This is a genomic window from Flavobacterium galactosi (genome assembly GCF_048158585.1).
In the GTDB taxonomy this organism is placed as follows: domain Bacteria; phylum Bacteroidota; class Bacteroidia; order Flavobacteriales; family Flavobacteriaceae; genus Flavobacterium; species Flavobacterium galactosi.
Genome location: NZ_JBLNKV010000005.1, coordinates 115,343 through 173,013 on the forward strand (window position 1 = coordinate 115,343; position 57,671 = coordinate 173,013).

Here is a 57,671-nt window from a genome sequence, read left to right on the forward strand (position 1 = left end):
AAACTAACACTCCCGTTTCAGCTAGTCTGTCTAATGAATTGGGTATTGAATTCGTCAAGGATAAAAAAGATGCCGATCTTGTTGTTTTAACGGTAACACCTAATGCAGGTGGTCTTTTTAGCAGTACTGGTGCCGAAATAAAATTACAATTATCAGATAATAAAATTGATGTCGCGTATATCAATGAAGTTACTTCCAGTAAACCTACAGTAGTAGTTATAAATTATTCCAATCCATGGGTGATTAATGAAATCGACACTAAAAATTTAAAAACGGTATTGGCTACTTTTGGAACTTCTTCAGATGCCTTATTAGATGTTTTAACGGGAAAATATAATCCAACCGGAAAAATGCCTTTTACTACTCCAAAATCTCGTCAGGCCGTATTGGATAATCAATCAGATGTTCCTGGATATTTAAAACCAGCTGGTTATGCATTGTTTAAGTTTAATGAAGGGTTAGAATACTCATTGGAAAATGAAAAATAAAAGGGATATCATCATTAATTAGGTTATGTTTATAAAAAGATTAAAATAAATGTTTGGTTTGGTTATTTATGTTTTGTTACTATAAAAGCGGTTTTTTAAGCCGCTTTTATTTTTTATGTTCATTCCTAATATATAGGAAATTAATTACGAAATAGTTTAATACACAAAAAATATATTTATCCAATTCATTTTCGTTATATGACATGACAGAATAATCAGAAAACTAGCGATTTCAATGTCTTCTTTTTGTGAAAAATAAATGAGGAATTTGAACTGGGTCGCTTTCTATGAATTCGAGTGTGTTGTATTGTACAACTTTTTCATCGAGGAAGGATTTTAATTCGGAATGATTCATAATAGAAATGCAAATGAGACGGATTTAAAAAAAATAAACAGATTTAAAATTAATTACTGCTTATAACTAATACAGGTAGCCAAGATAGCAGTGGAAATCCTTTTACTTTTTTCTTTAAAAAGTAAAAGATTGCAACGTATAGCTGGAAATAGCTCCTAATTACTAATCAATCCATCTACCATCACTAATTTTCTATCGGCCATATTCGCTAATTCTTCATTATGGGTAACAATCACAAAGGTTTGTCCCAATTCATCACGTAATTTAAAAAATAATTGGTGCAGGTTTTCAGCAGATGCAGTATCGAGATTTCCTGAAGGCTCATCGGCAAAAATGATTGCGGGTTTGTTGATTAAAGCTCTTGCAACAGCCACACGTTGCTGTTCCCCACCGGAAAGTTCATTAGGTTTGTGATTCATACGGTGCGAAAGACCAAGGTAGGTTAGGAGTTTTTCGGCTTCTATTTCTGTTTCTACTTTGGATTTATTGGCAATAAAAGCGGGAATGCAAACATTTTCTAACGCCGTAAATTCAGGTAATAATTGATGAAATTGGAATATAAAACCTAAATTTAAATTTCTGAATTTTGACAAGTTTTTGTCGTTCATGGTCAGGATATCTTCATCATTAATGCGCAATTCTATTCCGTTTTCAACTGTAGGTTTGTCTAAAGTTCCAAGAATTTGTAAAAGGGTTGTTTTCCCGGCACCTGAAGCACCCACGATAGAGACAATCTCTCCTTTTTGAATATGTAAATCAACTCCTTTCAACACATGCAGTTGATCGTAATATTTATGTAGATTTTTGACCTGTATCATTTTGAACTGTTTTCACAAAGAAACAAAGATTTTAATGATTATTAAATGGTTCCCATTAAATTTTCCCCTCACAAATTATAAATTTTAGTTAATAAGGAATAACCACTTTCAATTAATAGATTAAATTTGGTTTTAGATTATCGGTTAAAGTAGACTAAAATCAAATTTTTTTGTAAACGAAATAAACTAATAAATAGAAATGGAACAAGGAATGGAAGTTGCCACTTTTGCCGGTGGTTGTTTTTGGTGTACCGAAGCAATTTTTTTAGAATTGAATGGAGTGAAAACGGTGGTTTCGGGATATATAGGCGGAGATACAATTAATCCAACCTATAAGGACATTTGCAATGGTGACACCGGTCATGCAGAGGCAATTCAAATTACTTTTGATCCCAATAAAATAAGTTTTGGGGAATTGTTGGAAATATTTTTTGCAACGCATGATCCCACTACTTTGAACCGTCAAGGAAACGATATTGGGACACAGTACCGAAGCGAAATTTTTTATAATAATGACGATCAGAAAGATTTAGCTGAAGCGTATATTGCTTTGATGACTAGAGAAAATACGTTTGGGGAACCAATTGTTACCGTAGTTTCACCAGCTACATTATTTTATGAAGCCGAGGATTATCATCAGAATTATTACAATCAAAATAAATTGCAAGGATATTGCAGTTATGTAATTACGCCAAAAGTCGAAAAATTGAAGAAAATTTTCAAAGATAAGCTCAAAAATTAATTGGCATTAGATTTGTATAAACAATTCTAAAACAGCATAATGGAAAAAGTACAAATTGGTAAAACAGATAATAAAAGAAGAAATCTTTTTCTGGGGATAGTATTCGATGCAATAGGAATGTTATCGTTTACGGTTCCGTTTATTGGAGAATTCTCTGATGTGGTTTGGGCTCCCATTGCCGGTTATTTAATGACAACAATGTATAAAGGAACTGTTGGTAAAGTAGGTGGAGTAATTACTTTTCTGGAAGAAATTTTACCGTTTTCGGATATTATTCCCACATTTACGTTGACGTGGATTTATAATTATTGGATAAAAAACAAAAACACTTCATAATTGAGGCGTTTTTTTATTCTTTAAAAAGAAATCCTAATCCCATCCGTTTTAGCATCTTTTTTTCAAAAGCCCAAAAGAATTTGAACTGTCCAAAAACAAATCCTATTAAGACTAAAAGCACTTGGTATATTGGGAAAATCAATAATAATCGGACAGGAGTGAACCAATAGCCTAAATCTGATTTTGTAATTCCCAACCAAAAACAAAATGGTTTTGATAACCAAGCTGAAGCGGAACCTGTAATTGCAAAAACAATAAATATAATTGTGAGTTGGAAATTGGTTTCAATTCCCCAACGTTTTTTTAAATTGCTCATCTTTATTTATAATGATTACAAATATAGCAACATTATCGTGAGGGAACATTACCAAAGAGTTTTTGTTTGTAGGTGTTTTGAAAATAAACCATGTAATTATAAATCAAATAATTCACTTCATAGCCATAATCAATATTAGAATCATAGTTAATAGTCATTTCGTATAGATTGGGAGAATATCGTTGGGGTTGCAAAACACGGCTGTTCCATTCATTAATCCATATCTGATTTTTATTTTCTAAATAAGATTGAGAATAATAATTTCTTGGCAATGCCATTGAATACAGCCAAGTACTAAAACCCGGATCGATTATTATGACTTCATACTGGAGTTCCTCATTGGCAATTCTAACAGTGTCACTTTGAGTTGGAATTATTTTATCATTTTTCGAAAAAGTAGGTTTAGAAGTTTTACAACTAAAAAGGGAGACTAAAATAATTGCTAATATGTAAACGCTATTTTTCATGATGGAATATGAATTATAAAGTTACAAAAATAAATCCTTCCTGTTGTTTTTGTTCTAAAAATTTAATGGTCTATTGATTGTGATTAAAAAGATATATAATGAATCTGCCAAACAAAAAACTAAATTTCATAAAAAAGGGATTCATTAAACACTGTTAATGAATCCCTTTTACTATGTTAATACAAAAATACTAGCCTAATATGCTAATAATTTGTGAAGCTAATTCAGTACCAATTCTATCTTGAGCTTCTCCCGTTGCAGCTCCAATATGAGGAGTCATTGAGATTTTATGGTTCATCAAAATAGTCATTTCAGGAGTTGGTTCGTTTTCAAAAACATCCAATCCAGCGAACAATACTTTTCCGCTGTCTAATGCTTTTACTAAAGCAACTTCGTCAATAACCCCACCACGAGCACAGTTTACGATACCTACACCGTCTTTCATAATAGCTAATTCTTTCTCTCCAATAATGTAACCATCTTGAGCAGGAACGTGTAATGTTATGAAATCAGCTTCTTTGAATAAAGATTCCAATGATTGAGAAATGATAGTTGTTGTGATAGATTGACCGTCAAAAAATTCAACTTTAACGTCAACTTGTGGGATAAACATATCAGCAGCAATCACTTTCATGCCTAAACCTAATGCCATTTTAGCAGTAGCTTGACCAATACGTCCAATTCCTATAACTCCAAGCGTTTTTCCTCTTAATTCAATTCCGTTTGCATATGCTTTTTTCAAACCATCAAAGTTTGTATCTCCTTCAAGAGGCATATTTCTGTTAGAATCGTGTAAAAAACGTACACCAGAGAATAAATGTGCAAAAACTAATTCTGCAACTGATTCTGATGAAGAAGCAGGAGTATTGATTACGTGAATTCCTTTGCTTTTAGCATAGTCCACATCAATATTATCCATTCCTACACCACCACGACCAATAATTTTTAATCCTGGACAAGCATCAATAATATCTTTACGAACTTTGGTAGCACTACGCACCAAAACAACGCTTACATTGTTTTCATTTACAAAGTTAGCCACTTGTTCTTGCGCTACTTTTGTAGTTATAACTTCAAATCCACCTTTTTCTAAAGCTAGAATTCCACTTTTAGAAATTCCGTCATTGGCTAATACTTTCATTTTTTATGTCATTGCGAGGAACGAAGTAAATCTCACCCTCATATTTAATTTATTATTTTATTTTTCTGGAGCTATTTCCCGCTTTCCATTGCAATCTTTTATGTTTTTAAAGAAAAAACATAAAAGGATTTCCATTTCAATCGGGGCTAGAATTCCCAGTAAATCAACATTATTTTAATTTTAACTAATTTGGATATTTCTATTAAACAAATAACCAAATTAACGATTAAACTTTTGCTTCCAATTCTTTCATTACATCCACCAATACTTGAACACTTTCAATTGGTAAAGCATTGTACATAGAAGCTCTGTAACCACCTACTGAACGGTGTCCAGGTAATCCAGATATTCCTGCTGCTTTCCACATAGCATCAAATGTTTCTGCATGAGCAGCATCATTCAATAAGAAAGTGGCATTCATGTTAGAACGATCTTCAACAGCAGCAGCTCCTTTGAATAATGGGTTTCTGTCAATTTCTCCATAAAGTAAAGCTGCTTTAGCATTATTTATTTTTTCAATTGCAGCAACACCACCAAGGTTTTTTAACCATTGTAAAGTCAATAACGATGCGTAAACAGGGAAAACAGGTGGAGTATTATACATACTTTCTGCTTTGATATGTTTAGTATAATCCAACATGCTTGGGATTATTCTGCCATTTTTACCTAAAATTTCCTCTTTCACAACAACCAAAGTAGTTCCTGCCGGACCCATGTTTTTTTGAGCTCCTGCATAAATCAAATCAAATTTTGAAAAATCCAATTCTCTTGAAAATATATCAGAACTCATATCACATACAATTGGCATATCAAGTGACGGGAATTCCTTCATTTGTGTACCAAAAATAGTGTTGTTACTTGTGCAATGGAAATAATCAGCATCTGAAGGGACTATGTATCCTTTTGGAATATGACTGTAATTTTGTTCTTTTGATGAAGCGACAACAACAGTATCTCCAAAAAGTTTTGCTTCTTTTATAGCTGCTGTTGCCCAAGTTCCTGAATCAAGATAAGCAGATTTCCCACCTTCTTTCATCAAGTTATAAGGAGCCATAATAAATTCTAAACTAGCTCCGCCAGCAAGAAATAAAGCTTGGTATCCTTTGCCTTCAAGGCCTAAAAGTTCAATAACAAGAGCTCTTGCTTCATCCATAACGGCAACGAAGTCTTTGCTTCTGTGCGAAATTTCTAAAATGGATAAACCAGAATTATTGAAATTTAAAATAGCTTGTGCTGATTTTTCAAAAACTTCTTGTGGTAAAATACAAGGTCCTGCGCTGTAGTTGTGTTTTTTCATGGTGTAGTTTAAGTCCAAAAAATTAAAGTGCAAATTTCGGCAATAGGAGTTTAAAAAGCGTTAAATAATTCGAAAAAATTAAACAATTTTTGACTATATTGTTAACAAAAATGAAATAGTATCGATATTATCTGCGTAATTCCACAATTTGGGTCTTTGTGTTTGTCCAAAGTCAATACTGCTTTCTGTCAGATTATTACTTACAATACACTGAATTTGCTCGTTTTCAGATTGTAATCTTATTTGTAGATCATTGATGTCGTCATAAAATTCATAAAATACACTAGAAATAGGGGAGGCATGGCTTTTATCTTCTTTTATGGTTAAAAAACCATTGTCCAATAATTTAAAATTACTCATCAGGAAAACGGCCTTGTTGTAATCATAATTATTAGCATATTTTTCATAATGAATAACATCTTGATACTCAAATATGGCTTCAAAAAAACCATCAAAAATGTACCCTTTTGGAACAAAAATTTTAGAAACATTGCGGCATCCTAAACCAAAATATCGGAATATATCTTCACCTAAAGCGCTTAATTGTTCTTTGGTTTCTTTTCCATTCAAAACAGCAATTGAATTCCTGCTTTTTCGAATAATGGAAGGTTTGTTTTTAAAATAATATTCAAAATAACGAGCGGTATTATTACTTCCTGTTGCTATAACGGCATCAAAATTTTCTAATTTCCCCTCAACAAAAGTTATTTTATTAGCCAGCTCAGGGTCAATAGCTACAATGTATTTAGCTAGAAAAGGCAGTAAATGTTGGTCATTTGACGATGTTTTTACTAATACATTATGTCCTGTTATTAAAACTGATAAGAAATCATGAAAACCAACCAGCGGAATATTTCCGGCAAGAATTAAGGCAATGTTTTTAGGTTCGTTTATTTGAAAATCATAAGCAGAAAGCCATTGATTTAAATTCTCTTCAGTTAGTGCTTCTGCCCAAGATAGAATAGAAAAATAAACTTGTTCAGGCGTATACCATCCATTATGGGATTGTGATAGTTTTATTAAATCGATAAAATCATCAAAAAATAGATCGTTATGTAAAACAGTAGGATTGATAGAAGAATTATCCTCAGAAAATTGACTTAAAAACTTTCCTAATTCGATAAAACTTCGTTTTTTTTCGTTTTGTAACATAAGTAACTTGTATATGAATAGTTTTGATTGTAATTTTGCACAAAAATAAGCTATAATAAGTTATAAGTCAAAAGAGAAAAAATCTTAAATAATTTTATCTCAAAAGACATAGCTTTTAACTCATAAAAAGATAAAGATGGCAATTATAATAACAGATGAATGTATCAATTGTGGTGCTTGTGAACCAGAATGCCCAAATACTGCAATATATGAAGGTGCCGATGACTGGAGATATAAAGATGGAACAAAGCTTAAAGGGAAAGTAATTTTGCCTGATGGTACTGAAGTAGATTCAGATGAAGCTCAAACTCCAATTTCTGATGAAATTTACTACATTGTACCGGGAAAATGTACGGAATGTAAAGGTTTTCATGATGAACCACAATGTGCTGCAGTGTGTCCTGTAGACTGCTGTATTCCAGATGATAATCATGTTGAAACAGAGGAAATCCTGTTAAATAGACAAGCATTTTTGCATAATGAATAGCTTTACTTTAGAGCAAAAAAATCCTGAGTATTCGCTCAGGATTTTTTTTGCTTTAAATAATTTTACTTTTTGATTATAATATAAGTTTCAACATTTACTTTATCTGTTTTTTCATCATAAGATTCTAATACCAGATTTCCATTGGCATCAAAATAGCCATATGAAGTTTTATCTTTAGACTTGTAAATATAATTGTTGTTTGATGTTCTTCTTAAAATTGCCGCTTTTTGACTGTTTGGCAAATACAAGGTGTACCCACTTTTATTAGTGGTAAACTGGTATTTTTTACCATTTAAATTGTAATATGCAGAACGGTCGATATCAATTACTTTTGTAACACCGTCTGCGGTCACTGCAGTTGTTGCGGTTACCTGAACGGGAGATTCTTTTACTTCTTTATTTAAAACATTAGAATCAGCATCTTTTAATTCTATATTTTGAACTTCTTTAATTTCTTGAGTTTTGATTAATTGTTTTTCTCCCTCAGAATCTTTAACCTTAGTAACTGTTGTTTTAACTTCCGACTTTACGTTTTGATTTTGTGCTTGAATAGTTAGTGACAGTAAAAAAGCTGTCATCCCTAAGATTATAGTTTTCATGATATTTATTTTAAAAATTTATATATAACAAATCTACAATTAGTTGATTGTAAAATTGTTATAGAATTTCTTTAAAAAATTACATTATTCACATGAAAGCTCTAAGTGATTTACTAGGAATCTATTTTTTGTTTTTTTCTCGCCACAATTACATAGGTATCATAGGCATATGTTTTTCTGTCAATTGTTTTAATGATTTCAAAATTATTTAAATATAAAAACAATTGTATTTCATTTAAGGTAAATACACGAACAGTTGAAAAATCGTCAGCAATTATTTCTTTTTCATCATCTTTAAAAGTATAATATTGTGCGGTCCATTCCAGCATAAAATTATCTGAAAGAGTCGTTTTCCAGTTGCTGTTTCTGTAATATTTCATTCCTTCGAATGTTGCTTCGTGAATTATAACTTGGTTTTCTTTGGCAAAAGGAATAAAGCGATTGGCATCTATAAAGTCAAAAATGACAATTCCATCTTTATTTAGGTTTTTATAAATAGAATCAAAAGTACTGTTTACATCATCATTTGTTATTAAATAACTAGTGGAACGTCCTGTAATCAGTATTGAATCGACTGGTTTTTCCAATTCAAATTGTCTCATGTCTCCATGAATGAAAGTACAGTTCTTATTCCTTTCTTTGGCTATTGCAATCATGCTTAGGCTATAATCTAAACCAATATAATCTTGATTATTTTCCTGAAATCGTTTAGCTAGATTGCCTGTGCCACTACCAATTTCCAATATGGTTGTGCAATTATTTTCTTTAATTAAATTGTTGTAGAATTGATATTCCTCATCATAATCAATGAAGGTTTGGTACATAGCATCAAAAATTTCAGCCATTTTTCCGTCATATAGATGTGTCATAATGTTTATTTATATAAGTACTAAATTTAAGGAAAATAAATGAAATAAAAAAAGGACTACCTTTCGATAGCCCTTTTGGAATTATTCAGTAAGCGAATTAGAATTTATAGTTTAATGATAAATTAAACATAGTGCCTAATTGGCTAAAGTGTGATCCATCATAAGTTGTGTTTGCATAACGACCATTGAAAGTAATCAAATTGAATTGATTTTTAACTTGTGCAGGATCATTTAAAATTGCAGTTCCGGCTGCATTTTCAGCTACAAATTTCCATTCGGGTAAAACATTTAACAAATTATTTACATTTAGGGCTAGTGTTAATTTGTCTGTAGCAGAGAAATTAATTCCTAAATCAGTAACGATTTTTGGAATAAACTCCGTTTTTAAACTAGAAGCTAAACCGTCTTGGTCAAATGTGGTTTTTCCAAAATACGTGTTATTAAGTGAAAAATCAAATTTTCCAATTTTATAATTTGCTCCCAAAATCCATTTTGTGTCAGGTCTGGAAGTAAACATTAAAGATTCAAGTGTTTGTCCAAAATTATTGCTTTTTACAGGAGAGATTCTTTCATTTTGAAAAGTAATATTTCCAGATAAATTGAATCCTAATTTTCCTGTTCCTAACATAATATTACTATAATTAGCAACTACATCTAAACCTGATGTTCTAGAGTCAAATGAGTTTTCAAACCAAGCAACAGTACCAAATTGGGTATCTACTTTGTCTCCTAAAACGATTCTGTCTTCCACTTTAATATTGTAATAATCTATCGTAAAATTAAAATTTCTTGATGGTTTAGCACCTATTCCTATAGTTATGTTAGTTGATTTTTCAGCATCTAATGGATCAATTCCTAATTGACGTGCTTGTGGAGAAACATTGTTTATAATACCACTTACTTGAATTCCTTGTCCAGGAACGAATGAGTATTGTGATTTTTGAGTATAAATTTGGTGTAATGTAGGTGCTCTGAATCCAGTAGAAACAGATCCTCTTAATGTAATTTTATCGTCCAAGAATTTATATCTTGAGCTTATTTTCCATACAGTTGCATCGCCAAAATCGCTATAATCTTCATAACGAAGAGTACCGTTTAATAAGAAATTTTCAGTTACATTATAAGCAAGGTCAAAATATGCACCTAAATTGTAACGATTCCATTTTCCTGAATTTTCAGGTCTGTTACCCGCAAATGAATCTGCTCCAATTCCATCCCAAGATGCTTTGTCTCCTTCAGTAACTTCAAAAGTTTCTGTTCTGATTTCCGAACCAAAACCAATACTTACTTTATCCGATAATACTTTAGAGATATCTAAGTTACCTACAATATGGTTGAAAGAAGTTCCTCCTGGTTTAAATGCTATTGGGCTATTTTCTAAGTAAACATTATTTCCATCAGCATCTTGAATGTCAGATCTATTGAAAGAGTTTTCTACCGTATAAGTTTGCGTATTTCCACCTACAGTGATACTTGCATCAGTATTCCAATCGTTTTTTGTTGATTTATATCCTAATGTACCATTGTAGTCATTTAAATCTCCAGTAAATGTTGGTACATAGCCTAAATAAGAGGCTGGTGTTCCATTGCCAAAGAAATCTTTTAAGAACGGGTAATCAGATAAAGTTCTCCAATAAGGAGTTCTGTAGTTTGCAAAAGAGTTTACTTTTTTATAAACATAAGCTGCATTGTAATACATCTGAGAAGTTTCGCTTAATTCGCTTCCACCATTAACTAAGAATTTAGCGGCAGCAGTTTCTGGCGAACCATTAATGTTTCCAGCGTCTGGTTTTTTTGCAAGAAAAGCTTGAACATCAGATAAAGATGCTCCAAAATCTCCTGCATCACCAGCAGCATCAACATTACCCGGTCTGTTTGATAAATTTACTTTAGAGAAATCTACCGTATAATTTACATATCCTTTTTCTCCTACAGTTGTACCATTATTCATGCTTACTCCTAACATTTCACCATCACCTTCAGAAGTAATTCCACTCCTTACGGTAACAGATCCACCGTTTGTATTCTTTTTTAAGATAATATTCATAACCCCTGCAATAGCATCAGAACCATATTGAGCCGATGCACCATCACGAAGTATTTCTACTCTTTCGATAGCATCAGTAGGAATTGCAGAAATATCAGCACCTGTTTCACCACGTCCTGGAGACGTTTGTACATAAAGTAATGAACTTAGATTTTTACGTTTACCGTTGATAAGGATTAAGGTTCTACTTGGGCCCATGTTTCTAATTTCATAAGGGTCAAGTAATGAAGTCGCATCATTTACAGGTGTTTGAACTGTGTTAAAAGATGGGATTTTGTACTGTAATGCTTTGTCAAAAGTAGCTTGTCCAGTTGAAGCTAAGTCTTTTGAAGACAATACATCAATAGGAAGTGCTGTTGTTGTATTACTTCTAGGTGCAGTTCTTGTTCCAGTAACGACAACTTCCTCAAGGTTTTGTCCACCTTCCTCAGCTAAAACAATATTAATTGTTGTTCCTGTAGCTGCTTTTTCTACTTTGTTGTATCCTACATAGCTAAAAACTAAAGTAGCCCCTTCTTTAACTTTGATTTTGTAAGCTCCATCAATGTCCGTTGAGACTCCATTGTTTGTCCCTTTTTCGATAATATTAACACCTGGTAATCCAGCACCGGTATTGTCTTTTACTACTCCAGAAATTTCTTTTTGTGCAAAAAGAAACGTAACGTTTAATAGAAATAATAATAATGTAAACTTTTTCATAAATTGTTGGTTTTGGTTTTGTTTGAAATCGTTCGCAATATAATTTTTTTTTAACAAAAAATTAATATTTAGTTTGATTTTTTACAAATATTTAAGAAAGTTTTAATAACAATTAATAAAATTATCATACCAATAAATTGTTCTAAAGAATAGTATTGAATTGATAAAAAAGTAAAAACTTGAATGCAGATGCATAAATGTATTGATTATGCCATCAAACATTTATTAAATCTTATATTTGCAAACTTTTAAAGTGAATTATAAAACTTTTAGCAGGAGACTGTTATCTGTAAACAAAAATAGCTTGAGGAATGGCGGTGCCATATTTTCATTAAAAACAAATATTATCTACATATGAAAGCAGGAATTGTAGGATTACCGAATGTTGGAAAATCAACATTATTCAATTGTTTATCAAATGCAAAAGCGCAAAGTGCTAACTTTCCTTTTTGTACCATTGAACCAAATATAGGTGTTGTAAATGTTCCGGATTCCAGAATGGAAAAACTGGAAGAATTGGTGAAACCAGAACGCGTGCAAATGGCAACCGTAGATATCGTTGATATTGCAGGATTAGTAAAAGGAGCGAGTAAAGGAGAAGGTTTAGGAAATCAGTTTCTAGGAAACATTAGAGAATGTAATGCGATTATTCACGTTTTGCGTTGTTTTGATAATGATAACATTGTTCACGTTGACGGAAATGTAAATCCTATTCGTGACAAAGAAACGATTGATATCGAGTTACAATTGAAAGATCTTGAAAATGTTGAAAAACGTTTAGAAAAGGTAAAACGTGCCGCTAAAACTGGAAATAAAGAAGCGATCGTCGAAGAAGGATTGCTAAACAGAATTAGAGAAACTTTGCTTCAAGCGAAATCAGCGAGAACTATAACTCCACAAAACAATGATGAAGAAGTTTTGATGGAAGGTTTTCAATTGATTACAGCAAAACCAGTATTATACGTTTGTAATGTTGATGAAAATTCAGCAGTTAACGGAAATAAATATGTAGATCAAGTTCGTGAACTGGTTAAAGATGAGGATGCCGAAGTTATCGTGCTTTCTGTAGGTGCTGAGGCTGATATTACAGAATTGGAAAGCTATGAAGAGCGTCAGGTTTTCTTAGAAGACATGGGGTTACAAGAGCCAGGTGCATCTGTATTGATTCGTGCGGCTTACAAATTATTGAAACAACAAACCTATTTCACTGCAGGAGTTAAAGAAGTTCGTGCTTGGACTATAAATATTGGAGCAACTGCGCCTCAGGCTGCTGGAGTTATCCACACTGATTTTGAAAAAGGATTCATCCGCGCCGAAGTTATTGCATATGAAGATTTCGTTCATTACGGCTCAGAGGCAAAATGTAAAGAAGCAGGAAAATTCAAAGTAGAAGGAAAAGAATATATTGTAAAAGATGGCGATGTTATGCATTTTAGATTTAATGTGTAAATAGATTTAATGTATAATTGGATTTATTACTAAACAAAAAAACTATAAAATTACTTTTATAGTTTTTTTTTTGTTTGTAAGGAAAATTTTCGTTAATTTATATGAAATCAAACGTAAACTTCTAATCCTATGAAGCTTGAACAAATTGTCATTAATGATAAAAAAGATGCCGAAGTCGTTTTCTCTACTACTGGTTTTAATGCAAAAGAAGCAAATCTTGTTCTAGCTTTTGGTGAAAGGGTTTTTTTAGAAAAAGTATTGCCATATGAAAAGATAAAAGATTTATATCCCAAAGCACATATTGTTATTTGTTCTACTTCTGGGCAAATTTCGAACTCCAGTTTAATTGAAAACAATATTGTAGCTACAGCAATAGATTTTGAAAAAACAACTATAAAAGTTTCTGAAATTGATATTCTGAATAATTCGGATATTAAGGAATTAGGGGATATAATTAAAAAGGATTTTTTTAATGAAGACCTAAAATCAATACTTATTCTTTCTGAAGGTAGTTTTGTTAATGGGACTGAACTTATAAACGAATTGATAAAACAAACAAAAGAGACAATCCCTATTTTTGGAGGATTGGCTGGAGATGAATATAAATTCGAAAAAACCATTGTAGGTTTAAACAGTGATGCCTCTCAAGGTAAAATTGTTGCTGTTGGTTTTTATGGAGACGCTATTCATTTTGGTTTTAGTTCTAAAGGAGGTTGGAGTGATTTTGGTCCGGAAAGAGAAGTTACGCTTTCAGAAAAGAATGTGCTGTACAAAATAGGCGATAGGTTTGCACTAGATTTATATAAAGAATATCTTGGGAAATATGCCGAAGAATTGCCTGCTTCGTCATTATATTTCCCGCTTTCTATGAAAGAAAATATAAATGCTGCACCCATTGTAAGAACGATTTTGTCGATAGACGAGGAAAAAAAATCAATGACTTTTGCGGGTAATATTCCTCAAGGGTCTTTAGTCAGATTGATGAAAGGAAATTTGGATAAGCTCATAGATGCTTCCTACAATGCCGCTTTACAAATATTTTCGGAACAATCCACTAAACCGGAATTAGCATTATTAGTAAGTTGTGTAGGGCGAAAAGTTGTTCTTGGCAATAGAATCGAAGAAGAACTTGAAGTTGTAAAAGAGGTTTTTGGTGAAAATACGCTAGTTTGTGGTTTTTACTCTTATGGTGAGATCTCTCCAACGTTTAAAAAAGTAGCCTGTGAGCTGCATAATCAAACGATGACAATCGCAACCATTTATGAAGAAGTATAATGGAAATAGAAAATCTACATAGACAACTTAACAGGCAAATAAAAAAACATTTTACAGAAGATTTCATTGCGGATAATGAGGTTATCCAAAATTTTATTGAAGTTGTAAATCTATCGTACTTGAATTTTGAAAAAGATGCCGATTTATTTGAGCAATCTTCACGGTTAAACGATTTAGAGTATTATGAAATAAATCAAAAACTAAAATCAGAACTAGATAAAAAAGAAAACATACAGAACAAGTTAATTCAAGCTATAAAGCAATTAAACGACAATGAAATAAAACTTGGAAGCGAGGAAAGCCCTATTGATTTAATGCAAATTTTGCGTGATGAAATAGAATCCAAGAAAGAGTTTCAGGATCAATTGTATTTAGCAAAATCTAATGCTGAAAAAGCCAATGAAGCCAAGTCAGATTTTCTCTCTATCATGAGCCATGAAATTCGAACTCCTTTAAATGCAATCATTGGTTTGATTTACATTATGGAAAAAGAAAATACGTTAAATAGTTTTCAGGAAAATCTGGGGGTTTTAAAGTATTCAGCACAAAATCTATACATGCTTATAAACGATATTCTGGATTTTAATAAAATAGAAGCGGGGAAAATTGATCTTGAAAAAATTCCATTTGATTTTAAGGAGTTAGTTTTACATATCGAAAAGTCTTTAGAGATAAAAGCATCAGAAAACCTAAACAGGATTGAAATAATTATTGACGATGATTTTATTCAAAATGTAATTAGTGATCCTTTGAGAATTGGTCAAATCATTACAAATTTAGTTTCAAATGCTATAAAATTCACTAAAAATGGATTGATTCAAATTAAAATAAGCCAAATCCAACAAAAAGAGAATATTTCTATTTTTAAAGTTCAAATTATCGATAACGGAATTGGTATTGACATCGAAAAGTTTAAAACAATCTTTCAAAAATTTGAACAAGCACAAGCAAAAACAACAAGGCAATTTGGTGGAACGGGATTGGGTTTAGCAATAACAAAGAAACTACTGCATTTATTGAATTCAGATATCGAATTGCAAAGTGAAGTAGGAGTTGGTTCTAATTTTAGTTTTGTTTTGGAATTACCGATATTCTCAACAAATTTAGCATTAAAAAATAACATTGTCTATCATGATTATAAAGAAGAAAATCTAGACGGATTAAAAGTTCTTTTGGTTGAGGATAATTTGATAAATATCAAAATTGCTGAAAAAATACTCAAGCAATGGAATGTCAACGTAGATACTGCAGAGAATGGACTTATTGCCATTGAAAAATTTAAATTAAACGTTTATGATATTATTTTAATGGATTTATCAATGCCGGTAATGGACGGTTATGAAGCAACAGCAATCATAAGAAGTACGAATACATTGATTCCAATTGTTGCTTTGACTGCCTCTTCTTCTTTTAATTATCTTGAAAAAGCGATACAGATTGGTGTAAATGAATATATTATAAAGCCATTTAATCCAAAAGAGTTAAATATGAAATTGAGAAAATATTATAGGTGATTTATTTTAAGATCACCATCTGTCTGACAAATCTTTTAAATTTTATTACTTTAGTAAAAATAAATTAGTATGAAAATCATAGCCTTTGGCGGAAGCCCCAGTAAAAACTCTATCAATAAAAAACTAGCAACTTATGCAGCCCATCTCTTCGAAAATGCCGAAGTGGAGGTGTTGGATTTGAATGATTTTCAAATGCCTTTGTTTAGTGTTGATATCGAAAAAACAATTGGTCAGCATGAATTGGCAAAAGCATTTTTGGCTAAAATTGCCACAGCTGATATTTTAGTCGTTTCGCTTGCAGAAAATAATGGAAATTATTCTGCGGCTTTCAAAAATGTGTTTGACTGGTGTACCAGAATAACTGCTAAAGTTTTTCAGGAAAAACCAATGTTACTAATGGCAACTTCGCCTGGAGCCAAAGGAGGAGCGTCCGTTTTGGGAATAGCAAAAAACGCATTTCCTTTTTATGGTGGTAATATAAAAGCAACTTTTTCACTACCCAGTTTTGATGCTAATTTTGATGTTGTAAACGAGGAAATTTCCAATCCCGAATTGGATAGCCAATTGAGAGATATTGTTAAGAATTTTTAATTTTTTTAATCTTTTAATCTTTCAATCTTTCAATTGAAAATGTCAATATCATTCTTAATAACTTTGAAGGCTTGCTGTTTTAAATTTTATCGAATTACACTACATTAGCACAAAATCCACAAAATTCACAATGTCCGATCAAAATCAATATACCGAAGATAATATTCGGTCGCTCGACTGGAAAGAACATATTCGCATGCGTCCCGGAATGTATATTGGGAAACTGGGCGATGGTTCCTCTCCAGATGACGGTATTTACATTCTGCTAAAAGAAGTACTCGATAACTGTATCGATGAGTTCGTCATGGGTGCTGGTAAGACAATTGAGGTAACGATCAAAGACAAAACGGTTACTGTAAGGGATTATGGCCGTGGAATTCCATTAGGAAAAGTGATTGATGTAGTTTCCAAAATGAATACAGGTGGAAAATACGATTCTTTGGCATTTAAGAAATCTGTTGGTTTGAATGGAGTGGGGACAAAAGCCGTCAATGCTTTGTCTAATTATTTCCGTGTAGAATCCGTTCGGGACGAAAAACAAAAAGCGGCTGAATTCTCTGCTGGAAATCTAGTTCTTGAAGAAGATATTATAGATACAACCAAACGAAAAGGAACTAAAGTTACTTTTATTCCAGACGAAGCAATTTTTAAAAATTACAAATTCAGATATGAATATGTAATCAAAATGCTTAAAAACTATTGTTATTTGAACAATGGTTTGACTATTTTATTCAATGGCGAGAAATATTTCTCTGAAAATGGTCTGAAAGATTTATTGGAAGAAACCATTCATGCCGATGATTTGGAATATCCAATTATTCACCTAAAAGGAGAGGATATTGAGATTGCTTTGACGCACAGTAAAACCCAATACAGTGAAGAATACCATTCCTTTGTGAATGGACAAAATACCACACAAGGAGGAACACATTTAGCAGCGTATCGGGAAGCAATTGTAAAAACCATCAGAGAGTTTTATAATAAAAGTTTCGAAGCTTCAGATGTGCGTAAATCTATTGTAAGTGCGGTAAGTATTAAGGTTATGGAGCCCGTTTTTGAGTCGCAAACCAAAACTAAATTGGGATCGACTGATATGGGTTCAGAGCCAGGAATGCCATCAGTGCGTACTTTTATAAATGATTTTGTAAAAACGAAGTTAGATAATTATTTGCACAAAAATACAGCAACTGCTGATGCCTTACTTCGCAAAATTCTTCAAGCCGAAAGAGAGCGAAAAGAATTATCAGGTATTCGAAAATTAGCAACTGATCGTGCTAAAAAAGCAAATCTGCACAACAAGAAATTAAGGGATTGTAGAGCTCATCTTACGGATACCAAGAATCCTAAAAGACTGGAGAGTACGCTTTTTATCACTGAGGGAGATTCCGCTTCCGGGTCGATTACCAAATCGCGTGATGTGAATACTCAAGCGGTTTTTAGTTTGCGTGGTAAGCCTTTGAATTCCTACGGCATGAGCAAGAAAATTGTCTATGAAAATGAAGAATTCAACTTGTTGCAAGCAGCACTTGATATTGAAGACGGATTAGAAAAATTACGGTATAACAATATTGTAATTGCAACGGATGCCGATGTCGATGGAATGCACATTCGGTTATTGTTAATTTCTTTTTTCTTGCAGTTTTTTCCTGAATTAATAAAAGAAGGGCATTTATATATTTTACAAACACCACTTTTTAGAATCCGAAACAAGAAGGAAACGATTTATTGTTATTCGGAAGAAGAGCGAAAAGAAGCAATGGAAAAATTAAAACCAAAACCAGAAATCACACGATTTAAGGGATTGGGAGAAATCTCTCCAGATGAGTTCAAAAATTTTATTGGAGAAACCATTCGTCTAGACCCAATTATGATGGATAAAAACACTTCGATTGAGCAATTATTGTCTTTCTATATGGGTAAAAACACACCAGACAGACAGGAATTTATCATCAAGAATTTGAAGATCGAATTGGATGTTTTGGAAAAGGAGTAGTATAAATTAAAAAAAAAATATTCCAATATTATTATAGGATAAATAAATGAAAGACGAAGAAGACGATAACATAATTCCAGCAAACGAAGAAAATAATTCGGAGGATCATTCTACTGATGAAAATCAAGAAGAAAATGATTCGGATGAAATTATTGATGTAGATAAAAAATCTTTTGAAGGACAGCATTTTTACGAAAATGAAGAAGATGAAAATGATACCATTACCAAAGTTACAGGAATGTATAAGGAATGGTTTTTGGATTATGCATCGTATGTAATTCTGGAGCGTGCAGTTCCTGCGATTGAAGATGGTTTTAAACCGGTGCAACGTCGTATTATGCACTCTTTAAAAGAATTAGACGATGGTCGTTACAATAAAGTGGCTAATGTAGTAGGGCACACGATGCAGTATCACCCACACGGGGATCAGAGTATTGGTGATGCAATGGTGCAAATTGGTCAGAAAGAATTGTTGATTGATTGTCAAGGAAACTGGGGAAATATCCTAACTGGAGATGGAGCTGCGGCTTCTCGTTATATCGAAGCGCGTTTGTCTAAATTTGCTTTGGAAGTTTTATATTCTCCAAAGATTACTGACTGGGGCGTTTCTTACGATGGTCGTCGTGCGGAGCCCAATAATCTGCCTGTAAAATTTCCATTATTATTGGCTTCTGGAGCAGAAGGAATTGCTGTGGGTCTTTCGACGAAAGTCTTACCCCATAATTTCAATGAACTAATTGATTCGTCAATAAAAATTTTAAAAGGAAAACCATTTACGTTATATCCTGATTTTTTGACACAAGGTATTGCTGATGTGTCTAATTATAATGATGGACTGCGTGGTGGACGTGTACGTGTGCGTGCCAAAATCGCACAGCTAGACAAGAACACCTTGGTGATTACCCAAATTCCGTTTTCGACCAATACGACCACTTTGATTGACAGTATTTTGAAAGCGAATGATAAAGGGAAAATCAAAATCAAGAAAATTGAGGATAATACCGCTGCTGAGGTAGAGATATTAATTCACCTTTTTCCTGGGGTTTCGCCAGATAAAACGATTGATGCCTTGTTTGCTTTCACGGCTTGTGAAACTTCGGTAGCTCCTTTGGGATGTGTGATTGAGGATAACAAACCGCTGTTTATTGGGGTTTCGGATATGTTGAAAATTTCAACGAATAGGACTGTTCAGCTCTTAAAAAGCGAACTTGAAATCCAGTTAGGTGAATTGGAAGAACAATGGCATTTTCTTTCTTTGGAACGTATTTTTATTGAGAATAAAATCTATCGTGACATTGAAGAAGAAACTACTAGAGAAGGCGTAATCAGATCGGTTGATGATGGTTTGAAACCATATACGAAACATTTAAAACGTGCGGTTACCGAAGAAGATATTCTCCGTTTATTGGATATCCGAATCATGCGTATTTCTAAATTTGACAGCAATAAAGCACAGGACAAAATCGAGTCATTGGAAGGCGATATTGAACAAGTAAAACACAACTTAGAACATCTTATTGATTTTGCTATTGCTTACTTTACTAAGCTAAAAGAAAAATATGGAAAAGGACGGGAACGCCAAACGGAACTTCGTATTTTTGATGATATCGAAGCTACTAAAGTAGTTTTAAGAAATACCAAATTATACGTCAATAAGGAAGAAGGATTTGTAGGTACGAGTTTGAAAAAAGACGAATACGTTACCGATTGCTCCGATATTGATGATGTAATTGTATTCCTTCGTGATGGGAAAATGATGATTACCAAAGTAGATGCAAAAACCTTTGTGGGTAAGGATATTATTCACATTGCTATTTTTGACAAAAGCGACAAGCGTACGATTTATAATATGATTTACCGTGACGGAAAATCAGGTCCTTCGTACATAAAAAGATTCAATGTTTCTGGGGTAACGAGGGACAAAGCGTATGATTTAACCAATGAAACTGCGGGTTCTCAAGTAGTGTATTTCTCTTGTAATCCAAATGGCGAAGCTGAGGTGATTACAATACTATTGCGTCAGGTAGGAAGTGTCAAAAAACTGAAATTCGATATTGATTTCGCCAGTTTAGCCATAAAAGGACGTGCTTCCAAAGGGAATTTGGTCACCAAATATCCTATCAAGAAAATCGAACTAAAAGAGAAAGGGATTTCGACATTATTGCCACGAAAAGTTTGGTTTGACGATACTGTCCAGCGATTAAACGTCGATGGAAGAGGAGAACTATTGGGGGAATTCAGACCAAGTGATAAGATTCTAATCATATCACAATCCGGAAAAATAAAAGTAATTACACCTGAATTATCGACTCATTTTGATGAAGATATGGTAGTGTTGGAAAAATGGGTTCCTAAAAAACCAATTTCAGCCATCTATTATGATGGTGAAAAAGAACGGTATTACATCAAGCGTTTCTTGGTGGAAACCGAAAACAAAGAGGAAAGTTTTATCACGGAACATCCCAATTCGCATCTTGAAATCGTATCTACGGATTATCGTCCTCTAGCCGAATTAGTTTTTGCGAAAGTAAAAGGAGTCCAAAAAGAAAATATGACGGTGGATATTGAATCCTTTATTGCGTTAAAGGGATTTAAAGCTTTAGGGAATCAATTGACAACGGATAAGTTGAAACAAGTAAATTTATTGGAATCGTTGCCTTACGAAGCTCCCGAGGAAATCATCCCGGAAGAAATAGAAGTAAAAGGAGAAACTGACGCAGATGATACAGCTATTCAACTTGATGATGATGGTCAAATAACTTTATCTTTAGAATAAAAAAAGCTCCTAAATGAGCTTTTTTTATGGGTTTTCATCATTTTTTTGGTATTTTATTTGAACAACTGTTTTAAGGTGAGTTTCTTTTTATCTCTTAATTTGTTTAGAATTTTCAAAAAAGCAATAGCGGTAATATAGGCATCACCCATTGCGGTATGTCTGTCTTTTTTGGAGATGTCAAATTTGTCGGCAAGCTCGTCTAAACTATAGGTATCCTTGCGTTCCAATAAATGAGAAACTAACAGTGTTTTTTTATACAACACTGCAGTATCTAAAGTCTTGTTTGCTAATTTCGGTAATCCGTTTCTCTCCAGTGCCCTGTTAATCATAGTAATGTCAAATATAGTATGATGGGCAATTATGATGGAGTCTCCCAGAAAAATCAAAAACTGCTGTAAGGCTTGTAATTCGTTGGGACGATCTAGCACAAATTCTTTTAGGATTCCATGAATTTTTGCAGTTGTCTGATCGTAATGTTCTTGCTGAATGAAAACTTCAAAACTATCCTGAATGGGAATGGTATTGTTTTGCAGCACAATGGCTCCAATACAAAGTATTCGGTCATTTGTATAATCAAATCCGGTGGTCTCTGTATCCAAAACAACAAAACGCGTAGCATTAATGTCGGTTGACTGTTCCTCATCAGATGATTTTTCGGATTTGTTCCAAAGTTTAAATAAACCAGCTTTACTTTTTTCAAATATATTCATCATTATAATATGTTTGAAGCATTAAATCGGATGGTAATGATTTCTTGAAGTTCCTTAATGGTTTTAAAAGTCCTCTTAAGCTTAATCTTTTCTAATTTGGTTAGCGTTTCCAACGCAATAAACTGCCCGGAATCATGATGCAAAAGCCCTTGTTTGGTTCTGAATTTCAATAGTGCTTTGTAGGAATAGGAACAGGCTAAATACAATTCGCTGTTATGGGGTTCCAGTTCTGCCAATTTTTCAAAACGTTCGGGCGTATTGCTAATAGATTTCACGGAATGTGACAGAATCAACACTCTTGCAGCGTCAGTCAATGGCATTAAAGCGCGTCTTTTTATGTCAAAAAAATCTTTGTGGGCACCATCCTGTTCTACCAGAAGTTGCCTGAAAAATCCAGTAGGAGAGGGGCTTTGCAACGCACCACTTACTAAATGAATATAAAATACAGGATTGGCCTTTATATTTTTAAAAATAAAATCGGAAAGATTATTAACCAATTCACGATCTCCATAAGAGAGGCTATAGTCAAAAAAGATAAAGGACAACAATACTTCGTTTTTCCCCGGATTGGTAATCCAATGATGAACCAGACTTTCCCATTCACCAAGGCTCAAACACCATTTTGGATTAGAGGCCATCATTTCTGCCGGACAATAATCATAGCCAATGTCGAAAAGGCCTTTATTGACATGAGTCGCTAATTCTAAAAAATAACGTTTAGTTTGTTCTTTTAATTCTTCCGGGACATCCTCATAAACTAAGGCATTGTCTTGGTCAGTATGCAGCAATTGTTCACTTCTCCCTTGACTTCCTAATGCCAACCAGGCAAATTTTACAGGTGGAGGCGTTTTCATTTTTTTTAACGCTATTTCTATTATTTGCTTAATACAAACGTCATTTAATTCGGTTATTATTTTAGAAGTCAGTGTCATGGGGATATTTTGATCCAAATATCCTTGTAATAATTGCATTATATTGGCTCGTATCGGCTTTATCTGTTTGGCCTTTTTTGCTCTTTTTACCGCTTTTATCAAAACTGCAGGATTATTACCAAGTTCCACCATAACATCATGTTTGGATAGGATTCCAACAGCTTTGGAATTTGCCGTACCATCTTTGGTAAGACATAAATGGCTGATGTTACTTTTCATCATTGCCATTTGTGCCTGAGTAACGGTCATTTTCTTGGGATAGGTAATAACCGGAGAGGTCATTATCAGGTCGGCTGTTGTGGTGATTGGAAACTCTCCTGTCACTATTTTATTTCTTAAATCCTTATCTGTGATGATGCCAATGGGAAGCTTATCTTCTATGACAAGAATAGCACCCACATTTTTTTTGGTCATGATTTCGGCAATCTCTTTTGCTGTAGTGGTAGAAAAACAGGTTATTAGTTTTTTTGAATATTTTACAGGCTGTATGTCCAATAGGTTTTTATCAATGTCCAAAGTTTCACTCCCTATTATTTCACCATAAAGTTTTCCGCTATGGCTATTGGAATAAGGATTGCGCGTATTAGAGGCAAAACTTTCTATTAGAAAATTCCCTACGGCCCTGTTTTCTAATGCGTACGGTTTGAAAATGCTGATGGGTATGGCATAAAGGATAGTTTCTTCATGGGTTCGGGCCTCCATCTTATAGTTCTCATTAGCGATAAGTGGTCTCAATCCAAAAATATCGCCTTCATCACACATATCCAAAATGTCATTGTTCAGACTATTTTTAAGTGTCACCGCCCCTTTATGAACGACATAAAAACAGTTGTGCGTTTCTTCGTTTTCGGCAAACACTACGCTGTCTTTTTCTTTGTAAATGATAGATATTTGTTCCGAAAGAGTTTCGATATCTTTTTGATGTAAAAAGCTAAAAGGAGGGAAATTTTTTAAAAAGTCTGCAACTCTATGGGAGATTGTATTTTTCATGACGCTTTTTTGCACCGAAGTTAATTTATAAAACAAATATATAAAAGAAAAAAGACCAAATTAGAGTCTTTTTGTGTTCTGCTATTTCAAGGCGAGGCCTGTTCTCAGCATAAAAAAAGCTCCATTTCGGGAGCTTTTTCATGAAAAAATATTTTCTATTACTTTTTTTTCTTCATTTTCATATTCAATACTTCAACTAATAAAGAGAAAGTTATTGCAAAATATAAATATCCTTTTGGTACCGGTGTAACGTGGTTTCCAAAGATTAAGGAATTAGATAAATGCGCACTTTCAGTAAGTAGCATCATTCCGATTAAAATTAAAAAAGACAATCCCAGAATTTGAATTGACGGGTGTTTGTTGACGAAATTCCCTACAGGAACAGCAAATTGCATCATAATTAATACTGAAATAACCACAGCCGTAACCATGATATAAATAGCACCTTCAACACCATTTGTCATCCCTACCGCAGTAAGAATACTGTCAAATGAGAATACTAAATCGATCATAATGATTTGTAAAAGTACATTTTGAAATGATTTTGTAGCCGCTTTGCCTAATTCTTCTTCTTCATGTCCTTTTTCATCTACTTTCTCCCGAATCTCATTGGTACTTTTATAAATCAAGAATAATCCTCCTGAGAGTAAAATGATACTTTGACCAGTAATCCCTGCTGAAAACCAACTCAAATCGATATGAAACCAAGGTTCTTTCATTTGGATCAATAAATTAATTCCAAACAAGAGCCCAATTCTCATAAACATAGCAAGAAACATTCCTACTTTAGTAGCTTTTTTGCGTTGCTCAATGGGCAATTTTCCAGTGGCAATCGATATGAAAATAATGTTGTCGATTCCCAATACAATTTCCAAAAAGGTCAATGTTAATAAGGCAATCCAAGCATCGGGATTTAAAAATACTTCCATTTTATTTAGTTATGATTTGTAAGTTTTAATTTGAAATTATTAATCACCAATCTTGGTGACAGTTCCTTTTTGTTTCGTGTCAACGCCCATCATTCCAAATTCAAAGGTATAGGAATTTTTTGAGGTTGTCAAAATTTTCATGTCGATTGCCTTTTCTTCGGCCCTGTTTTTGGGATGTAATTTCTGCAAAATATACTCACAATCATTTACCCAGCGAATCGAAGCCGTATCCGTTTTTCCTTCAAATGTTTCAATTTCCAGACTGTCGTTTCGCTCAAAAACGGTTGTTTTTTTTACACCGTTGACTTTGTATTCAAATTTGAATTTTCCAGTTTTAAAGTCCTTGCAATTGCGTTCCACATTGTAGCATGACATTAGTACTAGTAATGGGAGGAGGAAGATTATTTTTTTCATATTTTTTTGGAGCTGTTTACTGCTTTACGTTTCAATCTTTTTTCGGTAAAACCGCAAAAGGATTTCTCCCGAAACTTCGGGACAATCAGGGCTAGTTATTCGATTTTAATATCATATTTATCTAAAAGTCCAATGATTCCTTGTGTGGAAAATTTGGCTTTTTTCATGGGATTGAATTCGGGATCAATTTTAAAATTGGTTGCTTTTGAAAAATCGGCTCCGGCCAATTGGGTATTGTTAAAAATAGCACCATCGAAATTGCTGTTGTCAAAAACAGAACTCGTAAGATTGGTCCCAACAAAACTTACCTCTCTCAACGAACAAGAATTGAATTTTGTCTTTGGCATTTTTTTATTCGCAAACGAAGAATAATCCAACACGCATTCCTGAAAATTGACATTAAACAAGAAATCGTCGCATTCCTCAAATTGAATCCCCAGCAATTTGCAGTTTTTAAATTGTATTCCTTTTAAGCTTGTTCCGGATAATTTGGTCATCGCCAAATTACAATCGATGAATTCACAATCCATGAAGCTACTATAGGAGAAGTCACTATTTGATAAATCACAGTTTTTAAAAACGCAATCTTCAAATTCTCGGTTGTTTACTTTCTTATCGGTGTAAACAATTTTTTCAAATGTTTTTTGAACGTGAATTAGGTTTTCCATTAGTCGTTAAATAAGCTTTTCATAATTGTTTTTAATCCCAAGTACATCAGAAACATGGCGGCAAGACAAGCAATAATTCCAATTGCTAAAACCAAATAATGCCACGCATTTTGTTGATTCATAAAAGCGTTATAAATCACGGACGGACCTATAAACAGCAACGGCAAAGCGCCTGCTAAATATTTAATTCCTTTGGATAATAGTTCTTTGTTGGTTGCCATTTTAAGTTATAAATTTGGAATTAAATTATGCTAAAAACGAAGTGTGATTGCTTCGTTCCTCGCAGTGACGTTTCGATTTAAAACTGTGACTGTTTCTAACCGTTATAATTATCAACTGCCTTCCGCACACTGCCGTGTTTTTTCAATAATTCAGCCGCTTTTTCATAGGAAACCGGAATTTCTCCCATAATCATTTTCACGCCGCGATCGACCAGTTTGCTATTGCTCAGTTGCATATCGACCATTTTGTTGCCTTTCACTTTCCCCAGTTGAATCATGGTAGCGGTGGTAATCATATTCAGTACCAGTTTTTGGGCTGTTCCTGCTTTCATACGGGAACTTCCGGTTACAAATTCTGGTCCCACAACTACTTCGATTGGGAATTTTGCGGTTTGCGAAAGCGGGCTTCCTGCATTGCAAGAAATACTTGCTGTAGTAATATGCTTTTCGTTACAAGCCTGTAATCCTCCAATAACATAAGGCGTTGTTCCTGAAGCGGCAATTCCTACAACAACATCATTCTCGTTTACATCGAAAGCTTTCAAATCAATCCAGGCTTGTGTGGCGTTGTCTTCGGCATTTTCTACAGCTCTACGGATTGCGGTATCGCCACCGGCAATAATTCCGATTACTAAATCGAAAGGGACTCCAAATGTTGGTGGACATTCCGAAGCATCCAGAATTCCCAAACGCCCCGAAGTTCCCGCGCCAATGTAAAATAATCGTCCGCCGAGTTTCATTTTGGCAACGATTTCGGTCACTAAACTTTCTATTTGTGGCAACGCTTTTTCTACGGTAAGCGGAACGGTTTTGTCTTCCTGATTGATATTAGAAAGCAATTCCTGAACCGACATTTTTTCTAAATGTTCGTATTTTGAGGATTGTTCGGTGGTTTTTGTAAAGGTCATAAATGATGTTGTTTTTGAAGGGGCAACTTGCGAGTTGTCCGTACATTTATTTTTCTGCGTGAGGGATAGCATCGGAAATCCTTTTTTACTCCTGGAGCGATAGCGAAGGGAGAAAAAAGATTGCAGCGTATAGCCCGACCCTTGTGGTCACGCCCAAATTATAAATTATATAAAATACGCCAAGGCAATCCCAAAAATAATCATTGAAACTTTGGCGATATTGAACTTATGTCCTTCGCTGGTTTCAAAAATAATGGTGGATGAAATATGAAATAAGATTCCTATTACTATGGCTGTGATTTCAGTATAATATATGTTTAAGATGGGCATATAATCAGACAAAAATGTGCCCAGCGGGGTCATAATTGCAAAAGTTGCCATGAAGAAAAGTATCGCTTTTTTATCCAGACTTGCATTGATGAAAAAGGTGGTCAAAATAATGGCAATTGGCAAATGATGAATGGCTATTCCCACCGCTAAATCATGGTGATGGCTTACTGGAAATCCTTCCAGAAAGGCGTGGATGCAAAGACTGATGAATAACAACCACGGGATTTGGGTCATTATTTCATGGCCGTGAACGTGACCGTGTTCGGCGCCTTTGGAGAAAAATTCCAATATGATCTGGAATAAGATTCCCAGCATGATAAAAATTCCAATTTTTGGATTAGCGCTTTCGTAGACTTCGGGTAATAAATGCATTACCGTTAAAGAAAGTAGAAAGGAGCCGCTAAAAGCCAATAAAAGCTTGAGGTTCGTTTTGTTTTTTGGTCTTAAAACCAAAGCGAAAATATATCCTATAAGTACGGAAAGTAAGGGTAAAAGATAATTCATGTTTTTTGTTAAATCGTTTATTTGTTTATTCGTTTAACCGTTTAATATGTTTGACGGTTTATTTATTCGATTAACCACATAACAATTAACCGATTAACCAACCAACTATTTGAAAATCATGATGAGTCGCTCACTATCTGTTTTGTGGAATTTTTTCAATTTGTAATCGCCAAAAATATCCAATAAGTAAATTCCGGCTTCTTCCATTAATTCTTCAAAATCCTTGAGTGTCAAAGCTTTTACTTTTTCGGTGAAATGAAATTTTTGACCTTTGTCCTCAAAATCAATTTCTTTGTAAATATGACCGTCTTTTAGATAACGTTTGATGTGAAAATCGATTTCTTCGACTGTTTTTGTTTCTTCAGGAACTAATGATTCGAAGACTTGGTTGACATTCATAAAATCAATCACGGCAAAACCATATTCCGAAAGGCTTTCTTTAATGGCTTTTAATGTGGTAAGATTGTCTTCGTCATTTTCGAAATAACCAAAACTGGTAAATAAGTTGAAAATGGCATCAAATTTCTCTTCAAAAGGTTCCCGCATGTCATGAACTTTGAAATGCAGCGTTTCATTAGTGTTTTTAGAAGCTTCGGCAATACTATTTTCAGATAAATCAGCACCAAGAACATTAAATCCCAATTGGTTCAAATAAATAGAATGACGGCCTTTGCCACACGCTAAATCCAATACTTTTGCTTTTTCAGGAAGATTTAAATAATGTGTAAGATTATCCATAAAAACCTGGGCTTCTCGGTAATTTCGTTCTTTGTAAAGAATGTGATAATAGGGAGAGTCAAACCAAGAGGTATACCAGTTTTCACTTGATTTTATTTGATTTTCAGTTGGTGGATTTTGTGCTGCAGACATTTATTCTTTTTCAATTAATTCGATTGATGCAAATTTAGTGTATTTTTGCACCGAATACTTGATTTTACAATGGAAAATAATTATAAAATGATTGCCAAAACCTTTTTTGGTTTTGAAGAAATATTAGCAAAAGAATTGCAAATGCTGGGCGCACAAAACGTGGAGCAAGGCGTAAGAATGGTGAGTTTTAAAGGAGATAAAGGTTTTATGTACAAAGCGAATTTGGCTTTGCGTACGGCTTTGAAAATTCTGAAACCTATTTATTTTTTCAAGGCAAATAATGAACAAGCTTTGTACAAAGGGATTTCAAGTATGAATTGGTCTAAATTACTGAATGCCAATCAGACTTTTGTCATTGATACCACGGTGCATTCGGAATACTTTAATCACTCGGAATTTGTTTCCCAAAAATGTAAGGATGCAATCGTAGATCAGTTCAGGGAAAGAACGGGGCAACGACCAAGTATTGATAAAGTGCATCCTGATTTGAGAATCAATATTCATATTGATAAAGACCAGGTTTCTGTAGCACTGGATACGTCCGGGAATTCATTGAACCAGCGTGGGTATCGTACCGCTACTAATATTGCTCCTATAAACGAGGTTTTGGCTGCAGGAATTCTATTGCTTTCCGGTTGGGACGGTCAAGGCGATTTCTTGGATCCAATGTGTGGTTCCGGAACATTCTTAGCCGAAGCGGCGATGATTGCCTGTAATATTCCGGCAAACATTAACCGTAAAGAATTTGCTTTCGAAAAATGGAACGATTGGGACAATGATTTGTTTGATAATATTTCAGACAGTTTATTGAAACGCGTTCGGGAGTTTCATTATACCATAAAAGGCTACGATAAAGCACCAAGTGCGGTTCAAAAAGCCAAAGACAATATCAAAAATGCCAATCTTGATGAGTATATTTCTATCGAGGAGCAGAACTTTTTTGATACGGAAAAAACATCAGAAGGGAAATTGCACATGGTTTTCAATCCGCCTTATGATGAGCGATTGGATATTCATATGGAAGAATTCTACAAAAGTATTGGCGATACCTTAAAGAAAAATTACCCGGGAACTAACGCTTGGTTTATCACGGCTAATCTGGAAGCTTTGAAATACGTTGGACTAAAACCTTCGAGAAAAATCAAACTTTTCAATGCTGGTTTAGAAGCGCGATTGGTTAAATACGAAATGTACGAAGGAAGCAAGAGAACCAAATTTCAGGTATCAGAAAGCGGAGATCAGGTGTCAGATTCAGATAATAATATATAAATTAAAACGCATAATTTATTATGACCAAATTACAAGTACGGGCATTTCTTTTCCAACTGGGTTGTTTTGCCATATTATTTACTTTATTTAGATATATCGTAGCACATTATACCAATTTAACAGGTTATTGGATTCCATTGACTGCTTTTGCAATTGGGACGCTTTTATCGCCAAAATTTCAAGCGGTGAAAACGAAGGATGGAGAAAAATTATTTATGAAATGGATTTTCATTAAAGGACTTCGGGTTATTGGATAGTTTTAATAAGTCTTAGAGTATATGTTTATTCATTACTCAAAACAAAAAAATATCGCAAAGAGAACTGTTGTTTTCTTTGCGATATTTTTTTATTCTGAATTATTTATTCTCTACTTTTTTAGGAACGATTGAAGCTATTTTTTTCTTGTAAAAAGGGATGAAATAGGTAACTGTGTAATTGAATCCTACCCCAAAAGTACCATTATAGGTTCTATTGAAACCAGGAATATATAGATTGTCAAAATTGTCTGGTTTTTTATTAGAAACCAATGCGTTCAAGCGAAGGCTGAAACCTACAAACACATTATCAAAAACTTTAGCTTTTACACCTGCCACGACTTCAATCCAGCTAGCGGTCAGTCCACTGTATTTAGCTCCGGATGTAATTGCCGGTACTTGGCCAAAATAAGGATTAGCATTATAGATTTTATAACTGTTCAATTGTTGACTAAAACTGCTCAAACCAAATCGCATTCCTATCGAAATAATATTTTCCATATCCAGCCAGTTTTCATAGCCATTGTAATCAAAACCTGCTTTTAGGTAAGTCCCTTTTGCTGTGGTATTCAATCGGTCGTCTTCAGTTGTTTTATTTTCGTTTCCAACTTCAGCTGCTAGGAAATATCTTTTTGTCAAACGATAATCGCCGACTAATTCTAAGCCTTTATAATTTTTATCATATAATGCACGCGTCAATTTGTATAAATCAACACCCACACGAAAACCATAACGATCTGTTTTTATAATGGTATCGTTCTTTATTTCGGATGAGTTTTTTTTAACTACAGGTTTTGGAGCTTCAGGAACGACTCCATCCATTTTTTTTCTTTGGATGGTGTCGGTGTCTTGTGCTTGCGCCAAAAAAAGAGACAACATGAGGCAAAAACTAAAAAAATATTTTAATGTGTGTGTCATTTTCGTTATCGATATTACTTTTTTCAACCGAGATGTATTTAATCCATTTTGTATCAGGAACCGCTGCATCAGTATGTGTGTAAGGGTTTGAAGTGTTTAACGTAAACAGCGTCTTAAAACCACAAGCTCTTGATACAAAAAAGTCAGCTCTGGTATAATCAAACCTTATATTGTCTGCGTTTACTAATGCTGGATTTGTATTTCCGGAATTTAAAATAAAACTATAGCTTGTTGTATCGTCGGTTGTTTTCAATGGAATTGAAATCGTGCTTCCGTTAGTCAGGTATTTAAAGTCATCAGTAGCACTGGCATTAAAAATAATTCCATCAGTCATTCCTGGACTAACTACTTTTAGATTTGTCACATTTTTCAAAACCGAAGGATTCAAGAAATCATAAAAACCAATGATTAAACGTGGCGTTGTAGGAGTATTTGCATCGCATATATCATCTTTCTCACAACTGGAGAGCGATAGCGCTAAAACGAATACCAATAAAATTATTTTTCTCATGTTTTTTTAATGAAGATTTTTGATTGCAGTTTATTAAAATCTGCAATCAAAAATCGTTAATCTTCACCGAGTTTTTGCGAATTAGCGAAGCAATAAAAAGCAATTATCTTTTTTCTAAAAGTACTACATTTTCAACGTGATGCGTTTGCGGAAACATATCCACAGGACGTACCCGAGTCACTTTGTATTTCTCGTCCATCAAAGCCAAATCACGCGCCTGTGTAGCCGAATTACAACTTACATAAACTACTTTTTCAGGAGCAATTTTCATAATTTGTTCGATTACATCTTTGTGCATTCCGTCTCTTGGTGGATCGGTGATAATCACATCAGGATGTCCGTGTTGAGCAATGAAACTATCGTTGAAAACAACTTTCATATCTCCTACAAAGAACTCGCAATTGCTGATTTCATTGCGTTTAGCATTTAATTTAGCATCTTTAATGGCTTCAGGAACACTTTCCACACCTATTACTTTTTTTGCTTTTTTCGAAACAAACTGTGCAATAGTTCCCGTTCCGGTATATAAATCATAAACGATTTCATTTCCAGTTAGTCCGGCAAAATCACGTGTTATTTTATACAGTTCGTATGCTTGGTCAGAATTGGTTTGGTAAAAAGATTTCGCATTAATGCTGAATTTTAACCCTTCCATCTCTTCCAAGATATAATCTCTTCCTTTGTATAATTTAATGTCAGTGTCGTATAAAGTATCGTTGGCTTTATTGTTCACCACGTATTGTAGCGAAGTAATTTGCGGAAATTTCTCGTAAAGATGGTCCAGAAGTAATTCTCTGTTGGCTTTGTCATTTTCAAAAAACTGAATCAAAACCATGATTTCACCGGTCGAAGCCGTACGCAACATCAAAGTTCTGAGCAATCCTTCGTGATCTCGCGGATTGAAGAAAGTCAAGCCATGTGTATTGGCAAAATCTCTCACTTCATTTCTAATCGCATTTGATGGATCTTCTTGCAAATGGCATTTGTTGATATCTAGGATTTTATCCCACATTTTTGGAATGTGAAAACCAAGTGCGTTTCTGTTTCCTAAATCTTCGGTGCTGTCAATTTCCTTTTCGGTTAACCAACGGCTGTTCGAAAACGAAAATTCCATTTTATTTCTGTAAAAAAACTGTTTTTCCGAACCAAGAATTGCTTCAAATTCCGGAAGTTCTATTTTTCCAATGCGTTGCAAATGATTTTTTACCTCATTTTGCTTGTAATACAACTGTTGGCTGTATTTCATATTCTGCCATTTACACCCCCCGCAAACACCAAAGTGGTCGCAAATAGGTTCTACTCGATGCTCTGAATATTCATGAAAATGAACTGCTTTTCCTTCGTAATAGGCCTTGCGCTTCTTGAAAGTCTGCACATCAACCACATCACCGGGAACCACATTCGGGATAAAAACTACTTTTCCGTCGGGAGCCTTTGCTACCGAAACGCCTTTTGCACCAGCATCAAGGACTTTTATTTGATGAAAGACAACTTTGTCTGTATTTTTCTTTGCCATAGCGCAAAAATAAGCGTTTGAATGGTTTTATAAATTCAAATTGGGAAATATTTTTAGTTTCAAGTGTTTTTATTTGAGCCAATTCCCGCTTTTCGCTACAAATCCTCGTTCCGCAAGCAGTATCAATGCGCCCGTAAAGGAGTATTTTGGATACCCTCTCCTTTGGGGAAGGGCTGGGGGTAAGGAGTAGCTCTTTACCGGTAAGCGTTCCAAAGCTTTGGAAACTGCAGATTTTTCACTATAATCGGGAGCAGTGGGAGTTGTGGGTAAGAATTGGATTTTGTTGTTAGCGACTGGCATATTTTGTCTTATCGCGATTTAATAAATGATAAAATGGTATTCAAAATTATTTGTTGTTGTTGCTCTCTGCTAATAGTAGCTTTATTGTCGCCTAATTGTGAGCCATAGTAACCAAATTGTGAATGATTAGCCCCTTCGATTAGGATATATTTAGTTGTTGCCGGTAATTTAGGTTTATTTAAGACAAGACTCTTTGCATCAGCAACTCCGTCATTAGAACCGTAAATTTTCATTATTGATATTGATGATTTAGAAAGGTCAAAGTCTCTGGGTTGTGTGGTTCCCAATAAAATTAATTTATCGATTAATGTAGGGTTTTCATAAACAAACTGAGAGGCCATCATACCGCCTTTTGAATGTCCTGCTAAAATATATTGCTTTGTGGTATCTTTGAAAAAGCCCATTTCTTTTGGCCTTTTATAGCCGTACGATGGAAGCCGCCAAGGCATTTTGATAATAATACTTTTATAACCATTATTAGCAATTTTTCTGCAAAGTGGGGTATATGCTTCTGGTTCTACTAAAGTACCCGGATAAAAGATAAATACTTTTTGATAACCCTTTTTTGGTGTAAATGAAATAAAGTCATTTGTATTCTTAACTTGAACAGTTGAATTGTTTTGAAAAATAGTAGTGTCAACTCCTTTAGTTTGGTATGAATTTCCTATCCAAATTAAAAAACACAATCCAGCAGTCGCCCAGATCAAACCGAATATTTTTATTTTTTGTTTCTTCATCATTCTAAAGGATGTTAAAATTTTATAATAGGCTGCTGCCGGAATGGTATTTCACAGCAGTTTAGAATATCTTTTAAAAGAAGTGAAACTGCTCCGAAACTCCATTTTTATTGTATTTATGGTTCCCATAACTTACTGTTGCAATTTTCAAATTTACACGTAAATAGTACACAAAAGCAAAGAAGTTTAAATCCTTGAATTATTGCTTTTGTTTAATTAATTCATAGTTAATTATCGTAGGCAGGTAGAAAAATAAATCAGCAGTGATTTTTCCAAGAATAATTCCCAGAAAATAATTTCCGGTTAGTATTGGCATCCAATACATGAAAAAAGGACGAATAAAGAAGAAATCCAAAATGGCAGGATAACCAAATTCCAATGCCAGATTTTTCACCAATAAAAGAGTTTCTTCTAAGGTAGTTTTTTGATTGAGTCGTTTATTCTCTTTAGCCAGTTTCCTGTATGACCTCACAATTATGATTCCGTAAAATGCAAAATACTCAGCAATTGTTATCAAATATGCCGTTGTCAAACCGCTAAGAATTCTGCTGAATTGGGAACTAAGCAACGCGGAACTTGTGGCAGCTAATTCTGCATATTTGTATCGGTCAAACCATTCTTTAAAATTCTCTTTATTAAACATGGGGCGTATTCATTTATATTAAAAAGGAGCAACCTAAAAGCTTCCGTCTGCTTCAGTAAGTCTACAAAATTAAGGGTTTTAGTTGCTAAAACCAACCTGAAAAATAGAAACCGGTCAGTTTGTGACTTTTAATAAGTAAATTGATTTATGTTTCAAAATTTAATTTTTTTTGAAAAAAATGATATTTAAGTAAAATTAATTGTACGAATTTTATACTCTCATTTTTAACGTATATATTTACAGTACTAACAAATACATTATTATATGGAATTGTATCGCAAATTATCAAAAATCAGTTTTCTTAAAAACAGCTATGCATACAAATTCCTTTTTGTTACGTTTATAGGTATTCATATTCCATTAATTGGATTACTTTTTTTTGTTGTATATGGAAAACAATCAGCTTCACCCCATTCGATAGTCCTTTTTACATTAATTATGACTTTGCTGGCTACAGGTATTACTTTGTGGGTATTGAAAAAATTAATAAAACCCATTGAAGTGGCCTCAAAAGCATTGGATAATTACAAGAACTCTAGGGTTGTTCCTGAACTGCCAACAGCCTTTAAGGACGAGGCAGGTTTGTTAATGGCAAATATTCAGGGTTCAATTACTGAAAACGAAAAATACATCAATGATAAGCAAGATTTAGTCTATTTGCTTTCGCATGATTTAAGAACTTTTGCTGGCAATTCCCTGGGATTAGCTAAACTTATTTTAGAATAAAATCCATCAGAATCTATTATAGAATATGTAGATTTGATTTGTCAATCGACCGATCAACAGTTTGTTTTCATTGAAACGTTTATCAAATTGATTAAGGATGAAGATGAAATTTCCAAAAAAGAAACAGATCCCAAAAATGTTCAAATCGCGTCAGTCTTATCCCGTGTAGGAGAACAAGTCGCACAAAAACTGGCTAGTAAAAAGATTAAACTGATTACAGTAATTGAAATTGAGGAAGCTCGTCTTAAAATAGAAGAAGATTTATTGATTCGGGTTTTAGTTAATTTAATTGATAATGCTATAAAATTCTCGCTTCCTGAAAGTGAAATAAAGGTTAGTGTTCATTTGAATAAAGGGCAATTGGCCTTTGTTGTTTCTGATTCCGGAATAGGTTTTGATCCAAAATATAAGGAAGAACTTTTTAAAAAATTTACCAATAGAAGCAGATTAGGAACGGCTAATGAACCTTCAACCGGAATAGGATTGTATTTGTGTAGAAAAATTGTCGAAAAATATCAGGGAAAACTTTTGGCTGAAAGTGGAGGAATTAATGAAGGAGCTACATTTTCATTTTTTTTTGAAAATGTAAATTGATTCCTGTTGAACTTTAAATATTCGTTAAAAAAATCACAGTTCTTAAAAATATATTTTTTAAAAGAACTAAATTTGAGAAAACTAAAAAAAACTATAATTATGAAAAGAAATGCAACTGCAGTCTGGATTGGTACACTTAAAGAAGGAGCCGGGAAACTGACAACACAAAGTAAAACTTTAGAAAATACACAATATTCGTTCAAATCGCGTTTTGAAGAAGGAGTAGGGACTAATCCTGAAGAGCTTGTTGCGGCAGCGCACTCCGGGTGTTTTACGATGCAACTATCTGCTTATATAACTGAAGGAGGTTTTGAAATTGAAAGTATCGAAACCAAATGTGATATTGATTTGGTAGAAGGGACGATTATAACGTCACACTTAACAGTAAATGCAAAAGTGAAAGGAATAACGGATGCAATTTTTCAAGAATTGGTTACAAAAGCGGAGAAAAATTGCCCTATTTCTAAACTATTGAACGCAGCAATTTCTACTACGGCTACATTAGTATAAAAATAAGAATTCATAAAAGGCTCGATTTAATTGTAAATCGAGCCTTTTATGTTACAGTTGGTTTCTTTATAAGAAAGTAATTTACACTTTTTCTGTCGTCTAATTATAGTTGTTTACTTCCTTTTTTTTGAAATACTTATACATCATTACCATTAATTCCTCTTTCTTTACAGGTTTTGAAATATAATCATTACATCCTGCTGTTATTGCCTTTTCTTTGTCACCTATTTGTGCATAGGCTGTTTGTGCAATAATAATTATATCTTTATTAAATTTCCGTATTTTTTTTGTGGCTTCATAACCGTCCATTACAGGCATTTGAATATCCATCAATACCAAATCGATGTCAGGATTATTATGACACATTTCAACCGCTCCAATTCCAGTTTTTGCCCTTAAAATTTCTTTACTAAATTTCTTTATTGTCTGTGTAAGTAGTCTCCCTGATATTTCGTCGTCTTCGACAATTAGTATTTTCAGGCTTTTAATTTGCCTTTCATCAACATGTACCAAATCAATAATTTTTACGGTCTTTTTTATTTCCTGTTCGCAATTGTAAGGAATTGTAAAATAAAATATGGAACCTTTTCCAATTTCGCTTTCTACCCAAATTTCTCCACCTAGCATTTCCACAAAAGCTTTTGAGATTGATAATCCCAATCCGGCTCCTTCATAATTTCGGGTTAGCGATTCACTGCCTTGTCTGAACCTTTCAAAAACGATTTCCAATTGTTCTTTCCGAATACCTGTGCCTGTATCCTTTACAAAAAACTCCAGTTCGTAAGGCTCAAAAAGATAGCCTGACATACCCGCTGCCCTTGGTTTGGCTGGCTTTAAGACATACCCAAATTCAATAGAACCGCTATGGGTAAATTTTATAGCATTTTTAACCAGATTGGTAAGAATGGCATAGATTTTCTCGCGGTCTGTTTTAATCAGGGTCTCTTTTGATGGTAATGAGTTTTTAAAGGAAAACTGCATGTTTTTAGCATCAATCTCTGGCTTAAAGAAAGTATGGATGTATTCAATTTGCTGGTTGATATTTGTTTCAGAAATTAAAATTTTCATTGATCCAGATTCTACCTTCGAAATATCAATAATATCGTTGATGATATTGAGCATACGATTACCACTTCTCTCTATAATGCCAATATACTCTTGCTGTTCTTCACCCGTTAAGCTAGGTTCTTTAAGCAATTCGGCGAAGCCAAGAATGCCGTTCATTGGTGTGCGGATTTCATGGCTCATATTAGAAAGGAATGCCGATTTTAGACGGTCGCTTTCTTCGGCTTTTTCTTTGGCGATTGTAAGTTCCTCTTCAATCCGCTTACGTTCGGTAATATCTTGAATGGTACCAATCATTTTTATTGGCTGATTTTCTTCATTATATAGAACTTCGCCTAATGTGTGAATCCAGCGTTCTTCTTTATCGTTATTTCTGATAATTTTATATTCTTTATCAAATTTGCATTGATGTGTAATTACTTCATTTCTAAAATAATCCACTATAATTTGTAACCATTCCGGATGAACAATCGAATACAAATCCTGTATTGATTTATTATAATTAGAATTAATCCCAAAAATAGCTTCTAAAATATCAGAACTTGTCCAAGTATCATTTTTAATATTTATAGTATAGGTACCAAGTCGTGCAATTGTTTGCGTTTCTTTTAAAAACATTTCGCTGTTCTTTAACATCTCTTCAGCCCGTTTGCGTTCGGTGATATTGCGTGTATGGGCGAGGTATACTACCTTACCGTGGTATTGTAAAGGCACGGCGCTGGTCTCTAGCCAGTTATGGCCGCCCTTAAGACCTACCAATTCAAATTCCATTTGTATTGATTCGCCGGCGATTACCCGTTTATGCATTTTTATAAAAGCACTGCGGTATTCTGTACTGATAAGACCAAAAATCTCTTGCCCAGCTACTTGTTCCATCGAGTCAGCCTCGATTATAGCCAACCCAGCCGGGTTCATCAATAACAATCGACCCTCTGCATCCACTATCTTGATGCATTCAGGCTCAGCTTCAATGATAGTTCGCAGGTGGTATTCGCTTTCGATGAGCTTAGTTTTAGATTGTATACGCTCGGTGATATCCCGTATTGCTCCATCGATGTGGTTTGGATTGCCATTTTTATCTAATATTAAGCGGGCGTTAATTGAAGCATGCTTTATTTTGCCGGTTTTTGTCTTAAGTTTTAATTCATAATCCTGGAGTTCTCCATTTTTCATTATTGCGTCAAGCAGGACATTCCTGTCATCAGGGTTATAATAGAGATTATGCACAGGGGTGCCTATGATTTCATCCCTAGTGAATTTAGAAAAATATTTAATTGATGGACTTATTTCGAGAATAATCCCTGCAAGGTCGGTTTGATAGAATACGTCTTGTATATTTTCGAAAATGGTGCGGTACTTTTTCTCGCTTTCTCTTAACTCATTTTCAGTGTGTCGGTGTTTTGTGTTGTCAGACTTAAGCATTTCATTCTTAGCATTTATTTTAAATAAGAAAAGGAATGCCAATAGCAATAACACTATTAACGCACCGGATTCAATTATTTTGAATAATAAGATAGTATCCCATGACTTTGCATTAAAATCCATTGCAAATACGGCAATAGTCTTTCCTGTAACTTCATCTTTTATAGGAATAAGCACACTTATCCATGTTCCCCATCTATCGGTAAGGGAACCTGTGACAAATTCTTTTCCATTGTCAAAAGGTAAGCTGTAAACCAAGTCAGCTTCCGAATATTCCTGTCCGGGAGGTGAATAATCTTTTGATTCAGCAGGTTCGGAATCTGCAATAAAGTATATTTTTCCATTTTGCCTAATATATATATATGCAAATCGCGCTTTGGGATTGACGCTAATTATTGCTTTCAAAGTATTTTTTATAGCTTTATACTGCGGGGTATCAATATCGCTTGGTTTTCCTTTAAGTGTTTTTAAATTCTCTTTTGGCAATGTTGTTCCAATGGATCTTGCAATTTGCAATACTTCGTCAGCCTGATCTTTTTTAAATTGTTTCCAGTTGTAAAGGAGATATAGTACACCTAAAAGTAGAATTAGGAATAACACTGTTTTTTGTAACGGTGCTTTTTTTAGTTTAATTTTTTTCATACACACCTAAGATTATCGTTGTTTGATTACACGGTCTGAGATGATTGTCTCGATTGCGTTATAAAGGATTGTATATGCAAATGAATTTTTAGCATTTCTACAAACATAGTAATTCTCCTTTCTAATGTAATGATAATTATTAACAAAACAGCACTTGTATTTCTTTAATACTTTGTTAACGAGCAAGAAAATATATTGAGATACAATATATTTCCATTGTCGGCTGAATAAATTGTTTTTTTTAAATTAATTGATTGATTACCGTTTTTTGAATCTACCTTATAACTTAACGGTAAATTCAAAAAAAAATTAGAGGAATAACGGATTTGTTTTTTAAGTATAGTTTACAAAAGTAGAAAAACCAAGCCTTTTCTATTATGTTAATTCTTATTAAATAACAATAGTACCAGAAATAAGACATTGCCATTAGCCTTTTCTCGTATAAAAGCATAAGACCTTTTCATTTGAGTTTTTACAGTATTTATAGATATATCGTAAGTTTCCGCAATTTCAGAATAACTAAGATCATTTATGACATGGGAAATAAAAATATTTCTTCTGGCTTCAGGAAGTAAATCTAAAAGCTTAAGTACTTTGATAATTTTGCTGTCGTCCGTTTTTTCAAGATTTATTGGATCTTCATATTCGGGAATGGATAAGTTGTTTTTTTCTACATCAATTCTTTTTATTTTTTCTAAATATTGAAGACTCAAATTTTTTACAGCTTTAGCCCCATAAGTCTTAAATGATGTGTTAATGACTGTGCTCTGCTCTTTATTCCAGAAATAAATAAAAAAATCTTGAACAATATCCTTTGCAGCTTCTCTATCCTTTGTTATTTGGAAAGAAACCAAGGATAAAAACACAAAGTGTTCTTTGTACAATTCCTCAAATTTTTTTATATCCTCATGAAATGACATTTCCTAATACTAATAAATTGATTTATATTATTGCATAGTTAATAAAAAAAAACATAAAAAAAAGCATTATACTAAAAAAAAATTAAAAGTACTGTCACCCTAAAATGATTTTTTCATAACATATATTTAACAAATAAGATTTTTTATGGACATCCCCCAAAATGTAATTAAGGTTCTTCGAGAAATAGGAGTTACAGGAAATATAGATAATAAAGAATTTGAGAAATTAGTTCCAGAGGAACAAGAACTGATCAATGATTTATACAAAAATGGATTGGTAAATGAAGCGTTACGGTTTATTGATTCAATGGATGTTGAAAAAAATTGGGAAGAATTAAAAAAGAATCTTGATCAACGTAGAAAACCGGTTGTGCTACTATGGAAAAATGTTTATAAATACGCAGCTATTTTTATTGGTGTTATTGGCATCTTTTTTCTTTTTCAACGTAAAGATGTTACTGAATCTAAAATTAAAAAGGACAGCAATCAGATAGAGCTTGTGTTGGATAATGGCGAAGTGCAAATTCTTAGCGCTAATGGAGAAAATCAAATTGTATCTAATAATGGTCAGGTAGTTGGTTCACAAAACGGTTCTGAAATAAAATACAGTTCAAACACTTCCATAGATAAGTTGGTGTATAATCAAATAAAGATTCCCTATGGCAAAACTTTTAATGTAAAATTGTCTGATGGAACGGTTGTGTATTTGAATTCAGGGAGTACCTTAAAATATCCGGTACAATTCATTAGAGGAATGAATAGGGAGGTTTTTCTAGACGGAGAAGCCTATTTTGATGTGAGTAAAGATAAATTACATCCTTTCATTGTAAATGCAAAGGCTATGAATGTAAAAGTTTTAGGGACAAAGTTCAATGTGTCGTCCTACAAAGACGATACAGAGATAAGTACAGTATTAGTAGAAGGTTCAGTTAGTTTATCCAATGATGCTAAACCAAATAAAAAAGCGCTCCTAATTCCAGGATATAAAGGAGTTTGGAATAAATCTAATCCAGGTATATCATTGGAAAAAGTGGACACGAAGCTTTATACGGATTGGATGAATGGGGAAGTTATTTTCAGGAAATCAACTTTCAATGAAATGATAAAAAAATTAGAACGAAGTTATAATGTTACTATTAAGAACAATAACAGAGCTTTAGATGCAGTGAAATTTAATGCATCCTTTAATAAAAATATAGAAACGATTGAGGAAGTAATGTCTTCATTAAGTAAGATACAACCGTTTACCTATGAAATAATTGGAAATCAAATAGTAATAACCAAATAAACTAATTAATGCCTATGGGATAAAGCGTAACTTTTTATAAATGAGTACACTTTAAATAAAAAAATCGGAAAATAGTTCAGTATTTCCCGATTTATAAAGTGGCTCAAACGACCTACGAAAATAAATCATTTAAAACTAAACAAAATTATGAAAAAAATAATTAAGAAGAACGTGGCACGTCCATATTTTCCTAAAATTAACCTAAAGATGAAACTTACTACCATTTTACTGTTAGTTTCGTTATTAAAAATCCAAGCCAGTACCTATTCACAAAACACAAAACTTACATTGAATGTTAAAGATGCAAGTGTTGGACAGATTTTTAATAAGATAGAAACAATCTCAGAATTCAGATTTCTATATGAAAGCGATAAGATTGATTTAGACCGCAAGATTACTTTGAATGTGGAGAAAAAAAACATATCCGAAGTTTTACAAATGCTATTTAAAGGAACCGATGTGGAATATAAAACAATCGATCGCCAAATTCTTTTAACCAAAAAAAAGAATGCCCTTTCTACAAATACGAAAGCTATAGTCGCTATCGTTAAAGATGAGCAGGCTTTGGAAGTTAGAGGAGTAGTGTCTGATAAAAATAACGTTCCACTCCCTGGAGTGAATGTATTTGTTAAGGGAAATACTGCCGGTACCCAAACCGATTTTGATGGTAAATACAGTATTAAAGTTGGGGACAGTAATGGTGTTTTAGTATTCTCGTACATTGGTTTCATTTCACAAGAAATTAGCATTAAAAATAGAGCAAGTCTAAATGTTACTTTGTTGGAAGATGTTGCCACATTGAATGAAGTGGTACTTATAGGCTATGGTACGGTAAAGAGAAAAGATTTGACAGGAGCTGTTTCATCTATTAAATCAGAAAAGATCGCTGAGATTCCTACAAACAATGCATTAGAAATTTTACAAGGAAGGATATCCGGTATGGATATGACCAAAAGTGATGGACAAGCTGGATCAGGTTTGAGTTTTACGTTGCGTGGGAATAGATCTTTGAGTGCTTCAAATGCTCCTCTGATTTTAGTGGACGGAATTCCTTATGGTTCAGCAGAAGGTATAAACCCATCGGATATAGCGTCAATTGACGTTCTGAAGGACGCCTCTTCCACTGCTATTTATGGAACTCGTGGAGCAAATGGTGTTATTTTAATTACTACAAAAAGTGGTAAAGCAGGTAAAACGAATGTCTCATTTAATACTTATTACGGGCAGCAAGATAATGCTGGTTTGGCTAATATTCAAACTGGCGATCAATATATTAAATTCAAAAGAGAGGCATTTAGAACACGAGGAATTACTAATGATGCTGTTATTTTTAACCCTGCAGAACTTGAGGCAATAAACAAAAAACAGTATGTGGACTGGATGAGGGAAATAATTAATACCGGTTCAGTAAAAAACTATGAACTAAATGCAAACGGAGGAAATGAAAAAACTACTTTCAGCATGTCTCTTGGATTATATAATGAAGAAGGTCTTTTTAAAAATGATAATTTACGTCGCTATAATTTATCTGTTGGAGGCAGTCATAAAATTTCAGATAATATTAAGATTGGTTCTAAGTTCTTTTTTACCAATCAGGAAAATAATCGCCGATATGACCCCCTTAATCAGGCAAATAAAATAAATCCTTTTGGAGATCCATATGATGATAATGGAAACATTATACTATATCCGGTAGCTGGACAAAGTTTTAATATCAGTCCATTAGTAGATGAAATCCCTGGAGGATATGTTAATAATTATACCGCAAGCAGAATATTTAATTCATCCTATTTAGAATGGAAAATAATCGATAACTTAAGATTCAAAAGTTCGGCTGGTTTAGATTTTCAAAATAGCCGAAGAGGTTATTATTATGGAACTAACACTATAATTAGAACCGGGAAAGATTCACAATCAGGAATTGAGAATTCCAGTCAAAAAAACTATACATGGGAAAACATACTTACCTATTCTAAAAATTTAGGGAATCATAATTTTGACATGCTTTTAGGAAATAGTGTAATTAGTAATACAACAGAAACATCAGAAGCTTATGGATTCAAACAAGCTTCAGAAACAACTACTTTTTATGATTTAGGATCCAACACAAGTTTATTAACAACGAATAGTGATCTTATTGAGAGCAGCCTAAGTTCTTATTTTGGACGTGTTAATTATAAATTTATGGGTCGTTATTTATTAACTGCAAGTTTGAGAGCTGATGGATCTTCTGTTTTGGCCGATGGACATAAATGGGGTTATTTTCCTTCCGCAGCCTTGGGATGGAGAATTAGTGATGAATCATTCATGAAAAAAAATACAGCGGTTTCTAATTTAATGTTTAGAATGAGCTACGGAATTTCGGGTAATAGTGCGATATCTCCATATCAAACATTGGGAGGTTTAGGGAAAGTTACTTATTCTTTTGGCGAAACAGCTGCTTTCGGTTATTATCCTAAAGATATTCAAAATCCTGACCTTTCTTGGGAAACTACTGCTACTACCAATTTTGGTCTTGACTTTGGTCTTTTCGAAAATAGAATCAGTGGTACTTTGAATTACTATATAAGTAAAACCAGTGATCTGTTATTACAGCGAGTTCTTCCGCAAACGTCTGGTTTTTCAAGTGTATTTGAGAATATAGGAAAGACGGAAAATAAAGGATTGGAAATAGAATTAAACACAGCCAATATTGTCAATAAAACTCCCGGAGGTTTTCAATGGTCATCTGGATTTAACTTTTCACAAAACAAGGAAAAAATCGTGGCTTTGTCAAGTGGTTCAGATAGAGATTTAGGAAATGGATGGATTGTAGGACAGCCTACACAAATATATTATGATTATCAAAAAATTGGTATTTGGCAATTAGGGGAAGAAACTCAGGCAGCTCAATTTGGACAAGTTCTAGGAGATATTAAAGTAAAAGACCAAAATAATGACGGGAAGATAACTGCAACTGACGACCGAGTTGTTGTAGGTACTCCGCGTCCAGATTTTAATTTTGGGTTGAGTAATGAACTTTCTTATAAAAATTTTAAATTATCTGTATTTTTACTAGGTAGAAAAGGACAGACGATAAGAAATGAAGCAAGTGGAAATTATAAAATTGATGGTAGAGAAAACGGGCCTGTAGTAGATTATTGGACTCCGGAAAACCCTACTAATTCACATCCGCGACCAGATATAAATAAGAATCAAAACAGTGCTTATATGAGTACATTATATTATGCGGATGGTTCCTTTGTGAAAATTAAAAATATAACCTTCGATTATACTTTAAAAGGTTCAAACATTGAAAAACTTAAAATCGAGAATATTAGATTTTATAGTTCTTTATTAAACTACTTTACTTTTAGTAAGTTAAAACCATATGATCCCGAAAGAGGAGGAAGTATATCATTTCCAATGACTAAGCAGTTGATTTTTGGAATGAACGTGAATTTTTAAAAATTTTATTTTGCCAAAGCTATCTTTTTTAATAGGTAACGGCTTGAGTTAATTTTTAATACAAAACAAATATTATTTAAACATAAACATAAATATTATGAAAAAAATAACTTTCATTCTAATGGCTGCCATGGTCATTGGTATGGTTTCCTGTCAAAAGGACTTTCTGGAAGAGACCAATAAAAGTGGCTTAACTGCCGATAGTTTTTATTCAACAACAACAGGTATAGAAGCATTGGTTAACAGTGCGTACACACCACTTCGTTTTTGGTACGGAAAAGAAGGCGGAGCAACATTATCTGAATTAGCAACTGATTTGTTTTTAAAAGGGGGTGATACTCATCATCCTGAAATTGGAGAGCAGAATTCAAGTTTCAATAGCCAAAGTCCTGTTGTAGAAGTATATTGGAGTCGCTTTTATGCAGCGATTAACTATTGTAATACCGCTATCGAAAAAATACCGGCATCACCATTATCTGAGGAACTCAAAAAAAGAAGATTAGGTGAGGTTTACTTTCTTAGAGCGATGTACAATTGGAAGATTGTTGAAATGTGGGGAGGGGTAGATTTATCTACCAAACCAACGGTGGGAGTTGTAACTACTTCTACCAGAACATCTGTTGAGGAATTTTACAAATTGATATTTTCAGATCTTGATTTAGCTATAACGAATCTTAATGGCTATACTGTCCCTGATGGAGGAAGAGTGACTAAACCTGCTGCCGAAGCGTTTAAAGCTCGGATGTTGCTTACAAGAGGGATGAATGCCGAAGCTTCTTTATTAGCAAAAAAAGTAATTAGTGATTATAACTTTAAATTGTTTAGTGATTATACTGCTTTATGGGATATCAATAACAGTGAAGGGTCCACTAATTCAGAAGTTATTTTCTATGTCAACTATTCAGCTAACAATCTATTGAATACTGCCGATGATTCATTTGACGGGAATAGTGCCGCGAACGCTTTTCGTCCAGAAGGTGGAAATCAATTGCATTTAATGTTTACGCCACGCTATGATTTTCATGCTGGAATGATATTGGATATTCCAAATAGTATTGGTTTTCAACGGTATGCTCCAACGAAACGTTATTTGCAATTATTCAATTCAGATATTGATCAAAGATATAAAGGGACTTTCAAAGAGGTTTGGAAACAAAATGGAGGAAACAAAGGAATTTATACGAATATGATAGCTGGAGATACAGCAGTTTACTGGAGTCACAAGGTTTTATCAAGTGCTTTCAAAGCAAGTAAGGCTACAAAATATGAATTGAAAGATATAAATGATCTTTACAAACCAGATCAATCTTTAGTTGATGTCAGGAATTTTATAGAAATGCACAAGCACAATAGTACTACTGACAGATCTGCAATCTTTGAATTTAGAAGTAAGCGAGATGCGTTTGTAATCAGGATAGCAGAAATGTATTTAATCGTTGGTGAAGCAGAAATGAAACTAAATCATGGAACGGATGCAGCAAGTTATATAAATATACTAAGAACTAAACGTGCGGTGCCAGGCAAAGAAAGTCTAATGCAGATTAGTGCATCGGATTTGAATATTGATTTTATTTTAGAGGAACGTGCCAGAGAACTTGGTGGTGAATTATTGCGTTGGTTTGATTTGAAGAGAACAGGGAAATTATTGGAATACGTTAAGGCATATAATCCAAATGCAGCAGCGAATATCCAAGAGAAACACTTGTTGCGACCAATACCACAATCGAATTTAGATAGAATAACCAATAAGGACGAATTTATTCAGAATACGGGTTGGTAGATTAAAATAAAAAATGCTAAAATCTAAGTTATGCTAATAAAATTTTGTGATTGCTATATTAGAATATCATCTCGATGGAATTCAAAACAATTTTTTTTTATCATGTGTGGTTTGTTAGTGGTTGATAGCGTTAGTTCTCAATCTTTAGGAGGTATCACGGCAATTCGTGATACCTCTTATGCTACTAATAGTGCGTATGAAAAAACTAAAGTTGACTATCCTTATATTAAGATTGTTAAGGAGTTTCGTTTTGAATCAGTTAAAGAGAAAAGGAATGTTACGTATTGTAAAGTTGGTGACAGAAAGTTAAAACTAGATGTTTTTTATAACATTGAAAAAGAGAAGCCGTTAAAAACTGCCATTATAATAATCCACGGAGGAGGTTGGAGATCGGGTAGCCGAACACAACATTATCCATTAGCCCAAAAACTAGCCCATTTAGGTTATGTCTGTTTTACACCAGAGTATCGGCTTTCGACTGAAGCGCTCTTTCCTGCCGCAATTTATGATGTAAAATCAGCCATCAGATGGGTAAGAAAAAATGCTTCAAAGTATACTATTGATGCAAACAGAATCACTATTTTAGGTTTTTCTGCTGGAGGGGAAATGGCTTCTTTTATGGGAACTACAGGAAATATGCCTTTATTCGAAGGGACAAATTGTACTACGGATATACAATCCTATGTAAATGCGGTGGTAGATATTGATGGGACTTTGTCTTTTGTTCATCCAGATGGTCGGGAAGGGGATGACAGTAAAAGAATTTCAGCGGGAACCCATTGGTTTGGATATTCTAAGAAAGAAAATCCTAAATTATGGGAAGCAGCATCACCTTTAAGTTATGTAAGTGCTAAAACACCTCCGACACTATTTATAAACAGTGCTGTGCCTTGGATGCATGCGGGCAGGGAAGATTATATCAAGGTGTTGACCGAGAATCAAATTTACTCGGAAGTTCACACATTTGAAGGAGCTCCGCATTCATTTTGTTTGTTTGATCCTTGGTTTGACCCTACGGTAAATTACATTAATGATTTTTTAAAAACAATTTTCAATTAATACTATTAGAGCAATGCTTAGAGCAAACATTTATAAGATTGTATGTCTTTTTTTATTTATTTCAAACAACATTTTTTCACAAACGGCTAATCCGGATAAGTATAAGTATGTTTTTACAGTTGCCAAAGATGGCAACGGTGATTATACCACTATTCAAGATGCGATAGATGCCATGCGGGTGTTTTCTTTGGCTCCCATTACTTTATACATTAAAGATGGTGTTTACAATGAGAAGATTGAGTTGTCTGCAAATAAAACGGATATCAGATTTATAGGGGAGAGTGTGGATAAAACAATTATCACCTTTGACGATTATTCGGGGAAAGGAAAATTGCAGACGTTTAATTCGTATACTACTAAGATATCAGGGAACAGATTTGTGGCTGAGAATATATCCTTCGTAAATTCAGCCGGACCAGTAGGACAGGCAGTAGCATTGTATGTAGATGCTGATGAAGCCGTTTTTAGAAACTGTAAATTTCTAGGAAACCAAGATACGGTATATTTGGGAGGTGAGAATTCAAAGCAATATTTTGTTAATTGTCATATTGAAGGTACGACCGATTTTATCTTTGGGCCCGCAACGGCAGTGTTTCAAAATTGTGAAATTTTATGTAAATCAAATTCATATATTACCGCTCCCAATACTACGAAGGGTAAGGAGTTTGGCTTTGTCTTCTTGGATTGTAAGGTTACCGTAGGAAATGAAGTTACTAAGGAATATTTAGGAAGACCTTGGCGAGCTTGGGCAAAATCTGTTTTTATTCGCTGTCATTTACCACAGCAAATCGCCCCTGAAGGTTGGGACAATTGGTCTAATGTAGAAAATGAAAGAACAGCCTACTTTGCCGAATATCAATCAAAAGGATTAGGAAAAAATCCGGAAGGAAGAGTAAAATGGTCACATCAGTTAAAAAAATCAGAGGCTAAAAGATATACGGTTAAGAATATACTAAGTCCAAAGTCTAAAAGGGGGACTGAATGGTATCTGAAATAGAATTGTAACAGTGTTAAATGTATTGAAAAAGGCTCGATTTATTGTGTAAATCGAGCCTTTTTTTATAAATAATATCAAAATGAAATTACCAAAGTTGATGCACTTCAGGTTTGATATAATGCTCATAAATTTCATTCATTGCTGCAGTTTTTTCATAGGTCAATTTTGGCAAATCGTAAACCGATAAATTGGACAATACGTGACTTTCGTTTGATGCGCCAGGAATAATACAACTCACTTCATCAAAACTCAAAATCCATTGCAAAGCAATAGGAGCCAGATTTGTTGCATCAGGAAATAAAGCTTTCAATTCTTCAACTGCTTTTAATCCCAATTCATAATTAATCCCGGAGAATGTTTCTCCTTTGTCAAAAGCGGCTCCATTTCTATTAAAATTACGATGATCTTGAGCGTCAAAAGTCGTTTTAGCATTAAATTTTCCTGTTAAAAGTCCGCTCGCAAGTGGAACTCTAGCAATGATGCCAACATCACGTTTTAGCGCTTCTTTGAAAAATAGTTCGGATGGACGCTGACGGAAAAGGTTAAAGATGATCTGAACCGTTGTTACATTTGGGAATTCAATGGCTTTTAATCCTTCTTCGACTTTTTCGACACTGACACCAAGATTTAAAATCTTTCCCTGTTCTTTCAAACGATCAAACATTTCAAAAATTTCCGGACGGTAAAATACTTCGGTTGGTGGACAGTGCAATTGGACTAAATCCAGTGTTTCCAATCCGGTTCTTCTCAGGCTGTCTTCTACGAATTTTTGCAGCACTTTAGGTTGATAGCCTTCATTTACATGCGGGTTGATGTGTCGTCCACATTTGGTAGCGACATAGATGCGTTCCGAACGGGAACGAACCACTCGGCCTACGGCACTTTCGCTCAATCCATTTTCGTAAACATCGGCGGTATCAATAAAATTCACGCCATTATCGATGGCAGTATTGATTAATTCGTCTGCGGTTTTATCATTAAAAGGAGAACCCCATTTTCCGCCTACTTGCCATGTGCCAAGTGATATTTCGGAGATTTCAAAATCTGTTTTACCAAGTCTGCGATAGTTCATTTTTGTGTTTTTTAAAGTGACAGTTTATTTTTCTAATAAAACTTTGGCTATTGCTTCTTCGGCAAGCGGAGCCATGACTTGATAGCCTGCTTTGTTGGGATGTACGCCATCATTAGAGTAGGAGGCCAACAGTCCTTTTCTTTCATCTACCATTGCCGAATAATAATCAAGATAAACAATGCCATTGGCGGCAGCGTAATTTTTTAATAGTTCATTTAAGGCTGTAATTTTTTCAGCAGGATTTTGATTGGGTTTCCAATGAAAATCAAAAGCGGGCAATACAGAACAAAGAATTACTTTAATCTGGTTTGCTTTTGCCAATTCGGCCATCGAAAAAATATTGTTTTTAATCATATCCAATGTAGCAGGGCCTGTATTGCCTGCAATGTCATTTATTCCGGCTAAAATCACCACTAAAACTGGTTTTAAAGCAACAACATCGGCTCTGAAGCGAACTAGCATCTGAGGCGTGGTTTGTCCGCTAATTCCTCGATTTATATACGGTTTCCCTGTAAAGTATTCCGAATTTACCGTTGCCCAAAATTCCGTAATGGAATCGCCCATAAATACAATCCTTTTTTGTCCTGCTGCTGCCGGTTTTAGATTCGTATTTTCGTTTTGGTATTTATTTAAATTTGGCCAGTCTTGTGCTTGTGCTTTTCCTCCCATAAATAGAATGCAGTAAATTAATGTTGTATTTTTAATTTAGAACCAAATTTGAAATTCATTAGCTTATAAATATAAAAAAAGGCTACTGGAAATATTGTAAAAAAGTAAGACAAATTTAAACTACATAAGAAATATAAGGACAGATAAGCCAAATAATTTAAACTAAAACTTAAATGATCTTCTATTTCTTATATGGTTAAAAAAGAAAACTATTTTAAGGTAAAATTTAAACCAAATAAGAAATATGAATAAACTAAAACTTAAATGATTTTACACAAAATCCAGTAGAATCACAAAAGAATCAGCCTTACTTTTATATCAAAAAGATACTGAAAACGAAGGCTGATTCATAATTTTTTAATCAAACAAATCCGAAGATAAATAACGATCTCCACGGTCACAAATAATGGCAACAATCACACCCGATTCTAAAGTATTGGCTATTTTTATGGCTGCTGCTACAGAACCTCCGCTGCTCATTCCTGCAAAAACGCCTTCTTCAAGAGCCAAACGTTTGGTCATATCGCGAGCTTCCTTTTCTGTTACTTCTATAATGGTATCAACTTTTGAAGCATCAAAAATTTTAGGTAAATATTCTTGAGGCCATTTTCTGATTCCTGGAATTTGAGAGCCATCACTTGGTTGTGCGCCTATAATTTGGATTGCCGGATTCTTCTCTTTCAAGTAAGTAGAAGTTCCTATAATAGTTCCCGTAGTTCCCATAGCGGAAATGAAATGCGTTACAGTTCCATCGGTATCATTCCAAATTTCTGGACCTGTCGTTTTATAATGCGCTTTCCAGTTGTCATCATTTGCAAACTGATTCAACATGATATAACCGCCATCGGCCACTTTTTTATCGGCATAATCTCTAGAACCAATTATTCCGGTTGCTGCAGGTGTTAAAATCACGGTCGCGCCATAAGCACGCATGGTTTGGGTGCGTTCTTTAGTAGAATCTTCTGGTAGAACCAATTCAATTTCGATATTAAATAGTTGGGCAATCATTGCCAAAGCAATTCCGGTATTTCCACTGGTCGCTTCAATGAGTTTGTCGCCTTTTTTGATATCGCCTCTTTCCAGTGCGGATTTAATCATATTGTAAGCCGCTCTGTCTTTTACACTGCCTCCGGGATTGTTTCCTTCGAGCTTTAATAAAAGTTTTACGTTTTTATTTTGTATCAAATTAACAGTTTCCACTAAAGGAGTATTTCCAATCAGGTCTAATAATTTTTGTGGCTTCATGCTAATTTATCTCTTTTATTTTTACTTCTGTAGTTGTGGTATTAAGTACAATAGATTTTTCAGGAATAGATTTGGTAACCCAAGCATTTCCTCCAATAATACTGTTTTTACCAATGACGGTTTCTCCGCCTAGAATTGTTGCATTGGCATAAATGCAAACATTTTTCTCCACGGTAGGATGTCTTTTTGCATTTTTCATGTCTTTGCTTACGCTTAATGCTCCTAAAGTAACTCCTTGGTAAATTTTTACGTGTTTTTCAATCACTGTTGTTTCTCCAATTACAATTCCGGTGGCGTGATCTATAAAGAAAGGCGACGCAATAGTTGCACCTGCGTGAATGTCTGTACCCGTAATGCGATGCGCATATTCGCTCATCAATCTGGAGAAAAGTAATAAGTCCAATAAATACAATTCATGGCTTAATCTATAAATGGCAATTGCGTAAAATCCTGGGTAAGCCAAATAAACTTCTTCAATACTGTTTGAAGCAGGATCATTTTCTAAAATGTATGCTGCGTCCTGATTCAGTTTTTCAAGAACCGATGGTAAGGTTTTAAGATATTTGTCCCAAATGGTATCGCATAATGAATGTGGTTTTTTACAGGCAATCGCTGAGATTTCTTTAAATAGTATTTCCAGTTCATCGATGCTTTCATTTAAAGGAGCATTGGCATCAAATAATGTATAGAATAGTTTCTCCGTAAAGGCTTCTGTTTTTGTCTTGATTCCGTAGTTAATGGAAAAATGACTCTTTAAAGCGCTAATATTTTTGATAATCAGATCTTTTGTCACGATTATTGGGTTTGAATTATTAATTTAAAAGGATAAAAGTAAGATGTTTTTTAGAAACAGTTGCAATAATGAAGCAAAGAAATTGGTAGATTGGATGAGAATGGAATGTTTTTTTTGATTGGTAACATTTTTGAACAAATTCTAAAAAAATATAACAAAACAGGAAGCCGTTTGGCATTTTTCTACCTGTTGGTTTGATTGTCTGTAAAAGGCTGAAATCTATTAAAGTCTCGCTTTTGGGTTTTTAGGAATGGTAAAAATAAAACTGCTGCCATTCTTTCCGTCAGATTCAATATAAATACTTCCCGATTTTCCTTCGATAATTTTTTTTACAATAGACAAGCCTATACCAGTACTTTCTTTAATATCTCGGGCTAATATGGTTTGAAAAACACCAAATACCTTTTCTTGGTATTTTTCAGGTATTCCCGGTCCATTGTCTTTTACGGTAAATTGATGAAAATCGGGTAATGAAATATAGCTACATTCAATTTTTCCAATAGGTTTGTCGTTATATTTCACCGCATTGCCTATCAAGTTGCTGAAAACCTGATGCATTAATATTTTTTCTGTACTAATAGTTGGGAAATTGTAGCCAATATTTATTTCATACCCTTCATTGGGAACAATAGTTTCAACTATTTCTTCCAACATTTTACGTAAGTCGACCTTTTCCGGTTCTATGTTTTTTGTTCCAATGCGGGAATATTCCAGAATACCATTAATTAAGTTTTCCATTCTTAGAATTCTACCTTGTAATAATTTGAAATTTGAATTTGTTTCGTCAGAAACAGTGGTTAAATCTTCAATAATCCATTCCGAAAGACTGTAAATTGCTCTTAATGGAGCCTTCAGATCATGAGAAACGATGTAAGCAAATTGATCTAATTCGTCATTTTTCTTTTTAAGTACTGATAATGCGGTATGTAATTTATTTTCTTCTAGTTTTCGATTAATAATGTCATAGTTAAGTATTTTATTCTTGTCCATTATTTTAAATAAAAATAAGGCAGTTATTAGAAGTAGTAATACTAACAGACCAGATTCCATTACTTCATATAGTAAAGCGTTATCCCATGATTTCGCATCAAAATCCATTCCATATACGGCAATAGTTTTACCGGTAGCTTCATCCTTTATGGGTATATAAGCACTGACCCAAGTTCCCCATCTGTCAGTAGAAGGTTCTGTGATTATATCATTTCCGTTATTGATGGCTTTAAAAGTTGGTCCGTCCGCTTCTGTATATTCTTGTCCGGGAGGAGAGTAGTCTTTAGAATTCTCAGGTTCTGAATCGACCATGAAGTATATTTTACCGTTTCTTTTTGTGTATAAATAGGCAAAGCTTGCTTTGGGATTAACACTGACTATAGCTTTTAGGCTATTTTTTAAAGTTTTGTACTCGGGTTTATTACTATCGGATGGTTTTATTTCAAGTGCTTTTAAAGCTTCTTTTGGTAAGGATACTTCAATAGATTTTGCGATTTGCAATACACTTTCAGTCCTGTTGTCTTTAAAACGAATCCAGGTAAAATAAAGATAAATGATGCCTAAAAGGAGAATTATAAAAAAGACAGTTTTTTGGAGTGGTATTTTTTTGAGGTTGATTTTTTTCATAAAGGCTGAAATCAAAATAGAGGCGAGTACATTTTTGTTTTTGATAGATAACTTCAAAGTAATTTATAGCCAAATTAATCGAAGTAGTCATATCTCAAAAATAATGATTTTTATGACTTAGTGAGAATTTAAATGGTTTAATTTATTGGCTGCTTTTTTTTAGAATTCAAAACCGATTTTTTGATTTGCGACTCTCTAATTTAGAAACAAAATCATCGCTTAAAAGTGTTTGTAAAAATAACCAACAATCATAAATAGTCCATTGATGATTGCTATTCCAATAATATATTTTTGATAATTATTTCGTTTGTCAATAAAATTTAAACCAACAATTGCCAGAAATAATACCGTTGTATAAATAGCTGGATACATCTTAAAAGCTGCTACAAAATTGCCTTGTAAAAGCAACAAAAAACCTCTTTGAAAACCACAGCCCAAACACTCTATTCCAAAGAGCGTTTTACTTAAACAGGGGAGCATGTATTTTTCTAAATCCAATGGTTTTTGTTTTTACAATTTTACGAAAAAATAACAAACGATTGAGATAATAAATTGATGCAATTTTAAATTCATTACTTTTGGAATCTGATACCTAAAGAGATGAAAAAGTTTTTAATTCCCATAATGATTATTGCAATCATTATAGCTTTATACGAGCAAGTAAAGGCAGATAAAAATGTATATGTAATGGTAGTGGCAGTTGTTATTTTCATGTTTGGAATGATGCAATTGAGTGCTAAGACACCGAGTAAAAATCAAGATAAAGATGATGAAAATGTTTAATAAGGGAGATAAAGTTTCAGTGCTTGATGAAGCCATGAACGGAGTAGTGTTGTCAGTCAAAGACAACCAAGTTACAATCGAAACAGAGGATGGATTTACGATGACATTTTTTGTCAATGAGTTGCTTAAAATAAACGATTCCAGTAATTTAATGGATTCTATCAGAAGAATTAATGTAGATGAAATTTCGAAGGAGAAAGAAATTCCAAAACCAAGAAGTTTTGTCAAAGAACGCAAAGATAAATACGAAATTTCAGCTCCGGAGTTTGATTTGCACATCGAGAAATTAGTTCCCAATAAACGCGGAATGTCCAATTATGATATTCTGACCTTGCAAACCGATACAGCAAAACGGCACATAGAATTTGCCATTCGCAATAGGATTCCAAAGATTGTTTTTATTCATGGTGTGGGCGAAGGAATCCTAAAAGCAGAGCTGGATTTTTTATTAGGGCGGTATGATAATATTGCTTTTCAAGAAGGGAATTATCAAAAATACGGTCAAGGTGCAACTGAAGTTTTTATTAAGCAAAGCGCCAAGTAATTCCTGTTTTAGATTTTTTAAAGCATAAAAAAAGCGTCGATTCTAAGCTATTTTCAGTTGAAAATTATCTTGAGAATCGACGCTTTTTGAGGGTAAAAATAAGCCTGATTTTAGGCTTGTAATTGCGTTTAATTTGTAGTTAAAAGTTCGCCATAAATGAAGCTGTCTCCAAGCTTGAAATCGTTAGTTCCTTTCTTCATTGTAACATTTTTAAGCACGATTACATGTTTAAATCCCGCACCCAAAGTGGTGGTGGTTACTTCAATAATTCCGCTCACATTTGACACTCCTGAGGCCGCAACCCACTCTTCGCTTACTGCTGGAGTTGTAGGAATTGTTGTGGCGCAGAAATAACTTGAAGTAAGTAAACCTGAAAATAATCGATACGTAAGTTTGTTAACTGTGGCACCTATAAGTCCGGTTCTTGGAGTATTTAGAGGCGTAGCTGAGCTGGTAATTAGAGTCGGATCGATGTCTAATATCAGTGCTTCACTACTGGTATAATTATAAATTTGTTTCGAAACGCTGCATTGTTCTACAGTTTGATCAAACAGAAATGGCAATGCAGTTGCTGTAGTGACATAGTCTCCAAAAGGAAATGTTTCATAAACCTGAGTACCGCTATTTTTTGCAAAAGTGATATTCTTGAAAACGATATTGTGATTGTAGCCCGTAATTCGGGTACTGTTATTCGTGGTATTTGTAGTTTTTACAGCAGTAGTAAATATTTGTATTTTACCATCAGTAGCAGTCCATTGATCCGTTACAATAGGGGTTGCCGGTGGGATAGTTTCGCAAATGTTAGCTGTTGATACTGTTCCGTTATAAAAACGATATATAACTCTATTGGCACTACCAATGTCTAATATGGTTGGTTCGCCCACAGTATTGGGTTCATTTGTAAAGGATGTTTGAGGAATTTCCAAAAGTAATGATTCCTTATCTTTCAGTTTATAGATGATATTATTGATAGCGCAACTTTGTGTAGTAATGTCTTCAAAATTAATGTCTTCTTGGGTTAAATTACCGTCATCACAAGCATTTAGTAACATTACTAAGGCTAATAAACTTACAATTCTTTTCATTTTTTATACTATTTGAAACAAAAATAGAATTTTTAATTTGTTCCAATTACATTCCTATTCAAAAACATAGAATTTAACAGGATATTAGGCTTTTAAATTTCTAATAATGGTTATTGAAGCTTTACTAAAAATGGAAGATTACGACAATTCAAAGCGAATAGAAATCATTACCTTTGCTTCAATTTATAGCATATATGAGACTTAACAAATATTATTTAGCTGCATTTTCTGCCTTTTTTGTATGGGGATTTTTTAGTTTAGCATTAAAACCGTTGCATAAATACCCGTCTTTGGATATTTTATTTTACCGCGTTTTTTTTAGTGTTATTACTATGTTATTGATTAATCTTTCGTTTCGAAGAAAAGTTTTAATAAAGA

Annotated in this window: 56 protein-coding genes and 1 pseudogene (2 of these 57 running past the window's edge); 23 read left to right on the forward strand and 34 right to left on the reverse strand. The window is 33.7% G+C overall.

Features of this window, described 5'->3' with window-relative positions; all coding sequences use genetic code 11:
* Positions 1-488: the 3' end of a glycoside hydrolase family 3 protein gene (locus ACM55M_RS11950; RefSeq protein ID WP_416857892.1), read on the forward strand. It extends 1,540 nt beyond the left edge of the window; the window shows 488 of its 2,028 coding nt (coding positions 1,541-2,028); the start codon falls outside the window, past its left edge; its stop codon occupies positions 486-488.
* 216 nt (positions 489-704) lie between these two features.
* Here the strand turns inward: ACM55M_RS11950 and ACM55M_RS11955 are convergent.
* Positions 705-843: pseudogene (locus tag ACM55M_RS11955) on the reverse strand (TIGR02757 family protein); the annotation flags it as partial.
* 155 nt (positions 844-998) lie between these two features.
* A complete protein-coding gene (locus ACM55M_RS11960; protein WP_291246788.1) occupies positions 999-1,661 on the reverse strand; it encodes an ABC transporter ATP-binding protein in 663 nt (220 codons plus the stop codon).
* A gap of 199 nt (positions 1,662-1,860) precedes the next feature.
* On the opposite strand from ACM55M_RS11960, the gene msrA reads away from it, so the two are divergent.
* On the forward strand, positions 1,861-2,403 hold the full coding sequence (gene msrA, locus ACM55M_RS11965) for a peptide-methionine (S)-S-oxide reductase MsrA (RefSeq protein WP_416857893.1): 543 nt from the start codon (positions 1,861-1,863) through the stop codon (positions 2,401-2,403).
* A gap of 39 nt (positions 2,404-2,442) precedes the next feature.
* Positions 2,443-2,739 carry a hypothetical protein gene (locus tag ACM55M_RS11970; protein ID WP_416857894.1) on the forward strand — a complete coding sequence of 99 codons (297 nt, stop codon included), beginning with the start codon at positions 2,443-2,445 and terminating at the stop codon, positions 2,737-2,739.
* 13 nt (positions 2,740-2,752) lie between these two features.
* Here the strand turns inward: ACM55M_RS11970 and ACM55M_RS11975 are convergent, their stop codons facing one another.
* The 5 genes from ACM55M_RS11975 to ACM55M_RS11995 all read right to left on the reverse strand — a co-directional run bounded on the left by ACM55M_RS11975 (position 2,753) and on the right by ACM55M_RS11995 (position 7,112).
* The gene (locus ACM55M_RS11975; RefSeq protein WP_416857895.1) at positions 2,753-3,055 is read right to left on the reverse strand and encodes a DUF6787 family protein; all 303 of its coding nucleotides are present in this window, start codon (positions 3,053-3,055) and stop codon (positions 2,753-2,755) included.
* Positions 3,056-3,087: 32 nt separating this feature from the next.
* Positions 3,088-3,522 (reverse strand): DUF6146 family protein, encoded by a 435-nt coding sequence (locus ACM55M_RS11980; protein WP_416857896.1) that lies wholly within the window; start codon positions 3,520-3,522, stop codon positions 3,088-3,090.
* A 190-nt stretch (positions 3,523-3,712) separates the two neighbouring features.
* Complete coding sequence (locus tag ACM55M_RS11985; RefSeq protein WP_416857898.1) at positions 3,713-4,663, reverse strand: D-2-hydroxyacid dehydrogenase; 951 nt, start codon at positions 4,661-4,663, stop codon at positions 3,713-3,715.
* 226 nt (positions 4,664-4,889) lie between these two features.
* Entirely contained in the window at positions 4,890-5,960 is a 1,071-nt protein-coding gene (gene serC / locus ACM55M_RS11990) for a 3-phosphoserine/phosphohydroxythreonine transaminase (RefSeq protein WP_416857899.1), read from the reverse strand.
* 93 nt (positions 5,961-6,053) lie between these two features.
* Positions 6,054-7,112: an acyl-CoA reductase gene (locus ACM55M_RS11995; RefSeq protein ID WP_416857900.1), complete on the reverse strand. Its 1,059-nt coding sequence runs from the start codon at positions 7,110-7,112 to the stop codon at positions 6,054-6,056.
* Positions 7,113-7,248: 136 nt separating this feature from the next.
* On the opposite strand from ACM55M_RS11995, the gene ACM55M_RS12000 reads away from it, so the two are divergent.
* Entirely contained in the window at positions 7,249-7,599 is a 351-nt protein-coding gene (locus tag ACM55M_RS12000) for a 4Fe-4S dicluster domain-containing protein (RefSeq protein WP_416857902.1), read from the forward strand.
* Between the two features lie 62 nt (positions 7,600-7,661).
* Here the strand turns inward: ACM55M_RS12000 and ACM55M_RS12005 are convergent, their stop codons facing one another.
* From ACM55M_RS12005 to ACM55M_RS12015, 3 genes are all read right to left on the reverse strand, one after another.
* On the reverse strand, positions 7,662-8,198 hold the full coding sequence (locus ACM55M_RS12005) for a hypothetical protein (protein WP_416857904.1): 537 nt from the start codon (positions 8,196-8,198) through the stop codon (positions 7,662-7,664).
* A 113-nt stretch (positions 8,199-8,311) separates the two neighbouring features.
* A complete protein-coding gene (locus tag ACM55M_RS12010) occupies positions 8,312-9,067 on the reverse strand; it encodes a class I SAM-dependent DNA methyltransferase (RefSeq protein ID WP_416857905.1) in 756 nt (251 codons plus the stop codon).
* A 97-nt stretch (positions 9,068-9,164) separates the two neighbouring features.
* Positions 9,165-11,813, reverse strand: a complete 2,649-nt coding sequence (locus ACM55M_RS12015; RefSeq protein WP_416857906.1) for a TonB-dependent receptor — start codon at positions 11,811-11,813, stop codon at positions 9,165-9,167.
* A 354-nt stretch (positions 11,814-12,167) separates the two neighbouring features.
* On the opposite strand from ACM55M_RS12015, the gene ychF reads away from it, so the two are divergent.
* The 6 genes from ychF to ACM55M_RS12045 all read left to right on the forward strand — a co-directional run bounded on the left by ychF (position 12,168) and on the right by ACM55M_RS12045 (position 21,411).
* On the forward strand, positions 12,168-13,262 hold the full coding sequence (ychF, locus tag ACM55M_RS12020; protein ID WP_416850389.1) for a redox-regulated ATPase YchF: 1,095 nt from the start codon (positions 12,168-12,170) through the stop codon (positions 13,260-13,262).
* Positions 13,263-13,391: 129 nt separating this feature from the next.
* On the forward strand, positions 13,392-14,537 hold the full coding sequence (locus tag ACM55M_RS12025) for an FIST signal transduction protein (protein ID WP_416857907.1): 1,146 nt from the start codon (positions 13,392-13,394) through the stop codon (positions 14,535-14,537).
* Positions 14,537-16,051 carry a response regulator gene (locus tag ACM55M_RS12030; RefSeq protein WP_416857909.1) on the forward strand — a complete coding sequence of 505 codons (1,515 nt, stop codon included), beginning with the start codon at positions 14,537-14,539 and terminating at the stop codon, positions 16,049-16,051. Before ACM55M_RS12025 ends, ACM55M_RS12030 begins: the two co-directional genes overlap by 1 nt.
* A gap of 69 nt (positions 16,052-16,120) precedes the next feature.
* Positions 16,121-16,642 carry an NADPH-dependent FMN reductase gene (locus ACM55M_RS12035; protein WP_416857911.1) on the forward strand — a complete coding sequence of 174 codons (522 nt, stop codon included), beginning with the start codon at positions 16,121-16,123 and terminating at the stop codon, positions 16,640-16,642.
* Positions 16,643-16,772: 130 nt separating this feature from the next.
* Entirely contained in the window at positions 16,773-18,635 is a 1,863-nt protein-coding gene (locus tag ACM55M_RS12040; RefSeq protein WP_416857913.1) for a DNA topoisomerase IV subunit B, read from the forward strand.
* A 46-nt stretch (positions 18,636-18,681) separates the two neighbouring features.
* The gene (locus ACM55M_RS12045; RefSeq protein WP_416857914.1) at positions 18,682-21,411 is read left to right on the forward strand and encodes a DNA gyrase/topoisomerase IV subunit A; all 2,730 of its coding nucleotides are present in this window, start codon (positions 18,682-18,684) and stop codon (positions 21,409-21,411) included.
* A gap of 53 nt (positions 21,412-21,464) precedes the next feature.
* Here ACM55M_RS12045 and ACM55M_RS12050 read toward each other — a convergent pair whose 3' ends face one another.
* From ACM55M_RS12050 to ACM55M_RS12090, 9 genes are all read right to left on the reverse strand, one after another.
* Positions 21,465-22,124 (reverse strand): 3'-5' exonuclease, encoded by a 660-nt coding sequence (locus ACM55M_RS12050; protein ID WP_416857915.1) that lies wholly within the window; start codon positions 22,122-22,124, stop codon positions 21,465-21,467.
* Entirely contained in the window at positions 22,124-24,043 is a 1,920-nt protein-coding gene (locus tag ACM55M_RS12055) for a DUF294 nucleotidyltransferase-like domain-containing protein (RefSeq protein WP_416857916.1), read from the reverse strand. The genes ACM55M_RS12050 and ACM55M_RS12055 overlap by 1 nt, the downstream gene beginning before the upstream one ends.
* Before the next feature lie 158 nt (positions 24,044-24,201).
* The gene (locus ACM55M_RS12060; protein ID WP_416857918.1) at positions 24,202-24,972 is read right to left on the reverse strand and encodes a TerC family protein; all 771 of its coding nucleotides are present in this window, start codon (positions 24,970-24,972) and stop codon (positions 24,202-24,204) included.
* Positions 24,973-25,011: 39 nt separating this feature from the next.
* A complete protein-coding gene (locus ACM55M_RS12065; protein WP_416857919.1) occupies positions 25,012-25,386 on the reverse strand; it encodes a DNA topoisomerase IV in 375 nt (124 codons plus the stop codon).
* Positions 25,387-25,481: 95 nt separating this feature from the next.
* Positions 25,482-26,054 carry a pentapeptide repeat-containing protein gene (locus ACM55M_RS12070; RefSeq protein WP_416857921.1) on the reverse strand — a complete coding sequence of 191 codons (573 nt, stop codon included), beginning with the start codon at positions 26,052-26,054 and terminating at the stop codon, positions 25,482-25,484.
* Entirely contained in the window at positions 26,054-26,275 is a 222-nt protein-coding gene (locus ACM55M_RS12075; protein ID WP_416857922.1) for a DUF6095 family protein, read from the reverse strand. The genes ACM55M_RS12070 and ACM55M_RS12075 overlap by 1 nt, the downstream gene beginning before the upstream one ends.
* Positions 26,276-26,370: 95 nt before the next feature.
* Positions 26,371-27,183 carry an N-acetylmuramic acid 6-phosphate etherase gene (murQ, locus tag ACM55M_RS12080; RefSeq protein WP_416857923.1) on the reverse strand — a complete coding sequence of 271 codons (813 nt, stop codon included), beginning with the start codon at positions 27,181-27,183 and terminating at the stop codon, positions 26,371-26,373.
* A 165-nt stretch (positions 27,184-27,348) separates the two neighbouring features.
* Positions 27,349-28,017, reverse strand: a complete 669-nt coding sequence (locus tag ACM55M_RS12085; protein ID WP_416857924.1) for a ZIP family metal transporter — start codon at positions 28,015-28,017, stop codon at positions 27,349-27,351.
* Between the two features lie 105 nt (positions 28,018-28,122).
* Entirely contained in the window at positions 28,123-28,887 is a 765-nt protein-coding gene (locus ACM55M_RS12090) for a class I SAM-dependent methyltransferase (protein ID WP_416857925.1), read from the reverse strand.
* 69 nt (positions 28,888-28,956) lie between these two features.
* Here ACM55M_RS12090 and ACM55M_RS12095 point away from each other — a divergent pair, with 69 nt between their 5' ends.
* Both ACM55M_RS12095 and ACM55M_RS12100 read left to right on the forward strand, forming a co-directional pair.
* Positions 28,957-30,156, forward strand: coding sequence for a THUMP domain-containing class I SAM-dependent RNA methyltransferase (locus ACM55M_RS12095; RefSeq protein ID WP_416857926.1), 1,200 nt, complete (start codon positions 28,957-28,959; stop codon positions 30,154-30,156).
* Positions 30,157-30,176: 20 nt separating this feature from the next.
* Positions 30,177-30,413: a hypothetical protein gene (locus ACM55M_RS12100; protein WP_416857927.1), complete on the forward strand. Its 237-nt coding sequence runs from the start codon at positions 30,177-30,179 to the stop codon at positions 30,411-30,413.
* 99 nt (positions 30,414-30,512) lie between these two features.
* On the opposite strand, the gene ACM55M_RS12105 is transcribed toward ACM55M_RS12100, so the two are convergent.
* From ACM55M_RS12105 to ACM55M_RS12130, 6 genes are all read right to left on the reverse strand, one after another.
* Positions 30,513-31,328: a DUF6048 family protein gene (locus ACM55M_RS12105; RefSeq protein ID WP_416857929.1), complete on the reverse strand. Its 816-nt coding sequence runs from the start codon at positions 31,326-31,328 to the stop codon at positions 30,513-30,515.
* Positions 31,300-31,839 carry a DUF6452 family protein gene (locus ACM55M_RS12110; protein ID WP_416857930.1) on the reverse strand — a complete coding sequence of 180 codons (540 nt, stop codon included), beginning with the start codon at positions 31,837-31,839 and terminating at the stop codon, positions 31,300-31,302. The genes ACM55M_RS12105 and ACM55M_RS12110 overlap by 29 nt, the downstream gene beginning before the upstream one ends.
* Before the next feature lie 103 nt (positions 31,840-31,942).
* A complete protein-coding gene (gene rlmD, locus ACM55M_RS12115) occupies positions 31,943-33,355 on the reverse strand; it encodes a 23S rRNA (uracil(1939)-C(5))-methyltransferase RlmD (RefSeq protein WP_416857931.1) in 1,413 nt (470 codons plus the stop codon).
* Between the two features lie 69 nt (positions 33,356-33,424).
* Entirely contained in the window at positions 33,425-33,655 is a 231-nt protein-coding gene (locus ACM55M_RS12120) for a hypothetical protein (protein WP_416857933.1), read from the reverse strand.
* A gap of 8 nt (positions 33,656-33,663) precedes the next feature.
* Complete coding sequence (locus ACM55M_RS12125) at positions 33,664-34,395, reverse strand: alpha/beta hydrolase (protein ID WP_416857934.1); 732 nt, start codon at positions 34,393-34,395, stop codon at positions 33,664-33,666.
* A gap of 196 nt (positions 34,396-34,591) precedes the next feature.
* Complete coding sequence (locus tag ACM55M_RS12130) at positions 34,592-35,035, reverse strand: hypothetical protein (protein WP_416857935.1); 444 nt, start codon at positions 35,033-35,035, stop codon at positions 34,592-34,594.
* 264 nt (positions 35,036-35,299) lie between these two features.
* Here ACM55M_RS12130 and ACM55M_RS12135 point away from each other — a divergent pair, with 264 nt between their 5' ends.
* The 3 genes from ACM55M_RS12135 to ACM55M_RS12145 all read left to right on the forward strand — a co-directional run bounded on the left by ACM55M_RS12135 (position 35,300) and on the right by ACM55M_RS12145 (position 36,865).
* A complete protein-coding gene (locus tag ACM55M_RS12135) occupies positions 35,300-35,761 on the forward strand; it encodes a hypothetical protein (protein ID WP_416857936.1) in 462 nt (153 codons plus the stop codon).
* Positions 35,762-35,848: 87 nt separating this feature from the next.
* Positions 35,849-36,355 (forward strand): sensor histidine kinase, encoded by a 507-nt coding sequence (locus tag ACM55M_RS12140; RefSeq protein ID WP_416857937.1) that lies wholly within the window; start codon positions 35,849-35,851, stop codon positions 36,353-36,355.
* A 99-nt stretch (positions 36,356-36,454) separates the two neighbouring features.
* Positions 36,455-36,865, forward strand: coding sequence for an OsmC family peroxiredoxin (locus ACM55M_RS12145; RefSeq protein ID WP_416857938.1), 411 nt, complete (start codon positions 36,455-36,457; stop codon positions 36,863-36,865).
* A 99-nt stretch (positions 36,866-36,964) separates the two neighbouring features.
* Here ACM55M_RS12145 and ACM55M_RS12150 read toward each other — a convergent pair whose 3' ends face one another.
* Positions 36,965-39,994, reverse strand: coding sequence for a PAS domain S-box protein (locus tag ACM55M_RS12150; protein ID WP_416857939.1), 3,030 nt, complete (start codon positions 39,992-39,994; stop codon positions 36,965-36,967).
* Between the two features lie 380 nt (positions 39,995-40,374).
* On the reverse strand, positions 40,375-40,878 hold the full coding sequence (locus ACM55M_RS12155; protein ID WP_416857940.1) for a sigma-70 family RNA polymerase sigma factor: 504 nt from the start codon (positions 40,876-40,878) through the stop codon (positions 40,375-40,377).
* 181 nt (positions 40,879-41,059) lie between these two features.
* Between ACM55M_RS12155 and ACM55M_RS12160 the strand changes: the two genes are divergently transcribed.
* The 5 genes from ACM55M_RS12160 (at position 41,060) to ACM55M_RS12180 (ending at position 49,485) form a co-directional block, all read left to right on the forward strand.
* Positions 41,060-42,202, forward strand: a complete 1,143-nt coding sequence (locus tag ACM55M_RS12160; RefSeq protein WP_416857941.1) for a FecR family protein — start codon at positions 41,060-41,062, stop codon at positions 42,200-42,202.
* 147 nt (positions 42,203-42,349) lie between these two features.
* A complete protein-coding gene (locus ACM55M_RS12165; protein WP_416857942.1) occupies positions 42,350-45,649 on the forward strand; it encodes a TonB-dependent receptor in 3,300 nt (1,099 codons plus the stop codon).
* Between the two features lie 97 nt (positions 45,650-45,746).
* The gene (locus tag ACM55M_RS12170; RefSeq protein WP_416857943.1) at positions 45,747-47,429 is read left to right on the forward strand and encodes a RagB/SusD family nutrient uptake outer membrane protein; all 1,683 of its coding nucleotides are present in this window, start codon (positions 45,747-45,749) and stop codon (positions 47,427-47,429) included.
* A 30-nt stretch (positions 47,430-47,459) separates the two neighbouring features.
* Positions 47,460-48,488 (forward strand): alpha/beta hydrolase fold domain-containing protein, encoded by a 1,029-nt coding sequence (locus tag ACM55M_RS12175; protein ID WP_416857944.1) that lies wholly within the window; start codon positions 47,460-47,462, stop codon positions 48,486-48,488.
* 13 nt (positions 48,489-48,501) lie between these two features.
* On the forward strand, positions 48,502-49,485 hold the full coding sequence (locus ACM55M_RS12180; RefSeq protein ID WP_416857945.1) for a pectinesterase family protein: 984 nt from the start codon (positions 48,502-48,504) through the stop codon (positions 49,483-49,485).
* 85 nt (positions 49,486-49,570) lie between these two features.
* Here ACM55M_RS12180 and ACM55M_RS12185 read toward each other — a convergent pair whose 3' ends face one another.
* The 6 genes from ACM55M_RS12185 to ACM55M_RS12210 all read right to left on the reverse strand — a co-directional run bounded on the left by ACM55M_RS12185 (position 49,571) and on the right by ACM55M_RS12210 (position 55,379).
* Entirely contained in the window at positions 49,571-50,557 is a 987-nt protein-coding gene (locus ACM55M_RS12185) for an aldo/keto reductase (protein ID WP_416857946.1), read from the reverse strand.
* A 24-nt stretch (positions 50,558-50,581) separates the two neighbouring features.
* Positions 50,582-51,226, reverse strand: a complete 645-nt coding sequence (locus ACM55M_RS12190; RefSeq protein ID WP_416857948.1) for an SGNH/GDSL hydrolase family protein — start codon at positions 51,224-51,226, stop codon at positions 50,582-50,584.
* A 357-nt stretch (positions 51,227-51,583) separates the two neighbouring features.
* The gene (cysM, locus tag ACM55M_RS12195) at positions 51,584-52,471 is read right to left on the reverse strand and encodes a cysteine synthase CysM (protein ID WP_416857949.1); all 888 of its coding nucleotides are present in this window, start codon (positions 52,469-52,471) and stop codon (positions 51,584-51,586) included.
* Between the two features lies 1 nt (position 52,472).
* A complete protein-coding gene (gene epsC, locus ACM55M_RS12200; protein ID WP_416857950.1) occupies positions 52,473-53,264 on the reverse strand; it encodes a serine O-acetyltransferase EpsC in 792 nt (263 codons plus the stop codon).
* A 222-nt stretch (positions 53,265-53,486) separates the two neighbouring features.
* A complete protein-coding gene (locus ACM55M_RS12205; RefSeq protein ID WP_416857951.1) occupies positions 53,487-54,881 on the reverse strand; it encodes an ATP-binding protein in 1,395 nt (464 codons plus the stop codon).
* A gap of 219 nt (positions 54,882-55,100) precedes the next feature.
* Complete coding sequence (locus ACM55M_RS12210; protein WP_416857952.1) at positions 55,101-55,379, reverse strand: DUF2752 domain-containing protein; 279 nt, start codon at positions 55,377-55,379, stop codon at positions 55,101-55,103.
* A 102-nt stretch (positions 55,380-55,481) separates the two neighbouring features.
* Between ACM55M_RS12210 and ACM55M_RS12215 the strand changes: the two genes are divergently transcribed.
* Together ACM55M_RS12215 and ACM55M_RS12220 are read left to right on the forward strand one after the other, a co-directional pair.
* Positions 55,482-55,664 carry a hypothetical protein gene (locus ACM55M_RS12215; protein WP_416857953.1) on the forward strand — a complete coding sequence of 61 codons (183 nt, stop codon included), beginning with the start codon at positions 55,482-55,484 and terminating at the stop codon, positions 55,662-55,664.
* A complete protein-coding gene (locus ACM55M_RS12220; protein ID WP_416858130.1) occupies positions 55,657-56,208 on the forward strand; it encodes a Smr/MutS family protein in 552 nt (183 codons plus the stop codon). Before ACM55M_RS12215 ends, ACM55M_RS12220 begins: the two co-directional genes overlap by 8 nt.
* A 128-nt stretch (positions 56,209-56,336) precedes the next feature.
* On the opposite strand, the gene ACM55M_RS12225 is transcribed toward ACM55M_RS12220, so the two are convergent.
* A complete protein-coding gene (locus ACM55M_RS12225) occupies positions 56,337-57,293 on the reverse strand; it encodes a hypothetical protein (RefSeq protein ID WP_416857954.1) in 957 nt (318 codons plus the stop codon).
* A gap of 194 nt (positions 57,294-57,487) precedes the next feature.
* On the opposite strand from ACM55M_RS12225, the gene ACM55M_RS12230 reads away from it, so the two are divergent.
* Positions 57,488-57,671: the beginning of an EamA family transporter gene (locus tag ACM55M_RS12230; RefSeq protein ID WP_416857955.1), read on the forward strand. The gene runs 737 nt beyond the window's last position; only the first 184 of its 921 coding nucleotides appear in the window; it begins with the start codon at positions 57,488-57,490; the stop codon falls past the right edge of the window.

Coding starts and splice junctions, on each gene's coding strand:
- ACM55M_RS11960 (WP_291246788.1), bottom strand. CDS start 1,661: ATGATACAGGTCAAAAATCTACATAAATATTACGATCAACTGCATGTG.
- msrA (WP_416857893.1), top strand. CDS start 1,861: ATGGAACAAGGAATGGAAGTTGCCACTTTTGCCGGTGGTTGTTTTTGG.
- ACM55M_RS11970 (WP_416857894.1), top strand. CDS start 2,443: ATGGAAAAAGTACAAATTGGTAAAACAGATAATAAAAGAAGAAATCTT.
- ACM55M_RS11975 (WP_416857895.1), bottom strand. CDS start 3,055: ATGAGCAATTTAAAAAAACGTTGGGGAATTGAAACCAATTTCCAACTC.
- ACM55M_RS11980 (WP_416857896.1), bottom strand. CDS start 3,522: ATGAAAAATAGCGTTTACATATTAGCAATTATTTTAGTCTCCCTTTTT.
- ACM55M_RS11985 (WP_416857898.1), bottom strand. CDS start 4,663: ATGAAAGTATTAGCCAATGACGGAATTTCTAAAAGTGGAATTCTAGCT.
- serC (WP_416857899.1), bottom strand. CDS start 5,960: ATGAAAAAACACAACTACAGCGCAGGACCTTGTATTTTACCACAAGAA.
- ACM55M_RS11995 (WP_416857900.1), bottom strand. CDS start 7,112: ATGTTACAAAACGAAAAAAAACGAAGTTTTATCGAATTAGGAAAGTTT.
- ACM55M_RS12000 (WP_416857902.1), top strand. CDS start 7,249: ATGGCAATTATAATAACAGATGAATGTATCAATTGTGGTGCTTGTGAA.
- ACM55M_RS12005 (WP_416857904.1), bottom strand. CDS start 8,198: ATGAAAACTATAATCTTAGGGATGACAGCTTTTTTACTGTCACTAACT.
- ACM55M_RS12010 (WP_416857905.1), bottom strand. CDS start 9,067: ATGACACATCTATATGACGGAAAAATGGCTGAAATTTTTGATGCTATG.
- ACM55M_RS12015 (WP_416857906.1), bottom strand. CDS start 11,813: ATGAAAAAGTTTACATTATTATTATTTCTATTAAACGTTACGTTTCTT.
- ychF (WP_416850389.1), top strand. CDS start 12,168: ATGAAAGCAGGAATTGTAGGATTACCGAATGTTGGAAAATCAACATTA.
- ACM55M_RS12025 (WP_416857907.1), top strand. CDS start 13,392: ATGAAGCTTGAACAAATTGTCATTAATGATAAAAAAGATGCCGAAGTC.
- ACM55M_RS12030 (WP_416857909.1), top strand. CDS start 14,537: ATGGAAATAGAAAATCTACATAGACAACTTAACAGGCAAATAAAAAAA.
- ACM55M_RS12035 (WP_416857911.1), top strand. CDS start 16,121: ATGAAAATCATAGCCTTTGGCGGAAGCCCCAGTAAAAACTCTATCAAT.
- ACM55M_RS12040 (WP_416857913.1), top strand. CDS start 16,773: ATGTCCGATCAAAATCAATATACCGAAGATAATATTCGGTCGCTCGAC.
- ACM55M_RS12045 (WP_416857914.1), top strand. CDS start 18,682: ATGAAAGACGAAGAAGACGATAACATAATTCCAGCAAACGAAGAAAAT.
- ACM55M_RS12050 (WP_416857915.1), bottom strand. CDS start 22,124: ATGATGAATATATTTGAAAAAAGTAAAGCTGGTTTATTTAAACTTTGG.
- ACM55M_RS12055 (WP_416857916.1), bottom strand. CDS start 24,043: ATGAAAAATACAATCTCCCATAGAGTTGCAGACTTTTTAAAAAATTTC.
- ACM55M_RS12060 (WP_416857918.1), bottom strand. CDS start 24,972: ATGGAAGTATTTTTAAATCCCGATGCTTGGATTGCCTTATTAACATTG.
- ACM55M_RS12065 (WP_416857919.1), bottom strand. CDS start 25,386: ATGAAAAAAATAATCTTCCTCCTCCCATTACTAGTACTAATGTCATGC.
- ACM55M_RS12070 (WP_416857921.1), bottom strand. CDS start 26,054: ATGGAAAACCTAATTCACGTTCAAAAAACATTTGAAAAAATTGTTTAC.
- ACM55M_RS12075 (WP_416857922.1), bottom strand. CDS start 26,275: ATGGCAACCAACAAAGAACTATTATCCAAAGGAATTAAATATTTAGCA.
- murQ (WP_416857923.1), bottom strand. CDS start 27,183: ATGACCTTTACAAAAACCACCGAACAATCCTCAAAATACGAACATTTA.
- ACM55M_RS12085 (WP_416857924.1), bottom strand. CDS start 28,017: ATGAATTATCTTTTACCCTTACTTTCCGTACTTATAGGATATATTTTC.
- ACM55M_RS12090 (WP_416857925.1), bottom strand. CDS start 28,887: ATGTCTGCAGCACAAAATCCACCAACTGAAAATCAAATAAAATCAAGT.
- ACM55M_RS12095 (WP_416857926.1), top strand. CDS start 28,957: ATGGAAAATAATTATAAAATGATTGCCAAAACCTTTTTTGGTTTTGAA.
- ACM55M_RS12100 (WP_416857927.1), top strand. CDS start 30,177: ATGACCAAATTACAAGTACGGGCATTTCTTTTCCAACTGGGTTGTTTT.
- ACM55M_RS12105 (WP_416857929.1), bottom strand. CDS start 31,328: ATGACACACACATTAAAATATTTTTTTAGTTTTTGCCTCATGTTGTCT.
- ACM55M_RS12110 (WP_416857930.1), bottom strand. CDS start 31,839: ATGAGAAAAATAATTTTATTGGTATTCGTTTTAGCGCTATCGCTCTCC.
- rlmD (WP_416857931.1), bottom strand. CDS start 33,355: ATGGCAAAGAAAAATACAGACAAAGTTGTCTTTCATCAAATAAAAGTC.
- ACM55M_RS12120 (WP_416857933.1), bottom strand. CDS start 33,655: ATGCCAGTCGCTAACAACAAAATCCAATTCTTACCCACAACTCCCACT.
- ACM55M_RS12125 (WP_416857934.1), bottom strand. CDS start 34,395: ATGATGAAGAAACAAAAAATAAAAATATTCGGTTTGATCTGGGCGACT.
- ACM55M_RS12130 (WP_416857935.1), bottom strand. CDS start 35,035: ATGTTTAATAAAGAGAATTTTAAAGAATGGTTTGACCGATACAAATAT.
- ACM55M_RS12135 (WP_416857936.1), top strand. CDS start 35,300: ATGGAATTGTATCGCAAATTATCAAAAATCAGTTTTCTTAAAAACAGC.
- ACM55M_RS12145 (WP_416857938.1), top strand. CDS start 36,455: ATGAAAAGAAATGCAACTGCAGTCTGGATTGGTACACTTAAAGAAGGA.
- ACM55M_RS12150 (WP_416857939.1), bottom strand. CDS start 39,994: ATGAAAAAAATTAAACTAAAAAAAGCACCGTTACAAAAAACAGTGTTA.
- ACM55M_RS12160 (WP_416857941.1), top strand. CDS start 41,060: ATGGACATCCCCCAAAATGTAATTAAGGTTCTTCGAGAAATAGGAGTT.
- ACM55M_RS12165 (WP_416857942.1), top strand. CDS start 42,350: ATGAAAAAAATAATTAAGAAGAACGTGGCACGTCCATATTTTCCTAAA.
- ACM55M_RS12170 (WP_416857943.1), top strand. CDS start 45,747: ATGAAAAAAATAACTTTCATTCTAATGGCTGCCATGGTCATTGGTATG.
- ACM55M_RS12175 (WP_416857944.1), top strand. CDS start 47,460: ATGCTAATAAAATTTTGTGATTGCTATATTAGAATATCATCTCGATGG.
- ACM55M_RS12180 (WP_416857945.1), top strand. CDS start 48,502: ATGCTTAGAGCAAACATTTATAAGATTGTATGTCTTTTTTTATTTATT.
- ACM55M_RS12185 (WP_416857946.1), bottom strand. CDS start 50,557: ATGAACTATCGCAGACTTGGTAAAACAGATTTTGAAATCTCCGAAATA.
- ACM55M_RS12190 (WP_416857948.1), bottom strand. CDS start 51,226: ATGGGAGGAAAAGCACAAGCACAAGACTGGCCAAATTTAAATAAATAC.
- cysM (WP_416857949.1), bottom strand. CDS start 52,471: ATGAAGCCACAAAAATTATTAGACCTGATTGGAAATACTCCTTTAGTG.
- ACM55M_RS12205 (WP_416857951.1), bottom strand. CDS start 54,881: ATGAAAAAAATCAACCTCAAAAAAATACCACTCCAAAAAACTGTCTTT.
- ACM55M_RS12215 (WP_416857953.1), top strand. CDS start 55,482: ATGAAAAAGTTTTTAATTCCCATAATGATTATTGCAATCATTATAGCT.
- ACM55M_RS12220 (WP_416858130.1), top strand. CDS start 55,657: ATGTTTAATAAGGGAGATAAAGTTTCAGTGCTTGATGAAGCCATGAAC.
- ACM55M_RS12225 (WP_416857954.1), bottom strand. CDS start 57,293: ATGAAAAGAATTGTAAGTTTATTAGCCTTAGTAATGTTACTAAATGCT.